This window comes from Arcticibacter pallidicorallinus, assembly GCF_003002875.1.
Taxonomy (GTDB): Bacteria; Bacteroidota; Bacteroidia; order Sphingobacteriales; family Sphingobacteriaceae; genus Arcticibacter; species Arcticibacter pallidicorallinus.
Genome location: NZ_PVTH01000015.1, coordinates 1 through 57,671, shown reverse-complemented (window position 1 = coordinate 57,671; position 57,671 = coordinate 1). Strand labels below are relative to the sequence as shown.

Annotated in this window: 48 protein-coding genes (1 of these 48 running past the window's edge); 43 read left to right on the top strand and 5 right to left on the bottom strand. The window is 42.8% G+C overall.

Annotation, left to right across the window (positions count from 1 at the left end; genetic code table 11):
- The 5 genes from B0I27_RS16835 to B0I27_RS16815 all read left to right on the top strand — a co-directional run.
- Positions 1-543, top strand: the 3' portion of a protein-coding gene (locus B0I27_RS16835; RefSeq protein WP_106295525.1) for an RNA polymerase sigma factor. 51 nt of this gene lie to the left of the window's left edge; the window shows 543 of its 594 coding nt (coding positions 52-594); its start codon lies beyond the left edge, outside the window; it ends in the stop codon at positions 541-543.
- A gap of 70 nt (positions 544-613) precedes the next feature.
- Complete coding sequence (locus B0I27_RS16830; protein ID WP_106295523.1) at positions 614-1,630, top strand: FecR family protein; 1,017 nt, start codon at positions 614-616, stop codon at positions 1,628-1,630.
- 191 nt (positions 1,631-1,821) lie between these two features.
- A complete protein-coding gene (locus tag B0I27_RS16825) occupies positions 1,822-5,109 on the top strand; it encodes a SusC/RagA family TonB-linked outer membrane protein (RefSeq protein ID WP_106295521.1) in 3,288 nt (1,095 codons plus the stop codon).
- A gap of 14 nt (positions 5,110-5,123) precedes the next feature.
- The gene (locus B0I27_RS16820; protein ID WP_106295519.1) at positions 5,124-6,746 is read left to right on the top strand and encodes a RagB/SusD family nutrient uptake outer membrane protein; all 1,623 of its coding nucleotides are present in this window, start codon (positions 5,124-5,126) and stop codon (positions 6,744-6,746) included.
- A 58-nt stretch (positions 6,747-6,804) separates the two neighbouring features.
- Positions 6,805-7,788, top strand: coding sequence for an alpha/beta hydrolase (locus B0I27_RS16815; protein WP_106295517.1), 984 nt, complete (start codon positions 6,805-6,807; stop codon positions 7,786-7,788).
- Between the two features lie 13 nt (positions 7,789-7,801).
- On the opposite strand, the gene B0I27_RS16810 is transcribed toward B0I27_RS16815, so the two are convergent.
- Positions 7,802-8,395 carry an HPP family protein gene (locus B0I27_RS16810; RefSeq protein ID WP_106295515.1) on the bottom strand — a complete coding sequence of 198 codons (594 nt, stop codon included), beginning with the start codon at positions 8,393-8,395 and terminating at the stop codon, positions 7,802-7,804.
- Positions 8,396-8,483: 88 nt separating this feature from the next.
- On the opposite strand from B0I27_RS16810, the gene B0I27_RS16805 reads away from it, so the two are divergent.
- Positions 8,484-9,362 (top strand): 3-keto-disaccharide hydrolase, encoded by an 879-nt coding sequence (locus tag B0I27_RS16805; protein WP_106295547.1) that lies wholly within the window; start codon positions 8,484-8,486, stop codon positions 9,360-9,362.
- Here the strand turns inward: B0I27_RS16805 and B0I27_RS16800 are convergent.
- Positions 9,350-10,090: a YqjF family protein gene (locus B0I27_RS16800; RefSeq protein WP_106295513.1), complete on the bottom strand. Its 741-nt coding sequence runs from the start codon at positions 10,088-10,090 to the stop codon at positions 9,350-9,352. The two genes, B0I27_RS16805 and B0I27_RS16800, sit on opposite strands and share 13 nt — an antisense overlap.
- Before the next feature lie 138 nt (positions 10,091-10,228).
- Here B0I27_RS16800 and B0I27_RS16795 point away from each other — a divergent pair, with 138 nt between their 5' ends.
- The 4 genes from B0I27_RS16795 (at position 10,229) to B0I27_RS17575 (ending at position 11,287) form a co-directional block, all read left to right on the top strand.
- Positions 10,229-10,516 (top strand): hypothetical protein, encoded by a 288-nt coding sequence (locus B0I27_RS16795; RefSeq protein ID WP_106295511.1) that lies wholly within the window; start codon positions 10,229-10,231, stop codon positions 10,514-10,516.
- 40 nt (positions 10,517-10,556) lie between these two features.
- The gene (locus B0I27_RS16790; protein ID WP_106295509.1) at positions 10,557-10,742 is read left to right on the top strand and encodes a DUF3606 domain-containing protein; all 186 of its coding nucleotides are present in this window, start codon (positions 10,557-10,559) and stop codon (positions 10,740-10,742) included.
- Positions 10,743-10,857: 115 nt separating this feature from the next.
- Entirely contained in the window at positions 10,858-11,061 is a 204-nt protein-coding gene (locus B0I27_RS16785; RefSeq protein ID WP_106295507.1) for a hypothetical protein, read from the top strand.
- Between the two features lie 64 nt (positions 11,062-11,125).
- On the top strand, positions 11,126-11,287 hold the full coding sequence (locus tag B0I27_RS17575; protein ID WP_181276818.1) for a hypothetical protein: 162 nt from the start codon (positions 11,126-11,128) through the stop codon (positions 11,285-11,287).
- Between the two features lie 59 nt (positions 11,288-11,346).
- Here the strand turns inward: B0I27_RS17575 and B0I27_RS16775 are convergent, their stop codons facing one another.
- The gene (locus B0I27_RS16775; RefSeq protein ID WP_106295545.1) at positions 11,347-12,309 is read right to left on the bottom strand and encodes a TIGR03885 family FMN-dependent LLM class oxidoreductase; all 963 of its coding nucleotides are present in this window, start codon (positions 12,307-12,309) and stop codon (positions 11,347-11,349) included.
- 146 nt (positions 12,310-12,455) lie between these two features.
- On the opposite strand from B0I27_RS16775, the gene ligD reads away from it, so the two are divergent.
- The 33 genes from ligD to B0I27_RS16615 all read left to right on the top strand — a co-directional run bounded on the left by ligD (position 12,456) and on the right by B0I27_RS16615 (position 53,648).
- Positions 12,456-15,182: a DNA ligase D gene (ligD, locus tag B0I27_RS16770; RefSeq protein ID WP_106295503.1), complete on the top strand. Its 2,727-nt coding sequence runs from the start codon at positions 12,456-12,458 to the stop codon at positions 15,180-15,182.
- On the top strand, positions 15,182-15,952 hold the full coding sequence (locus B0I27_RS16765) for a DUF72 domain-containing protein (RefSeq protein WP_106295501.1): 771 nt from the start codon (positions 15,182-15,184) through the stop codon (positions 15,950-15,952). The genes ligD and B0I27_RS16765 overlap by 1 nt, the downstream gene beginning before the upstream one ends.
- 71 nt (positions 15,953-16,023) lie before the next feature.
- Positions 16,024-16,428 carry an SPW repeat protein gene (locus B0I27_RS17935; RefSeq protein ID WP_425428156.1) on the top strand — a complete coding sequence of 135 codons (405 nt, stop codon included), beginning with the start codon at positions 16,024-16,026 and terminating at the stop codon, positions 16,426-16,428.
- A gap of 34 nt (positions 16,429-16,462) precedes the next feature.
- Complete coding sequence (locus tag B0I27_RS17930) at positions 16,463-16,867, top strand: hypothetical protein (protein ID WP_425428157.1); 405 nt, start codon at positions 16,463-16,465, stop codon at positions 16,865-16,867.
- Between the two features lie 103 nt (positions 16,868-16,970).
- Positions 16,971-17,972, top strand: a complete 1,002-nt coding sequence (locus B0I27_RS16755; protein ID WP_106295499.1) for a LacI family DNA-binding transcriptional regulator — start codon at positions 16,971-16,973, stop codon at positions 17,970-17,972.
- Between the two features lie 72 nt (positions 17,973-18,044).
- A complete protein-coding gene (locus B0I27_RS16750) occupies positions 18,045-19,202 on the top strand; it encodes an iron-containing alcohol dehydrogenase (RefSeq protein WP_106295497.1) in 1,158 nt (385 codons plus the stop codon).
- Position 19,203: 1 nt separating this feature from the next.
- Positions 19,204-20,124 (top strand): dihydrodipicolinate synthase family protein, encoded by a 921-nt coding sequence (locus B0I27_RS16745; RefSeq protein ID WP_181276817.1) that lies wholly within the window; start codon positions 19,204-19,206, stop codon positions 20,122-20,124.
- Between the two features lie 4 nt (positions 20,125-20,128).
- Positions 20,129-21,163 carry a 4-hydroxythreonine-4-phosphate dehydrogenase PdxA gene (pdxA, locus tag B0I27_RS16740; RefSeq protein WP_106295493.1) on the top strand — a complete coding sequence of 345 codons (1,035 nt, stop codon included), beginning with the start codon at positions 20,129-20,131 and terminating at the stop codon, positions 21,161-21,163.
- A gap of 3 nt (positions 21,164-21,166) precedes the next feature.
- Positions 21,167-22,318: a four-carbon acid sugar kinase family protein gene (locus tag B0I27_RS16735; RefSeq protein WP_106295491.1), complete on the top strand. Its 1,152-nt coding sequence runs from the start codon at positions 21,167-21,169 to the stop codon at positions 22,316-22,318.
- A gap of 40 nt (positions 22,319-22,358) precedes the next feature.
- Positions 22,359-23,933: a sodium:solute symporter family protein gene (locus B0I27_RS16730; protein WP_106295489.1), complete on the top strand. Its 1,575-nt coding sequence runs from the start codon at positions 22,359-22,361 to the stop codon at positions 23,931-23,933.
- A 320-nt stretch (positions 23,934-24,253) separates the two neighbouring features.
- A complete protein-coding gene (locus B0I27_RS16725) occupies positions 24,254-24,910 on the top strand; it encodes an acetyltransferase (RefSeq protein ID WP_106295487.1) in 657 nt (218 codons plus the stop codon).
- A gap of 273 nt (positions 24,911-25,183) precedes the next feature.
- Positions 25,184-25,954 (top strand): polysaccharide biosynthesis/export family protein, encoded by a 771-nt coding sequence (locus B0I27_RS16720; protein WP_106295485.1) that lies wholly within the window; start codon positions 25,184-25,186, stop codon positions 25,952-25,954.
- 43 nt (positions 25,955-25,997) lie between these two features.
- A complete protein-coding gene (locus B0I27_RS16715; protein ID WP_106295483.1) occupies positions 25,998-28,292 on the top strand; it encodes a GumC family protein in 2,295 nt (764 codons plus the stop codon).
- A gap of 197 nt (positions 28,293-28,489) precedes the next feature.
- Positions 28,490-29,791 carry a nucleotide sugar dehydrogenase gene (locus tag B0I27_RS16710; RefSeq protein WP_106295481.1) on the top strand — a complete coding sequence of 434 codons (1,302 nt, stop codon included), beginning with the start codon at positions 28,490-28,492 and terminating at the stop codon, positions 29,789-29,791.
- Between the two features lie 22 nt (positions 29,792-29,813).
- The gene (locus tag B0I27_RS16705; RefSeq protein ID WP_106295541.1) at positions 29,814-30,860 is read left to right on the top strand and encodes an SDR family oxidoreductase; all 1,047 of its coding nucleotides are present in this window, start codon (positions 29,814-29,816) and stop codon (positions 30,858-30,860) included.
- Between the two features lie 13 nt (positions 30,861-30,873).
- Positions 30,874-32,316 carry a lipopolysaccharide biosynthesis protein gene (locus B0I27_RS16700; protein ID WP_106295479.1) on the top strand — a complete coding sequence of 481 codons (1,443 nt, stop codon included), beginning with the start codon at positions 30,874-30,876 and terminating at the stop codon, positions 32,314-32,316.
- Complete coding sequence (locus B0I27_RS16695; RefSeq protein ID WP_106295477.1) at positions 32,313-33,479, top strand: DegT/DnrJ/EryC1/StrS family aminotransferase; 1,167 nt, start codon at positions 32,313-32,315, stop codon at positions 33,477-33,479. The genes B0I27_RS16700 and B0I27_RS16695 overlap by 4 nt, the downstream gene beginning before the upstream one ends.
- 25 nt (positions 33,480-33,504) lie before the next feature.
- Positions 33,505-34,344: a glycosyltransferase gene (locus tag B0I27_RS16690; protein WP_245925545.1), complete on the top strand. Its 840-nt coding sequence runs from the start codon at positions 33,505-33,507 to the stop codon at positions 34,342-34,344.
- A gap of 47 nt (positions 34,345-34,391) precedes the next feature.
- On the top strand, positions 34,392-35,498 hold the full coding sequence (locus B0I27_RS16685; RefSeq protein WP_106295473.1) for a glycosyltransferase: 1,107 nt from the start codon (positions 34,392-34,394) through the stop codon (positions 35,496-35,498).
- Positions 35,488-36,729, top strand: a complete 1,242-nt coding sequence (locus tag B0I27_RS16680) for an O-antigen ligase family protein (RefSeq protein ID WP_106295471.1) — start codon at positions 35,488-35,490, stop codon at positions 36,727-36,729. The genes B0I27_RS16685 and B0I27_RS16680 overlap by 11 nt, the downstream gene beginning before the upstream one ends.
- Positions 36,726-37,973, top strand: a complete 1,248-nt coding sequence (locus B0I27_RS16675) for a DegT/DnrJ/EryC1/StrS family aminotransferase (protein ID WP_106295469.1) — start codon at positions 36,726-36,728, stop codon at positions 37,971-37,973. Before B0I27_RS16680 ends, B0I27_RS16675 begins: the two co-directional genes overlap by 4 nt.
- On the top strand, positions 37,970-38,572 hold the full coding sequence (locus tag B0I27_RS16670) for a sugar transferase (RefSeq protein WP_219905036.1): 603 nt from the start codon (positions 37,970-37,972) through the stop codon (positions 38,570-38,572). The genes B0I27_RS16675 and B0I27_RS16670 overlap by 4 nt, the downstream gene beginning before the upstream one ends.
- Positions 38,573-38,601: 29 nt before the next feature.
- Positions 38,602-39,654 carry a hypothetical protein gene (locus B0I27_RS16665; RefSeq protein WP_106295467.1) on the top strand — a complete coding sequence of 351 codons (1,053 nt, stop codon included), beginning with the start codon at positions 38,602-38,604 and terminating at the stop codon, positions 39,652-39,654.
- 88 nt (positions 39,655-39,742) lie between these two features.
- A complete protein-coding gene (locus B0I27_RS16660) occupies positions 39,743-40,522 on the top strand; it encodes a glycosyltransferase family 2 protein (protein ID WP_106295465.1) in 780 nt (259 codons plus the stop codon).
- 14 nt (positions 40,523-40,536) lie between these two features.
- Entirely contained in the window at positions 40,537-41,589 is a 1,053-nt protein-coding gene (locus B0I27_RS16655) for a glycosyltransferase (RefSeq protein WP_106295463.1), read from the top strand.
- 49 nt (positions 41,590-41,638) lie between these two features.
- Positions 41,639-43,483, top strand: a complete 1,845-nt coding sequence (gene asnB, locus B0I27_RS16650) for an asparagine synthase (glutamine-hydrolyzing) (protein WP_106295461.1) — start codon at positions 41,639-41,641, stop codon at positions 43,481-43,483.
- An 11-nt stretch (positions 43,484-43,494) separates the two neighbouring features.
- Positions 43,495-44,598: a glycosyltransferase gene (locus B0I27_RS16645; RefSeq protein ID WP_106295459.1), complete on the top strand. Its 1,104-nt coding sequence runs from the start codon at positions 43,495-43,497 to the stop codon at positions 44,596-44,598.
- 21 nt (positions 44,599-44,619) lie between these two features.
- On the top strand, positions 44,620-46,452 hold the full coding sequence (asnB, locus tag B0I27_RS16640; protein WP_106295457.1) for an asparagine synthase (glutamine-hydrolyzing): 1,833 nt from the start codon (positions 44,620-44,622) through the stop codon (positions 46,450-46,452).
- 75 nt (positions 46,453-46,527) lie between these two features.
- Complete coding sequence (locus tag B0I27_RS16635) at positions 46,528-47,625, top strand: NAD-dependent epimerase (protein ID WP_106295537.1); 1,098 nt, start codon at positions 46,528-46,530, stop codon at positions 47,623-47,625.
- Positions 47,626-48,051: 426 nt separating this feature from the next.
- Positions 48,052-49,311, top strand: coding sequence for a pectate lyase family protein (locus B0I27_RS16630; RefSeq protein WP_245925544.1), 1,260 nt, complete (start codon positions 48,052-48,054; stop codon positions 49,309-49,311).
- Positions 49,312-49,401: 90 nt separating this feature from the next.
- Complete coding sequence (locus tag B0I27_RS16625) at positions 49,402-50,544, top strand: glycosyltransferase family 4 protein (RefSeq protein ID WP_106295453.1); 1,143 nt, start codon at positions 49,402-49,404, stop codon at positions 50,542-50,544.
- A gap of 74 nt (positions 50,545-50,618) precedes the next feature.
- Positions 50,619-52,526: a polysaccharide biosynthesis protein gene (locus tag B0I27_RS16620; protein ID WP_106295451.1), complete on the top strand. Its 1,908-nt coding sequence runs from the start codon at positions 50,619-50,621 to the stop codon at positions 52,524-52,526.
- Between the two features lie 195 nt (positions 52,527-52,721).
- On the top strand, positions 52,722-53,648 hold the full coding sequence (locus tag B0I27_RS16615; protein WP_181276816.1) for a GNAT family N-acetyltransferase: 927 nt from the start codon (positions 52,722-52,724) through the stop codon (positions 53,646-53,648).
- Between the two features lie 53 nt (positions 53,649-53,701).
- Here B0I27_RS16615 and B0I27_RS16610 read toward each other — a convergent pair whose 3' ends face one another.
- On the bottom strand, positions 53,702-54,478 hold the full coding sequence (locus tag B0I27_RS16610; protein WP_106295447.1) for a leucyl/phenylalanyl-tRNA--protein transferase: 777 nt from the start codon (positions 54,476-54,478) through the stop codon (positions 53,702-53,704).
- Between the two features lie 90 nt (positions 54,479-54,568).
- Positions 54,569-56,944, bottom strand: coding sequence for an ATP-binding protein (locus B0I27_RS16605; protein WP_245925543.1), 2,376 nt, complete (start codon positions 56,942-56,944; stop codon positions 54,569-54,571).
- Positions 56,945-57,671 lie beyond the last annotated feature (727 nt).

The following is a 57,671-nucleotide window of genomic DNA, read 5'->3' as shown; positions in this document are numbered from 1 at the left end:
GAAAATGCCTTTTCCTTATTTTATGAGCAACATTGGGCGATTATACATCGCTTCGTAAAGAAGTATGTGAAGTGCCAGGATCTGAGCAATGATGTTACTCAAGATATCTTTGTTCGCTTCTGGGAGGGAAGGGATGATCTTCCTGAGATCTCATCTTTAAAATCTTACTTGTTTGTCGTCGCCAGGAACGCAGCCTTCAATGTACTTAAGAAGGCCTCTGTCCAGGAGAATTTGAAAGAAAAGATCGTGCTGGCCGCAGTAGCCAGCCGCAATACCATCGAGGATGATATGCTCTCCCTGGAGTATCTGGATCATCTGAAAAAAGTCGTTGAAACATTGCCTGCCCAAACTCAAAAGGTATTCAGTCTTTGCAGGGAAGAAGAAAAGAGCTATCAGGAAGTATCGCAAATGCTGGGCATTTCAAAGGATGCGGTAAAAAAGCATATGGTGAGGTCGATGAAACTTTTGCGCGTGTCTATTCAGAATGCTTTACACGTGCTTTTAGCGCTGATTATTGTTCTTGCGATAGGCTTGTACAAATAAATAAAATAAAAATCAGTTAAGGGGTACCCTCCAGCACATAATCCCGTGTCTTTATTATTGAAGACCGGATATGAACCAAAATCAATTTTATAAAGAGCTTCTTGAACGCTACAAAAACAACAAGGCTTCTGTTGAGGAGATTGAGGTTTTATTCCACCTGATTAAGACGGGTGAGATCGAACAATCTCTTTATGAATCGATCAACGCTGATCCCTTTTTATATGAGGTTCCGGCGAATGCTAAAGCGGTGCTACCGGAGAAGGAGTTTTTAGTACGTTCTGTCGTACCGATTAGAAAGTCAGGGTCGGGTATGTGGAAAGCAGCCGCTGCGATTTTGCTTTTCATTAGCGTGTCTCTTATGTTTTACAGCAAAAAAGCTGAAATACGTGATGTCGTTGATCCTGTGCGTTTAGTTCGCGTTGAAGTGCCGTTGGGAAGAGTTCGCAAGCTTCAGCTCTCTGATGGTACGGAGGTCTGGCTAAATGCGGGTAGCATCCTGACGTACCCGGAAAAGTTTAATAGGGAAAAGCGGGTTCTGACACTTGAAGGTGAAGCATTCTTTAAAGTTTTTCATAATGCGGAGAAACCATTTATCATTCGCTCGGGCAAGTTGAATACGGTCGTGCTGGGTACTTCTTTTAATGTAAAAACCTATGAAGACAGTCCTGCGCAGATTTCGGTTCGGTCGGGAAAAGTCTCGGTAGAAGAAAGTGCAGGGGATGTGATTAAAGATGGGATAGCTAAGGCACAGCGTACCGTTATTCTGACCAAAGATCAGCAGGCGACTTACACAGGAACCCAGGGATTTACTGTTCGCGGAAATGTTCCTGCCGGAGAGTATATGGGATGGCAGGAGGGGGAGCTGGTTTTTACCGGAAAAACACTGCTGGAGATGAAGCCGATACTGGAACGCTGGTATGGCGTGAAGCTTCTGATGGACAGCAAAAAGCTTGCGAACTGCAGAATGGTGGGATCATATCGTCAGGAAAGTTTAAAAAACGTTCTGGAGGCTATGCGTTTTGCGCTGAACATCACCTACAAGATCGAAGGGAACAAAGTCACGATCCGGGGTGGTTCGTGTAAATGAGCTTTGAAGAAAGACTAACTAATTATAACGGCTTAACCAATTAATCTAACATGCGAAATTACTACACCTGATTATTATGCACGATTCTGGCTTTCAGAAAGCTGGAAGAGAGCGCCCGCAAACACTTTGGTCGGTCGTTGCAGGCGCTTTGGAGTTCGACGAAATATTCTTTCATTAAACATTTCTAATTTATGAAAAATTTAAAGCATACGTTATTTCTTATGTCATTGAATACCGTGCTGTCTATTTTCTTCGTCTGTCTGTCATCCTTCATGCTCGTGGCGAAGGAAGGCAAGTCACAAAATACTAACGAAGTCAGTATAAAGGTTTCCCGTGCCGGGTCGAACCTGAAGAGTGTGTTTGCAACCATCGAAAAGCAAACGCAGTTCCGATTTTTTTACGATAAGGGCATCGTCGATAATGACACCAGAGTAAAGGTGAGCGGCGACCTGATGTCTGTAGCGGAAGTTCTGGAGTCGCTGAGTCGGCAAACCGGACTGGTATTCAAACAGATAAATACTACCATATCTGTTAAAAGGGCTGCAAATGTTCCTGTAAACACTGTCAATAACGAGCAGATGCAAGTAATAGTAAGCGGACAGGTGACGGATGAAAGAGGCAATACCTTGCCAGGAGTAAGCATCAAGATCAAGGGCGCGGAGGGTGGCACCAGCACAGATCCAACCGGACGATACCGGATATCGGTTGCGGGACCCGAGAGCGTGCTTGCTTTTAGTTTTATAGGCTTCGTGACTGAAGAGCGGGCCGTAGGCAGCTCGGGCGTATTGAATGTAAGCCTTAGAGAACAGCTCACCAATCTGAACGAAGTGGTGGTGATTGGATACGGAACGCAGAAGAAGGCGGACGTGACCAGTGCCGTGACCAGCGTTAAGGCCGAAAACTTTGTAAGGGGTGCAGTTAAGGATGCGGGTCAGCTGTTGCAGGGAAAGGTTGCGGGCTTGGCAATTGCTACGCCAAGCGGTGATCCTACCGCTTCTACACAGATTCTTTTGCGCGGTACGGCTACATTGGGGACGAGTGTTCAGCCTCTTATTCTTGTAGATGGAATTCCGGGAGATCTGAACACGGTTGCTCCGGAAGATATTGAGAGTATGGATGTTTTAAAAGATGGATCTGCCGCCGCTATATACGGAACCAGAGGTACCAATGGGGTTATTTTGATAACAACAAAAAAACCAAGCGGAACCATTGAGCCTACTATCGATTATAACGGATACCTTAGCACTCAGGAGTTTGCGAATCTCCCTAAGATGCTTAGTGCTTCGGAATATAAAGAGAGGCTCCCGCTCCAGGATCTGGGTAGTAACACCGACTGGGTGAAAGAAGTGAGCAGGGGTACGCCGCTTAGCAACGGTCATAATATCTCTTTAAGAGGGGGAAGCTCGAAGACTAACTACGTGGGGACACTAGGTTATCGCTATTTTGAAGGTGTTTTTCTAAAATCAGACAATCGCACGATTAACGGGAGAATAGATGTAAACCATAACATGTTCGACAACAAGCTGAAGTTAAACTTCAACGTTCTGAACACGGATAACAAATATAATAGTCTCGGCAGCGGCAGCAGCTTTAATAACACTGTCTGGAGGCAGGTACTCGGCAGAAATCCCACCGCCCCGATAAGAAATGAAGATGGTACCTGGCAGGAGCAGACAGCTATAGCCGGATATGAAAATCCGCTTGCTTTATTGAATGAATCCTACGGAGAAAACCAGTCGCAGACCACCCGTCTTAGCGGAAGTATCGGCTGGACACCTATCGACGGACTACAGCTGAAAGCTTTGGTATCAAGGAGTAAGCTGAACAGCGAGTTTGGTTATGCCGAAACCAAGCAGCACATATCAACTGTTCGCGATGGGCGGCAGGGCTTTGCTTCAAAAAGTAGCGGACAAAGCATCGATAATCTTTTTGAATTCACTACTCAGTACAGCAAGTCAGTTGACGGCCACAATTTTTCAGCTTTAGGCGGGTATAGCTATCAGCACAATACCAGTCAGAATACCGGAATGCAGAACCTGGATTTCCCAGCAGGAAACTTTTCGTATATCGACAACATCGGTCAGGGTACAGCTCTTCGTAATGGGCTATCATCACTCTACAGTGGTAAATTTGCCTCTAACCTGATCGGCTTTTTCGGAAGACTAACCTATAACTATCAAGAGAAGTATTTGCTGACAGCCAACTTGCGTCATGAGGCATCCTCCCGTTTTGTAGGCACTAAAGATCCCTGGGGTACTTTTCCGGCTGTTTCCGCAGGATGGAGAATTAGTAAAGAACCTTTTTTGAGCAATGTTAGTTTCCTTGACGACCTTAAATTACGTGCAGGATACGGTGTAACCGGTACTGCACCTGATGATCTCTTTTTGGGAGTAAGTCAGCTTGGCTACACTGACCCTATAACAGGGCGGGCAATCACTTATCTGATTAATGGGGAGTGGATTTCCGGTCTGAGTCCGATCAGTAATCCCAATCCCTATTTAAAATGGGAGGTGAAGAAAGAAACAAACGTAGGTTTGGACTTCACGATCCTGAAAGGAAGAATCGGTGGATCGGTGGATTACTATTATCGCCGTACAAACGGTCTGTTGTATGATTATCCGGTTCCTTCGCCTCCTAATTTGTACAGCTTTACGAAGGCTAACGTGGGGGTAATGCAGAATTCCGGAATTGAGGCCTTACTGAACTTCCAGCCGGTGCAGAAAAAGAAGTTCTCGTGGTTCTCGAGCATTAACTTCTCCACCAACCGGAATAAACTGGTGTCGCTTTCTAATGATTTGTATCAGACCACGAATAACTTCATTAATGTAGGATTCACCGGATCGCCTGTACAAACATATACCCACCGGGTCGAAGTAGGAAAGGAAATCGGGAATTTTTATGGATATAAGATTGTTGACATCAATGAAGATGGCAGTTGGGTGTATGAGAATAAAGACGGCAACCTTTCAAACGTAAAAGAGGAAGCAGATAAAAAAGTTCTGGGCAATGGCTTGCCCAAGTTTTATGCCGGCTGGAATAATAATTTCACTTACGGAAATTTCGATCTGGGGATCACCATGAGGGGGGCTTTCGACTACCAGATCTTAAACTTTCAGCGGATGTACTCTGAAGTTCCTGGCTTCTCGCTGTACAATCAGCTAAGTTCCGCTTATGATGAGGTCTTCGGGAAAGCTGTTCTGAATAAAAATATTCTTCCTGAGTATAATAGCTACTACATCGAAAACGGTGATTTCTGGAAGATTGACAATATCACGCTTGGTTATAAGTTGAAGCTACCTTCACAGCACTTCAAATCCGCCAGGATCTACGTGTCTACCCTGAACACCCTTACCATTACCGGTTATAAGGGCATGGATCCTGAAGTTAACCGTTTAGGACTATTCCCTGGTAACGACGACAGGGACAAATATCCTACAACAAGGGTTTACACGCTGGGTCTAAGTCTTTCTATTAACTAATCAACACCGAGATCATGAATACGACAAGAAAATATATCTCCATATTGGCTTCAGGATTAGTATTCCTGAGCATGCAGGCATGTACTAAATTAGAAGATGAGAGTTTTACAGATATTATTGCATCGAGCTACGTTCCCGGCAGGGATGATATCGGCTCGCTGGTAGCTCCTGCTTATGCAAACTGGCGGGACGTCCTGATGTCTAACGCCACCGGTTACTACATCACTCAGGAGATTGCTGCTGATCAGCTAGCTGTTCCTGCAAAGCCTTATGGTTTCGTTGACGGGGGACTGCATCGCAGGATGCATGAACATAAGTGGACACCGGAACAGGCGCATTGTCAGGATCTGTGGACCAAAACCTATGCGGGGGTAACGAACTGTAACCGGGTGATCTACCAGATCGAGTCAGGCGCTATCCCGACTGAGGAGGCCACTAAAGCGAGTATTTTGGCGGAGCTAAAAGTGCTTAGAGCATCTTACTACTTTGTGCTTTGTGATAATTTCGGAAACGTACCTATTGTTGATCGCTTTGACGTGCCGGAAGGATTTCTTCCTGACCAGAATACGAGGAAGGAAGTCTATGATTTCATTGTGAGTGAGATAACATCATCCATCCCGGCTTTGTCTGAAAATAGCGATGTCAGCACTTATGCGCGCTTCAATAATAAATGGTCTGCCAATGCGCTGTTGGCTAAGGTCTATTTAAATGCCCAGGTTTACAGCGGTCAGGCCGAATGGGTGAAATGTATTCAGGCCTGTGATGCTGTGATCAGCTCCGGTAAGTTTTCACTGGAAGCCGTGCAGAAGGATGTCTTTAAGGCGCAGAATCAGAACTCCAAGGAAATCGTCTGGGCTGTGCCACACGATGAGGTTTATGCCGGTGGTTTTTACCTTGCTGCCTGGACGATGTCTCCTCAGAACCAGTTTACCTACGGTGCTAAATCCGGAGGATATGGGGGACTGAATGCCATTCCGCAGTTTATTGACACCTTTCATCCTGAAGATAAAAGGCTTACGGATGGTTGGATGATGGGGCAGCAATATGCTGCAAATGGAGAACCGTTGAAATGCGCCTATGGAGTGCTTATCGGCCAGCCGCTGGTTTATGTAAACGAATGTCCGGGTATCGACTCAACGCAGGAGATCCACAGTTACAGGATCAACAAGTTTGAAATAGCCCAAAATTCATCACCGAACAATATGGATAACGATTTTCCTTTTCTTCGTTATGCAGACATCCTGATGATGAAGGCAGAATGTTTGCTTCGAACAGGTGACGCTAACGGAGCGGCTGCGCTTGTTACGCAGGTGCGTCAGCGAAGCTTTCCCGGTAATGCTGCGCTAGCTACAGTGACGGGGACACAACTTCAAGGCAATACTTCGTATAAATATGGTCTGAAGAATCATTTTACGACGACTACAGAGCCGGTTAATGACATTGCATACGGGCGCTTTCTGGATGAGTTAGGCTGGGAGTTTGCGGCGGAAGCCCACAGAAGACAGGACATGATTCGCTTTGGGGTGTTCACAAAGAAATCCTGGTTATCCCATTCGCCGAATGGAGACAACCGGAGCGTATTTCCGATTCCTCTACAGGAACTGAATAAGAACCCTAAGCTTAAGCAAAATCCGTAACTAGTTAAATGATGTGCCGGCGCTTTATTATATTGCGCCGGACTCCTAAACAATTATTATGAAATTTTATTCTGTTTTAATATTTAGCCTGCTCTATATACCTTTCTCTATAGCGCAAAGCACCAAAGGACTTACTGGTCAACCTGACACCTCGTATTCGACTGCCTCTGCTTTTAGAAGCACTTCCAAACAGCATCCAAATATTAAGATAGTAGGGGAAAAGAAATTTTCTTCAGTCAAAGAGAGTCGCGGTCTCACATATTGTAATCCTGGAACCAGAGATCTTAAAATTGACGTTTTCCAGCCGAAAGCGAGAAAGTCTGGGGGGTATCCCGCAGTGCTGATCGTTCATGGTGGCGGCTGGCGTTCGGGCAACAGAACTCAGCATATTCCGATGGCGCAGCATCTGGCAGCGGCGGGGTTCGCCAGCTTCACTGTTGAGTACCGTTTATCAACGGAAGCGCTGTATCCGGCCGCCGTTCACGACGTTAAGGCTGCGCTGCGCTGGATGCGTGCAAATGCGCGAAAGTTTAATATCGACAGTACCAAGATCGCCATCTTAGGTTTTTCTGCCGGAGGAGAGCTTGCGGCATTTGTAGGCACAACCAGTGGCATATCGAGATTTGAGGGGGCAGCATGTAACACAGGGCACTCTTCAGACGTTCAGGCGATTGTAGATATAGATGGTACACTTTCCTTTGTTCATCCTGAGTCGGGCGAGGGAGATGACCGGAAGTCCACGTCGGCGGCGAGTTACTGGTTTGGGTACAGTAAGGCAGAGAACCCTGACTTATGGCGGGACGCTTCACCTTTAACGCATGCAGCAAACATTAAGGCACCGGTTCTCTTTCTCAATAGTTCTGTAGACCGGATGCATGCCGGCAGGGATGATTTCAGGAAGGTGCTGGATGAAAAGGGGATTTATTCCGAAGTCTTTACTTTTGAAGGGTCGCCACATTCGTTTTGCTTGTTCGAGCCCTGGTTCAAGCCAACAGTGGATCATGTAGCCAGATTCCTGAACGGGGTTTTTAGTAAGAAATAGAGAAAAAAGGCAGTTATTGAAACTGCCTTTTTTTGTATCGTCGCCACACCTGGTACCATTTTTTGTTGTTGGGATAGCTCCTGTGGGAGGTCATGTTGTTGAAAAGCAACGCAACAAGAAGGAGAACCAGAACACCGGAAAGGATGGGGTTCAGAACATACCAGTAGCCCAGGGATGTTATTTTTTCAGATCCTATATTGGCGATGAGAGCCGTAGCACCCCCGGGTGGGTGAAGTGTCTTGGATATCTGCATCAGAACTATGGACAGCGATACCGATAATGCTGATGCAAGCCAGATATCATGTGGAAAGAGTTTATGAACACTAACTCCTACTATAGCACATAGCACGTGTCCGCCTATCAGGTTCCTGGGTTGAGCCAGGGGACTGTTGATAATGCCGAACACGAGAACGGCCGACGCTCCGAACGAACCTACCAGAAAAAGGTGATCGGTTGGACTGAAGGCCTTATCGTGAAGAAGTCCGATTAAGCCGATTCCCGCAAAGGAACCGATGAAAGTCCAGAAATGCTCTTTGTAGTTGACAAGGGTTTCTTTATAGAATATATATCGTGCTCTTCTTACGTGCTTTCTGATGTGTTTTTTCATTAAGGGGGTATTGTATGTTGATACTGTAAAATTGCTTCTTTTCTTTCAGAAATCGGGGGTGATATTTTATATTTACATAAAACCGATTATGAAATATTACCTAAGCTTTATTGCCCTTGCAGCTGCTATCTTGACATTAAGTGCTTTTCAGCCGCGGGACGAATGGCGTTCTCTCTTTGACGGATCTCTGAAGGGATGGGACACGTACCTGAGCTACCGGCATACAACAGCTTATAATGGTAAAGTTCCAATGGACGCTTCGGGCAAGCCTTTGCCTCCGATAGGATACGGCAAGAATGAAGCAAACGTTTTTTCTGTCGTTCATCAGGACGGGGTGCCGGTACTAAGGATCAGTGGAGAGATTTATGGTTGTGTATTTACGAAACAGGATTTCAAGAACTATCATTTGAAGCTAAAGGTTAAGTGGGGGACTAAAAAATGGGAACCCAGATTGAATGAACCGATGGACTCGGGGATCCTTTATCACTCTCAGGGGGACTGCGGTGTAGACTACTTCAGATCCTGGATGCTGTCGCAGGAGTTTCAGGTAATAGAACGCAGCCATGGCGATTATTGGTGTATTGCCAATTCGCAGATCAGCATCAGGGCCGCGAAACCAGATGGTAAAGATACGCTCGTTTATAATCGCAACGCACCAGAGGTAAGGATGGGGTCCGTTAAGGATGGGAACAATAATTTTTGTCAGGCTGGTGCTAACTATGAGCGGCCAATGGACGAGTGGAATGATCTTGAACTTATCTGTTTTGAAGACAAGAGCCTTCATATTGTGAACGGGCAAGTGGTGATGGCGCTTTCGAAGTCTTCCTATCGCGACGGCGATCTCAGTAAGCCGCTTGTTAGCGGTAAAATCCAACTGCAGAGTGAAGCGGCGGAGGTTTTTTACAAGGATATCCTGATAAAAGATATAGATAGGATTCCGGCTGCATATGCATCTTATTTTAAATAATGGTTATGCATCCTGTTCCATAACAGCACCTGCATATTGTCTGCGTAGTGCGCTAGTTGCACATCCTTATATGACAGCTCAAGCCCCTTGAAGTTATATTGAAGGCTTCCATCCATAGTCATGGGCTTGAGTTGCCATTCTTTATGTTGGATAGGATAGCTGTAAATCCCGTCCCTCAACTGCTGATAGGCTATGAAGCGTTCAGTCAACCACACATCCAGGGGGCTTTTGGTGTGCGTGATTGCGGAAGTCGTAATATCCAGGTTCATACTACATCCCTCAGCTTTCTGGGAGATTATCTTGAGTTGGGCAGACCTTTCATATCGGTAAATGTCAGCATGGCGGTAAGGTAAGCCGTATGCTCTTCCAAGAAATGAAGGCAGGCTTTTCGAAGCGTTGATATCGAGAAACGTAATCCCTGGACGGTCGTTTCTTGCAAAACGCACGTAGGTACGAAGATTGATCTCATGAAAGTTCGACAGGTATGGTAGAGGAGGGGCGATCCTGGGGTGAGCGTTTCTGACTGTAAATGCCAATACGGAGATCCATGCTTGTCCGTTGTAAAGATCCGGGACTGTGCCTTTCGGGATTAAGGGTATTACTATATCTGTGTAGACCGGAATGTGCAGAAAAACAACTCCGTACCACTCCTGATACATAAGCCATGGCGTGTGTGGTTTGGGAAATTGACGGTGATTAGGCGCTCCAAGTATCTGTTTATGCGTCATATGTTTCTTTTAATGAATGCACTAAGTATAATACCGCATTTGCCGATTTGTTTTCAGGTCGTCGTCGCCAGACTAACCAAAATCAAGATTGCTAAAACCCTAATAATTTGGCATTGTTTAAAATGGAAATATTTATCTATGGAAAGATTTGTGATAAACTACCCTTTAAATGGGACGGAAGAAAAGCTCTTTGTTGAGCAGATGGATCATGATAACCATCGTTTTTCACTTGAGCGTGAAAAAGAAGACCGCAAGCTTTACGACAATAACCCTATTATAATCGAGAAGTCGCAGTCTGGAACCTGGGTGTTGTCTACGGAAAACGGATGGTCGATAGATGAGTCTCAGGTAAACGAAATTGGCCGGCTTATTGAAAATCATAAGCAAGGCGATGCTGGTTTTGAGACTGGCGTAAATGCTACCTGATAACTAAAGCAACGACATTATTCAAATTAAACCAACCTATATGAGCGACAACAAAAATATCAAAGACGGAAGAGACACGAGCAAAGTATCCGGAGAAGAGAGTTACGAATTATCTTACCTTGAAGAAAAGTTTGGAGTAAGCAGGGAAACAGTTCGGGAAGCGATTAAGCAGGCAGGTAACAACCGCGAAGCGGTCGAAGCCTATCTTCAGAAGGAAAAAGGCTGAAAAGCTTCACATCTACTAACATCTATCTGAGCTATCTACCTATGAAATTACGCATGAACCTTATCCTGCTAATTGCAGGAGCCTGTTAACCGGGGCTTGTAGTAGTACGTCGACAATGATCAGCAGTTCCTGGCGCAAACCGGATGCTACCGCTTCAGGCTTTAAAACATTATTTATTGCGGCAATGACCAGTAATATTCCAGCAAAGCAGGCTGTTGAAACGGGATTGCAGAACAAGCTTCAAGAGAAGGGCCTGACAGTCGTCAAAAGTATGGACTTCTTTCCGCCAACATTTAGTAATCAGACGGGTGCGCAGTGAGAGCTGGTCTTGGCACCCTTATTTGTATAATCCTGGGTACTACGATAAAACCGATGTTTATTATTTGGAAACTAACTTGTATAATGCCAAAACGGAGGAATTGATATGGGCTGCTCAATCAGAAACCTACGACCCTTCAAGTATTACTGATTTCCTGAAGGGATATGTCAAATCCAACTATGAACGGATGCAGAAGGACGGGCTTATTGGGGAAAATGCCCAGTAGTGAGGCAATTAAGTATGTAAAAATAAAACCCATTACTATCTAGTTCATGGGTTTTATTTTTATCGGGCAAATGCAGGCAAGACATGTTTACCGAAGTCTTGTATAAATGCTTGCTGTTCCCGGTTTACATTATGCAATATGATTCTTTGAAAACCTAGTGAGCTGTACTGCTTAATCCAATCAATATGTTTTTCAGGACTGGAGGAAATATTTACTTTATCAAAAAGCTGCTCGGGTTGCACCATCTCAGCTGCCGCATCGAATTCCTCTACTGACCGCAGGTTTGCAAGCACGCTTCCCTGGAAGATGTTTGTCCGCCACTGATCATAAGCACCGTAAAGGGCCTCTTCATCCGTTTCCGCGTAGGAAAGCTGAACTTTTAAGTACATCGGTTTATTATGTCCACCATTTTCCTGGAAAGCCCTCACTACTTGTTCAAGTTCCTCGAACGGTTTGGAGACAGTAATAAGCCCTTCGGCCCAACTTCCGACCCATCCTGCAGTTTCTGCAGTCACAGCTGCTCCTAGTATCAGAGGTTGCGTTTCCGGTAAAGTGTATAGACGCGCATTTTCCACCGTTACCAGACCCTGATGAAATACGGTTTCACCTCGAAGAAGTGACTGAATAATCAGTGCGCTTTCCAGCAAACGCGCATTTCTATCGGATTTAGATGGCCATTTCTCGCCGGTAATGATTTCGTTGATTGCTTCTCCACTTCCAAGTGATAATGAGAAGCGTCCCGGAAACATTTCTGCAAGTGTGGCTGTCGCCTGAGCAACAATAGCAGGATGATAACGCTGCCCTGGAGCGCATACAACGCTAAATGGCAGTGAAGTCACCTGCATAGCTGCTCCCAGCCACGCAAAGGCGAAGCCGCTTTCGCCTTGACGCTCGCTCCATGGAAAAAAATGGTCTGAAGAGTTTACCGCTTTAAATCCAGCTTGCTCAGCGAGCTGCACATAGCGGAGGAGTTCCCCGGGCTTAAATTGTTCGTGCGACGCATGATATCCGATCTCTGCCATGGTTCTGTTTTCGGAATTAACAACAGGATGTTTTGTTGGTTTACGATTTTCCAGTGAAATATTAGCAGCAGAATGATTATGCGCTTTTGGGAACCCGCACAAACTATTGTGAGGGTGATCTTGTTAGAATTGCAGAATCAATTGTTATGAGCCTGGAAAAATATGTTGAGAAGCGGGACTTTGCCAAGACGGCCGAACCTAAGGCCGGCAAGAGTAAAGACAGAAGCAAATTACGCTTTGTGATACAAAAGCATGATGCTTCACGCCTTCATTATGACTTCCGTTTAGAAATGGAAGGAGTGCTGAAGAGTTGGGCGGTGCCAAAAGGTCCGTCTACAGATCCTAAGATAAAACGTCTGGCAATGATGGTGGAGGACCATCCGTACGACTACCGTAGTTTTGAGGGCATTATTCCAAAGGGTGAGTATGGAGGCGGAACCGTGATTGTGTGGGATGAGGGAACCTATGAGCCGCTTGAAAAGATTTCCGGTAAAAAAGCACAGGAGAAGCACTTGCTGCAGCAGCTAAAGGAGGGTTCCTTAAAAGTCAAGTTGCATGGTGAGAAGCTTGAAGGTGAGTTTGCTCTGGTCAAAACCCATGGCATGGGAGATAACGCCTGGCTGCTAATCAAGCATAATGATGATTTCGCATCGAAGAAGGATATCACGAAGCTGGATAAATCTGTCTTATCTGGTAAGACGATTGAATCTATGTCTGAGACAAGTGTTAAGGTTTGGAAGAACGGTCAGGAGGAGAAACTCTCAAAGCCGAAAACCAGGAAAAAGAAAGAGGCAGCACAACCCGCGGATGAGGTAGCTGCTCCGGAAGACACTGATCTGAATACGGAGGATATTGATGTTCAGAAGATCCTGAAAAAGCTTCCGGCAAGCGATATGCCTACCAATATCAAGCCTATGCTTGCATCGCTGGTAGACGAACCTTTCGATGCACCGGGATGGCAGTATGAGGTGAAATGGGATGGCTATCGTGCCCTCGCATTTGTTAACGAAGGGCAGGTAGAGCTTCAGTCGCGTAATAACAAATCGTTCAGCGACCGTTTTTATCCTATATATGATATAATGAAAGGTTGGAAGATCAACGCGGTGCTGGACGGTGAAATTCTCGTTTTGAACGAAAAAGGCGTATCTAACTTTGGCGACCTTCAAAACTGGCGCAGCGAGGCAGATGGCGATCTTGCGTTTTATGTATTCGATTTGCTCTGGTATGACGGAAAGGACCTGAGGGGGCTGCCATTGAACCAGCGGCAGGCGATTCTCGCGGAGGTTATGCCAACGGACGACGACCGTGTGCGGCTGAGTAAGGTATTCAGTGCGAATGGCCTGGACTTTTTCGCAGCTGCAGAGAGGATGGGTCTTGAGGGGATCATAGCTAAAAAATCGGACAGCACCTATATGACCGACGTGCGTTCAAAAGAATGGCTCAAGGTAAAAGTGCATAAGCGGCAGGAGGTGATCATTGCTGGCTTTACAAAAAATGAAGGAACATCGAAGCAGTTTTCTTCGCTTCTCCTTGGGGTATATGAGGATGGAGCACTTCAATATGTCGGCAAAGTTGGCACAGGATTTTCAGACAAGCTGCAGAAGGAAATGATGGCACAGATGACGCCGCTGATAACAAATGACTCGCCGTTTAGCGAACTGCCGGATGTTAACAAGCCTTCGCGCTTCCGCCCGAACCCGCCGAAAGCAAAAGCGACATGGCTGAAACCGGAGTTGGTTTGCGAGGTGGCATTTAGTGAAGTGACCACCGACGGTGTTTTCAGGCATCCGTCCTTTCAGGGTATGAGAGAAGACAAGAAAGCTAAAGAGGTGGTAAGGGAAACCACTATTCATACGCCGGAGATTGTAGAAGAGGTGGATAAAAAAGCGAAAGAGCCGGAAGGATTCAAAGCTCTCAAGCCACCAAAAGAGAAAGAACGAAAGACGCTGTTAAATCCTAAAGATGAGACCCAAGTTAGGAAGATCTGCGGGCACGACCTTAAATTCACCAACCTAAGCAAGGTCTACTGGCCAGAGGATAACGTTACCAAGCGTGACATGTTTAACTACTACTACCAGGTAGCTGAATTTATCCTCCCATACTTGAAAGACCGTCCGATGTCTTTAAATCGTTTTCCCGGAGGCATTCATGCTTCCAGCTTTTATCAGAAAGATGTTAAGGGGAAAGCTCCTGAATGGGCGAAAACTTTTCCGTATACGACTAGCGATGGTGAGGATAAAGAGTATCTTGTTGGGACGGATGAAGCTAGTTTACTCTGGATGGCGACACTCGGCTGTATCGAGATGAACCCCTGGTTCAGCCGGGTACAGTCTCCGGATAATCCTGACTATTGTGTGGTAGACCTTGATCCGGATAAGAATACCTTCGATCAGGTGATAGAAGCGGCACTTGAAGTGAAAAAGGTACTTGACGCAATTGGCGTGCCTTCCAGCTGCAAGACATCCGGATCCACCGGTATGCATATTTACATTCCCCTCGGATCCAAGTATACCTATGATCAATCTCAGATGTTTGCCAGGCTGCTGGTGAATATTGTTCATAAACATATTCCGGACTTTACAAGCCTGGAGCGCATGGTCGCTAACAGGAAAGGAAAGATGTACCTTGATTTTCTGCAAAACCGTCCCGGAGCTACTATTGCCGGACCATATTCGTTAAGGCCGAAGGTTGGTGCAACTGTTTCGATGCCGCTGCATTGGGATGAAGTTAAACCAGGTTTGAAGATGAGGGATTTTACCATATTTAATACGGTGGAACGTCTGAAAGTTGAAGGTGATCTGTTCAAGGGAGCACTTGGCAAGGGAATTGATCTGGAGAAGACCTTGAAGAAAATGAAAAGTATTTTTGGTTAATGGGAGAAGGCGCTTTATCACATACAAGGGGTCGGTTCTATTCGGGAACCAGTAATGTCGTTCTGCCGGTACCTAACAAACAGCACTTTCCACCGGAATACCAGGATAAGAGCAGGCTATGCTATTACGGATCACTTTTCGATAGCGTAGAGATAAATAGTTCTTTTTATAAGCTTCCTATGCCTGTGACAGTAAGTAAATGGGTGGAGATGGTGCCTCAGAGCTTTCGGTTTACATTTAAGCTCTGGAGGGAGATAACACATAATAGGGGCCTGGTTTTCGAACCGGAGGATGTGTTTCGATTTTTTAGGGTGGTTGATAAAGCGGCCGAAAAGCGGGGGTGTGTGCTTGTTCAGTTTCCGCCAAGTGTCAGTGTTGATCACATCAGGCAATTGCAGGCTCTTCTCATTAATCTCAGAGACGCTACATCAACACTTCCCTGGCGTATTGCGGTTGAGTTCAGACACGCTTCTTGGTATAAAGAGGATGTTTACGATCTGCTTTACGAGTTGGGTGCCACTATGGTGATGCATGATATGTACAGTTCTGCTACACCGTTTCGGGAGCCGGAGCAAGACTTTGTCTACTTACGCTTTCATGGTCCTGAAAAGGGGTACAGGGGAAGTTATGCGGAGGGATTTCTTGATGAATATGCCTCCTATATTAATGATTGGTTAGACGAAGGAAAGGATGTGTTCGCGTACTTTAATAATACAATGGGTGACGCTGTGAATAACCTCAGCAGTTTAAACGGGCGAATTGTGAAGTAAAGTTGTATACCTTGGGAAATATTGAAAGCACTGTTTGGCATGTCCTTTGAATGGATTAGGTATCAAAACCTATGTTTAACTTAATCTTATTTACCATGAAATTTATCTCCAGAAAAACCCATGCCGTATTAGACTATGTAATGGGTGTGTTGTTAATCGCATCACCGTGGCTGTTTGGATTTTCGGACGTAGAGTCTGCGAAGTGGAGCGCGGTAGCCGTTGGTGTGCTAATGCTAGTAATGTCGCTAATTACTGACTATGAAGGAGGAGCGATGAAGGCACTTTCGATGGGTGCACATCTCACTATGGATTTAATTGCAGGTTTATTCCTGGCGGCCTCTCCATGGCTTTTGGGTTTCAATGATGCAGTCTATCTTCCTCACCTTATTCTAGGTGTTATGGAAATCGGTGCTGCGCTCTGTACTCAAAGAACGTCTCAACATTCTTTTGGGCATGGAAATGTCGGCCATGCTTAAATGAAAATAAAAAAGAGCCTTAGGGCTCTTTTTTATTTTATATGTCTTTCCCGGTGATCCTCAGCAGAACGAGAAGGGCCTCCTTGACGTCGAATTTCAGGATCAGAAGGGAACGCCCGGAATCCGTATTTCATTCGATGAACAGGGCTTGTTCAGATTAAAAGCGGGTTATCGAAACAAGACGCTGTTAAATTATCATTCGGGGACACGGTATGAAATCGTTGTCGATCTCGATGCGCATATGTATACTGTCACCGTAAATGGCGAGAAAATGTCAGAGAATACTTTCTTTGCACCGTTGGATCATGTAGCACGGTTTCTTTCCGAACCAGAGATACCACACGTTTCCCGACCGCGATACGCCTACGGATCAGAAGTACGATCTTCCAGATCCCGAGTCAAAAATCGACCCTGCGACTTTTCTAGTTCCATCCTTTAAAACGGAGGCACTTTAAATAATTTTCGTTCTCGAGAGTTTGGCTGTGTCATTTATAATAAAAATGAAATACATTTGGATTTAACCAATTGCTATACGATAATCTATGTCGAGTCTTAAAAATGTAGCTGATATGGCCGGTGTTTCAGTCGCAACTGTATCCAGAGTATTGAATTCTGATGACGTTGTTAAAGAAGACACCAAGCAGAAAGTACTGGCAGCTATAAAGAAGTTGAATTATACACCCAACAGGGTAGCCCAGCGTTTACGCTCGACAAAAACGAACAGCCGGATTATTGGCTTACTGATTCCCGACATTCAAAATCCGTTCTATGTTGACGTTATCCGTGGGATTGAAGACTATGCATACGCACATAACTCGGTTGTGATTATAGGAAACTTCTCTCAAGATGAGAAAAAGGAGAAACTTTATATTGATATTCTTAAGTCTGAATCTGTAGATGGATTCATTGTGGCTCCGTCTAACGAAAAGGACGTTTACATAAAAGCCTTAATAGAAGACGGGTTTCCAATCGTTTGTATAGATAGAGGCATGAAAGACGTAGATGTGGACCTCGTGAAGGTGGACAATCAGCAGGGAGTGTTTAATGCCGTTCAGCATTTGATAGGGTTGGGGCATACCAGGATAGGACATGTTACCGGGAAGCCCTTCCTGCCGACTACACACGAAAGGATGGCAGGATATGAGGAAGCGATGAAAATGTACGATCTGGAAATAGATCCCGAGATTATTGTAAGCAGTAATTCGGACTATGATAGCGGCGCCGAAAAAACGGCTCATCTTCTTGAGCTGGAGAATCCGCCTACAGCGATCTTTACCGCGAATAACCTGATAACGCTCGGGGCACTGGACACCATCAATAGACGGGGGCTCCGGATCCCTGAGGATATAGCTATTGTGGGGTTTGATGATGTTTACTGGGCAAATTCGCTTAATCCGCCCTTAACCGCAGTAAGGCAACCCGGCTTTGAGATTGGCAGGCGCTCATGTGAACTCTTGATTCAACGCATTAACAAGCCGGACCGGTCTGTTGCCAGTATTATTTTGAAAACCGAACTAATGATACGTAAATCCTGTGGCTCGTAAAGTTCAGGTTTTTCTTTGGATTACCAATGTAATCGTTTACATTTGACAAACGCCTAATTGATTGACCTGATAATGAAGAATAGAAACCTTATCACACTTTTAAATCCGCCAACGTTGGTTTTCGGAGAAAACAGCCTCGACCAGTTTATTACCGACTTTAAAATGTTGGGCTTAAAAAGACTGTTTATTATGTCGATTGATAGTCTCGAGCCCCTGCTAAGCCCCAAAATTAGCGAGCTTACAGAATCGGGAATTAAAATCAAAATATGTAACACCATAAAGGCTGAACCAACCTTTGCAGAGTTTGAAGTTATTCTTGAAGAGGCCCGAACTTTCCGTGCGGATAGTGTTGCAGGAATTGGGGGAGGAAGCGTGATGGACACCGCGAAACTGGTTGCCGCCCAGCTGTTGAATACTCAGTCGACAGAGGAGATAACCGGAATAAGGCAATTGACGGAGCGAAGAACCTATCTGGCCTGCATTCCGACAACTGCAGGAACTGGCAGTGAAGTATCGCCTAATGCACTTTTTGTAAACGCTGAGGGTAACAAGGTTGGGGTTATCAGTCCATATTTGGTTCCCGACGCAGCATACATTGATCCTGTATTAACACTTTCTGTTCCGAAACATATAACCGCTGCAACTGGAATTGATGCGCTTTCGCATTGTTTGGAAGCCTATACTAATAAATTTGCCCATCCGATCGTCGATGTCATTGCGCTGGAAGGCATTCGGTTGGTTGCCCGAAATTTGAAACGTGCATGTGATAACGCGGATGATCTGGAGGCAAAGACAAGTATTGCCCTCGGGAGTATGTATGGAGGAATGTGTTTAGGACCGGTGAATACGGCCGCGGCTCACGCTCTGGCATATCCACTCGGCACGGATTTTCATATCGCGCATGGTTTGTCGGTATCACTCATGCTTCCTGCCGTAATGGAGTATTGTGTATCGGCCGCTCCTGAAAGGTACGCTGAGGTTGCACTTGCGCTTGGCGCTCAACCGCAAGGCGAGGCCGTGGAGACAGCAAAGCAAGGCATACAGTTGTTGAAAGAGCTCATACGGGATTGCGGATTACCTGATTCGCTCTCGGAACTAGGGATACCGGAGGATGCGATTGAAGGGATGGCAGTAGATGCGATGAAGGTGCAAAGACTTTTGAATAACAGCGTCAGGGAAATAACCAGACAGGATGCTGTTAATATTTACCACTCAGCTTTTAATTCGTGATATGGAAAAGAAATATAGTGGGGTAGTGGTTCCAATGATCACACCCTTTACCGATAAATATAAAATTGATTTAGAAGCTGCAGAGCGAATAACGAATCACCTGATACTGCACGATGCGCATCCATTTGTGCTGGGAACTACGGGAGAATCTGTCTCTATTTGTCCCCAGGAACGAAAAAAGTTTCTGCAGGCGACTGTTCATGCTACGAAAAAGAGAAAAACGGTATATGCAGGAATTTCGGGGAATTGTCTCTCTTCTGTGCTAGAGGAGGCAAGGGCCTTCTCTGACCTGGGTGCAGATGTGCTGGTATCGACTATGCCCTCTTACTACCCGGTTGACGAGGATCAGATGCTCCGGTATTTTCAAGAACTGGCTGATGCAGTACCACTTCCGTTAATTGTATACAATATCCCTTCGACAACACATCTTTCTATTCCTCTTTCTGTTGCAGATAAGTTGAGTCACCATCAAAATATCGTCGGTTTTAAGGACTCGGAAAAAGGAGAGCAACGAGTGGAAGAAGCGATTAAGCTTTGGAAAGATAGAGAAGACTTTTCCTATCTGTTGGGATGGGCCCTGATGTCGCATAAAGCTATGGCCTGGGGGGCCGATGGTATGGTCCCAAGCACAGGAAACCTCACTCCAGGCTTGTATAGGATTATTTATGAGTCGGGTAGAGCTCAACAAGCAGACCGGTCAGGGGCAGCTCAAGATAAAGCAGATCGAATTTCTTCGATCTACCAGAAAGATAAGATACTGAGCAGGTCATTGCCTGTTCTGAAAATTATGATGGATGCATATGGATTATGCGGGACATCTGTCTTACCGCCTCTTTATAAGATTTCGGCACAAGAAGAAGAAACGATCAAAGAACTGCTGCTCACCGAATATGGTATCCTGGATTCTATAAATAATATTTAACGCGATGACTATTAAAAAACCTGTTTTAGGAATTACCATGGGTGATCCTGCAAGTATCGGTCCGGAAGTGGCTGTGAAAGCTCTGGCTTCACCCTCGATATATGAACGCTGCAATCCGCTGCTGGTAGGAGACGCGGAGATATGCCGAAAAACTATAGAACATTATAAGCTTGATTTAAAGGTTAATCCAGTTGACGCTGTAGCCGATGCAAAGTTTGAATTCGGCACGATTGATGTATACGATCTGAAATATGACTGCGCTGAGATTGTAACGGGCCAAAACTCTATAGCGGCAGGAGATGCCGCGTTTAAGTCGGTTGTAAAAGTTATTGAACTGGCTATGGACAAAGAGATAGATGCGACGGTTACAGGACCTATCAATAAGGAGTCCATACATTTGGCAGGGCATTTTTTTTCCGGCCATACTGAGATCTATGCGCACTATACGAATACCAAGAAATATGGAATGCTCCTCGTGGAGGATGACTTAAGGGTTATCCATGTATCGACGCATGTTTCGCTGAGACAGGCCTGCGACCTTGTGAAAAAGGACAGAATTCTCGATACGATCGATCTGATTGTCAAAGCTTGTCGGCAATTGGGTATCGCTGAACCTAAGATAGGTGTTGCTGGCTTAAACCCACATGCCAGTGATGGCGGGTTGTTCGGCGATGAGGAAGAGCATGAAATTATGCCGGCTATCGAGGAGGCCAGGAAACGCGGATATCAGGTGGAAGGTCCAGTGCCAGCAGATACCTTATTTCCAAAGGCTATTGGCGGCGTGTACGATGGCGTGGTGGCTATGTATCATGACCAGGGGCATATTCCGTTTAAAGTTGTTGGTTTTAATTGGGACAAATCGGCCAGGCAAATGAAGAGCGTAAGAGGCGTAAACATCACTTTAGGTCTTCCTATTATAAGAACTTCAGTCGATCACGGGACCGCAATGGAAATTGCCGGAAAAGGGATCGCAAGTCCTGACGCTATGAATCTGGCGATAGATTACGCAATTAACATGGTAGGAGTAAACAATCGATAGAGGATGATAGCGGTTATTGCAGATGATTTTACCGGTGCTGCCGAAATAGGGGGGATTGCTGTCAGGCTTGGATGGAAAGTAGTTATAAATACGGTGGTTGCACCGGAACCAGAGGCAGACGTGCTGATTATTGCCACGAATACCCGTTCCAAGACTCCGGAGGAGGCGAGGGCAATCATCAGACAGATCACATCTGAGCTGATGCAACTGCAGCCTCAGTTGATCTATAAAAAGATCGATTCTGTTCTGAGAGGGAATGTAAGAGAGGAGCTGCTTGAGCAAATTGCTGTTTCGGGAAAGAAGAGAGCATTGCTCATTCCGGCGAACCCGTCATTGAAGCGAGTGATACAAGATGGGGTATATTTCTTTGAAGGGGCTCCGTTGCACCGTTCGAGGTTTTCGACTAATTCACGTGAGCGCGTTAAATCTTCCAACGTTGTCGATCTTGTTGGAACCGGACAATCGGATGTTGATGTCGTTTCGCTGGGAGACCCGTTCATGCATAAGTCACTTCTTATTGGAAATGCCTCTAATGAAGGTGATCTTGGGCATTGGGCAGAGAGACTGGATGATGAGACAGTGCTGGCCGGAGGATCAAGCTTCTTCCATGCACTACTGAAGCATCTAGGTTCTAAGGGTGACATTGAGAAACAACCACTGATCTTAGGGAAGCGAATCTTATATGTCTGCGGAAGCGCATTTCAGGGAAGTCGCAGTATGGTTGCCAACGCTTTCGACTCGGGGAAAAAGGTCGCTTATATGCCAGCTGAGCTTTTTTGTGACGATGTTGACAGAGCTAAACTCATGGTCCACTGGCAAGAGACGGCCGCTCGTTTTTTAGAGAATAATGACGCAGTTATAATTGCAGTAGACCAAATCAATTCTGCTGATGCTGTCAAATTGGATAGGTCTATATCAGAGATAATCGCCGAAGTTGTAAGCAATATTATGCAGCGCCTTAACGTCCATGAACTGGTCATAGAGGGCGGGGAAACTGCCTCTGTCATCATGAATAAGTTGAACTACAATAAATTTCACCCGGTTCAGGAATTGTCACCGGGCGTGATACGGATGAAAATAAAAGAGAAAGAGGGTACTCATCTCACGCTAAAACCTGGCAGCTACGTATGGCCATCGTCTATCTGGCAGTACTAATAAGTAAACCTAACATTCCAACAACCAATTTTAACTTGTTATGAACTCGACAATGCATCCGATAGACTACGCAATTATCGCTGTATTCCTGATAGGAACACTTTGTTTCGGTTTGAGATTTTCTAAAAAACAGCGCACGACGGATAATTACTTTTTAGCTAAAGGAAGAGTTCCATCGTGGGCGTTGGGTATCTCTCTCTTAGCGACGCTCATTAGCAGTGTGACCTTTCTGGCTTATCCAGGTACCGGCTATTCGTCTAACTGGATATTATTGGTTCAGGGACTGATGGTGCCGATTGTTTTGGTGGGTGTAATATGGTTTATTGTACCCTTGTACCGAAAAGTAATTAATCTGAGCACCTACGAATACTTTGAGCAGCGCTTTGGAAGTTTTGCCAGGTATTATAGTTCCGTAGCCTTTGTGCTAAGGCAGTTTTCGGGAATGGGTACGGTATTTTTTCTGCTTGCCATTGCTTTAAACCGAATGATTGATGCTAATACCTTTACCATCATTTTTATCGTCGGAGCGCTGATCATTTTAGTAAATCTACTGGGCGGGATAGAAGCGGTTATCTGGTTGGATGTATTTCAGGGATTCATGCTCTTCATTAGTGGCATTATCTGTATGGGCGTGTTGTTATATTCTGTAGAAGGAGGCCCTATGGAGATCTGGAGAGTTGCTTCTGAGCACGGCAGAACTGGTTTTGGGCCTTACGAATGGGATCTTACCAAGTTGACGTTTCTTGTAATGGCGATAAATGGAGCCTTTTACGCCATCCAGAAGTACGGAACGGATCAAACCGTTGTGCAACGCTATCTAACAGCTAAAACCGATAAGGAAGCTATCAAAGCGTCTATGCTAGGTATTATGCTGACCGTGCCGATATGGACAATATTCATGCTGATTGGTACAGCGCTATTTGTGTTTTACAGACAGCAACCGGTGCCGGATGGTATTCGAGCAGATGCAGTTTTTCCTTATTTTATAATGACCCAGTTACCCGTCGGCGTCGTTGGATTGATTCTTTCTGCCATGATATCAGCAGCCATTTGTAGTCTCAGTGCTGATCTTAATTCACTTGCGGCAGTATGTGTTGAAGATTATTACAAGAAGATAGCACCTGGGAAGACAGACAGGCAATATCTCAAAGCTTCGAAGATCACGGTTGTGCTTTCCGGATTACTAGCAATGGGGATCGCCATGCTGTATGTAAACGCCGGACATGAAGGAGTTTTAGGGATCGTGTTTACGCTTTACGCCATCTTTTCAGGCGGTATTGTAGGTATTTTTCTTCTTGGGTTGTTCACTACGCGTACCAACAAACAGGGAATTTCGATAGCGATCATCGTTTGCATTGTATTTACGGCTTATGCTGTGCTGACATCAACGGCCGTGGGTCTTGGCGATGACAAAGCCATATTATTAGACCTTGGCGCTTTTAATTTTACTCATAATACGTTGATGTTGGGTGTTTATAGTCATCTTATCGTGATCGTTGTTGGGTATCTGGCGAGTTATTTCTTCCCGAAGCCGAATATTGACAAACGGCTCTTGTATAGCGGCTGGTTGGAAAACAGGAGGGAAGAGCGACGGTTGGAGAAGGAGGGAAACTGACAAATCTTTGTCTGATAAGAAACTCTGAAGTGAGGCTAGCTTACTGGATAAGTCATAAGCTTTTCCTAATTCCTATTTTACCGGATATCATTCAACAAATTGTACGTCTAATTTCCCCGTCACATTTTAATTCCTGTCTGTAAAAACATGTAATTCATAAGTGAAATTGGGAGAAGCAAGACCACTAATCTGAGTAGGCAATTCACGGAAGTGGTCAATTGTAGCGCAATCAATATCAGGCCGTTCTGTTACTGTATGAAGTATTTATCTTAGTGCTCTAATCAAGCAGGGAATAAATACTAAAGAGTAACTCAGCCTTTATGAAAGTAATTATATTTGGCGTCGGAAAATTGGCCGACTATGTCCATTTTGTTTTAACAAATGACTCACCTTACGAGGTTGTTGCCTTTTGCATAGAAGAGGCATTTATGCCTGAAAGTGGAACTGTTCATGACTTGCCAATTATAACTTTTGAACTATTACCTTCCACATATTCCCCTGATGACTATAAGATCTTTATTGCAGTTGGCAACAATTCTGTAAGGGAAGTAATATACAATAAGGTGAAGGATAATGGTTATTCCTGCATTACTTACATATCATCAAAAGCGATATTCTGGAGTGATCTGTCCTTTGGAGACAATGTCTTTATTGGTGAGGGTACTGTGATACAGCCATTTGTGAGTGTCGGATTTAATTCTTTTCTTTTTGCGGCTCGTGTCGGTCATCATTGTAGTGTGGGCAATAACGTTATACTTTCTGGATGTGTTCTGGCAGGAGACGCCCATATAGGGGATAATTCTTTTTTAGGATTAAATTCAACAGTAAACCAAAATTTAAAGATCGGAAAGGCGAATATTATCGGTGTTGGAGCCAATATCGGCAGTGATACGAATGACTATGACGTTTACACGAACAGTAGTACTGTTAAGAGAGCGGTATCATCCCAGCGGATAAAAAATGAGTATTTGCATTAGGAACCTCTTTAAGGTTTGCCTGATGCACAAAGTGAGTAATAAGTGCGCGTTGATTTAATCGTACATGAAGTTAAGTAGCCGTTTTTGTCGTTTAAGTTTAATTTTTTAGTGTGTATAAAATTTTTACAAGTATGACTAATGGTGAACTTAACTGTCTCATTATGAGAAAATGGCTGAAGATTTTTACATGTCACTATACAAGTCTTGTTTCCTTGAATTTTTAGTTTTTTTAGTATATAACTTTGATAATAGTCAGTGTTTGAGGATTAGCATATGAGATATCTATACATTTTTACTTTTCTTTTTCTAGCCTTATTAAGTTCATGCGGAGCGAAGCGAAACCTCATCTACTTTAGCGATTTGTCAGATAGCTCTGAGATCGTTACCAAGGTGATCAGCAATGTTAATCCGATTATTCAGCAAAATGATATTCTCGATATCTCGGTAAATACGCTTAGTGCTGAATCGAATGTCTTATTTATCTCCAATTCTGCGCGGCAAGGGACGAGCAATAGTTATCTTGATAAAGATGGTTATAAAGTAGATCAGAATGGCATGATCAACTTTCCGGTGGTGGGCTTTATCAAGCTGGCTGGACTAAATCTGGAAGAGGCACAGAAAAATCTGACAAAGGAAATAAATAAATACGTTAAGGATCCGGTCGTTAATATCAAATTTTTGAATTTTCGGATAACCGTTATCGGAGAAGTCAACAGGCCGGAGACGTTTTTAATTACCGACGAACGGATCAACCTTCTGGAGGCTCTGGGAAGAGCCGGAGATATGACTCCATATGGCAAGCGGGAAAATGTTTTAGTTATCAGAGAGGCTAACGGCGTCAGAAATATGGTACGCTTAAATCTTAATAAAAAAAGCATCCTAAACTCACCGTATTTCTACTTAAAGCAGAACGACGTGATATACGTCGAGGCAGAAAAAACAAAACAAAAAATATATAGTAACAGTAACCGCTTAATGCCGGTTTGGGTGTCGGCGATATCAGCACTTACCGTGTTGTTAACTGCTTTTTTATACAACAATTAGCGCTCGTAACCCTATTCTGAAACTATTCTAACTGGATTAGACGATGGAGATTTTGAAAGACCTTTTTAAATATTTAAAGTACTGGTACATATTCCTGATATGTGTTGTAGTTTGTCTTGGTGTTGCACATTTGTACCTTATGATAACGACACCCCAGTACAAGATAAGCAGTACGCTGCTAATCAAGGCAAGTAATGGTGCCGAAGCGAAAGGCAAAGAATCAGCATTCAGCGATCTCGATATGTTTCACAGTTTCAGCACAGTGCAGAATGAAATTGAGGTTTTGCGTTCCAAAGATCTTTTGATAAAGGTGCTTCAAGACTTGTCTCTTGAGACCAAATATTTCACAAAGAGTTTCTTGAAAAACAAAGAACTTTATGGAGATGCATTACCGGTTCAAATTAAAGTCGGCAGACTGACCCATGCCGCCTACTCAAAGAAGGGGATTTCTTTAGAATTTGTGGATACAAATCACTTCATCTTGAAAGATAGCCTCTTCAATAAAACGTATGCCTTTGGCACTCCTATAAAAAGGAAAGAATACACAATTACGGTTATTAAGGGTCCAGGGTTTTCGCAGTTTGACAAGCCGATACATATTGAATTTCGCAATCTCCATTCGATGGCTGAAAGCTACAGTTTGAGAAAGCTCGTCATTATGCCTATTGTCAAAGATGCTAATACAATCATATTAAATCTGATGGATGCGGTACCTCAAAGAGGTATTGAAATCATGAGTAAATTGATCGAAAAATATAATCTGGAGAACGTACATAATAAAGGCATCATAGCCAGAAGCACTATCAGCTTTATCGATAATCGCCTCAAGTATTTATCTGAAGATTTAAGTAATGTCGCACAGGATGTAGAGAGCTATAAGCAGCAAAATATGGTTACTAATTTGACCTCCGACGCACAGTTCAGTGTGCAAAACTCAGGCGATTACAACCGGCGTCTGGCTGCTGCGGATGTCCAGATTAGTGTGATTAGTTCCATAGAAAAGTATCTTCAGTTAAAAGGTAATAGTAATAACCTGGTACCAAGTTCTTTGACGGTGCAGGATCCGACTTTGATGTCTTTAATGAGTAAATACAATGAATTACAGCTGGAAAAGCAGCGCTTATTAAGAAGCGTGCGGCTTGAAAATCCTTTGATTTCTGGAATAGATCAGCAGCTCGTCGGAATAAAAGCAAGCATGAGAGAAAGTCTCGCTAACGTTAAGAAAAACCTGCGTCTGGAAAGAGGCAGTTTGTTATCAAACAATGCGAGATATACGTCTGAGATCCAGAAAATGCCCGTCTTAGAGCGGGGATTGTTGGAACGGAATCGGGCTCAAGCAGTTAAAGAAGGTTTATTTCATTACCTGTTACAAAAGAGGGAGGAGACAGCGCTATCATTGTCTTCGACTGTACCGAGCTCACAAATCATTGACAAGCCGGCTTATAACTCAACGCCTGAAAGTCCCAATTCGCAATTAATTTACTTATGCTCTTTTTTAATAGGCATCATACTCCCCGCATGCGCTATTTATCTGAAATATGCTATTCATGCAAAAGTATTGAATATTTCAGATGTTAAGTCAATCGATGGGATTCGTATCCTGGGAGAGTTAAGTAGAAAAGAAAAACACGAGTCATTAATCTTAAAGAAAGATAGTAGAACCACCATTTCGGAACTTTTTCGCTATATCCGGATGAATCTCAGTTTCATGAATCCAGATAATTATTCGCAGGTGCTATTGGTAACTTCGAGTATGAAGGGAGAGGGGAAGACATTTTTTAGTATTAATCTTGCAATGTCCATGGCATTCATCAACAAAACTGTTGTCCTTCTTGAGTTTGACTTCAGAAAACCAGATTTGCTTCGATACATGGGTGTTACTGGTAATAATGTTGGGTTGAGTGATTATTTGAGCGCTGATGATGTAGAGCTAGATCATATCATAATCCCATCAGCGGAATCGCCTTATTTGTCCATAATTGGATGTGGAAGCATCTCTGAGAACCCTTCGGAATTACTTATGAGCTATAAGATAGCTGGACTACTGCAAGAGCTTAGAAACCGGTTTGACTATGTGATTCTTGACACTTCACCAGTCGGGCAGGTAGCGGATGCATTTAGCCTCGCTCCTTACAGCGATGCGAGCATTTATATGGTGAGATATAATTTTACCAATGTATCCCAATTAGAAATTATCCGTGACATTGCTGAAAACAAGAAGCTAAAGAATCTGCAGATAGTGTTTAACGACGCAAAAAGAGAGAATGGTAATGTCTATGGTTATGGAAGGTACCAGTATGTTGCCGACAATGCCAGAAAAAAACAGCTAACCAGTTAGTCATTATAATTAGATCCAATCAAGTATTCATCTGATATCGCAGTGAGTTACTAATATAAGTCATCATTGCACAGAATGCCAATGTCCATGTAGGTGGGAATGGCGGAGCCATGGATTTTAATGCTTTTATTCTTTATGAAAATCTCTCATGTAAGTGGGAACAGCGAAGCTATATCAAAATTTATTCAGCAGTAATTATGAGTTCTCAGGTAGTAAAAGACAAAAAAATAGGAGTTATCGGTCTCGGCTATGTTGGCTTGCCGCTTGCCGTGGAGTTTGCAAAGCGGTACAAGGTAGTCGGGTTTGATATAAACAGTAACAGAGTTTCGCAGTTAAAGTCAGGATTCGACCACACCCGGGAAATTGATGAAGATCGACTGCAAGACGTTTTGAGCTTTGACTGTACGTCACTTACCGGACTGTTTTGCACAACAGAAAAGCAATATCTTGAAAGCTGCAACATGTTTATCGTAACAGTGCCAACTCCGGTAGATCGAAACAGAAGACCTGATCTTACTCCGCTTCTGCGTGCTAGCACTTTAGTTGGCGGTTTGTTGAAAGATGGAGATATCGTGGTTTATGAGTCGACGGTTTATCCAGGAGTAACGGAGGACGAATGTGTGCCAATTTTGGAGAAACAATCAGGTTTGACCTTTAACAAACACTTTTTTGTTGGCTATTCTCCAGAACGAATTAACCCAGGTGATAAGGAACACACTGTCGCAAGGATACGTAAAATCACTTCAGGCTCAACAGCAGAGTCCTTAGAAACAATTGATCAATTGTACAGCTCAGTTATTACTGCCGGTACATACAGAGCGTCTTCCATAAGGGTGGCTGAAGCCGCTAAAGTGATTGAGAACTCTCAACGAGACATCAATATAGCTTTTGTCAATGAATTAGCTATGATATTCAACAAGCTAGGTATCGATACCCAGGAAGTCTTAAATGCAGCGGGCACAAAGTGGAACTTCCTGAATTTTAAACCAGGTTTGGTTGGCGGTCATTGCATTGGGGTTGACCCATACTATCTTGCTCAGAAAGCACAAGAGATTGGCTACTATCCTGAAATCATTCTTGCCGGCCGTCGTGTAAATGACGGTATGGGAGCATATGTTGCTGACCAGTTGGTAAAAAGTATGCTTTCAAGGGGCACAAATGTAATTCAGAGTGAGATTTTAATACTTGGGTTTACGTTTAAAGAAAATTGCCCGGATGTGCGAAATACAAAGGTTATTGACATCATCAGGCGCCTCGAGGAGTATTCGATTAAGGTGTGTATATACGACCCGTTGGCTGACCCTAATCAGGTAAAGCAAGAATATGGGGTAATATGCCAAAATGGGAATTTCGTTCCGAAGCGGTATGATGCAGTGCTGCTTGCTGTAGCGCACAAAGAGTTTATAGACCTTGATATAGCTGCACTGTGTAAAACAGGAGCTGTTATTTACGATATCAAATCTTTTTTACCTGACTCCCTGGTTCATGCCAGGTTATAAACCGAACCAAACTAAACGCTTTATGAAAACATACCCCACCTCCCATCATGGGGATAAGGATATTTCTAATATTAATTTTTTAGTAACAGGCGGAGCTGGATTTATCGGATCTAATCTTGTTAAGTATCTTCTTGAATTTTCGGCCGGTAAGGTTCGGGTGCTCGACAACTTTTCAACAGGCTTTAGGAAGAATATTGACGATTTCTGGAAATATCCAAACTTTGAGCTAGTCGACGGTGATATCAGAGATTTAACAGTATGCAGAGATGCTGTTAAGGACATTCACATTGTATTTCATGAAGCTGCATTGGGATCAGTCCCCCGCTCCGTAAACGATCCACTGACGAGTAACGAAGTTAATGTATCGGGTTTTTTGAATATGTTAGTTTCTGCCCGGGATGCAGGGGTTGCAAGGATCATTTATGCAGCATCATCCTCAACTTATGGGGATAGTACGGAACTGCCGAAAAAGGAGGATAGAATTGGCAGGCCACTTTCACCTTATGCGGTAACTAAGTACGTTAACGAGTTATATGCCGACGTCTTTGCCAAGACATATAAAATGGAGCTGATAGGATTGCGGTATTTCAATGTCTTTGGTCCCCGGCAGAATCCTGAAGGTGCATACGCTGCTGTAATCCCTCGTTTTATAAAGACGTTGTTGAGTGGATCCAGACCGGTTATCCACGGTGACGGAGCTTACTCAAGGGACTTTACCTATATCGATAATGTGCTACAAATGAATATAAAGGCAGCACTTACCGATTCCCAAGCCGCCATCAACCAAATCTACAATGTGGCTTTCGGACAGCAAACTACTTTGAATGAACTTGTGGCGGACATTAAGGAAATACTATCCGAACAGGATCCGCAAACAGCTTCTATCTTCCCAGAGTACGGACCTGAGCGAATCGGAGACATCCCTCATTCTCTTGCATCAATAGAAAAGGCAGAAAAATTACTGAATTACAATCCTCTCTACAGTTTCGAATCAGGCCTGAGAGAAACGATAGACTGGTTTATAAAGGAAAGCGAAGCCGAGATCGCTACACAGGCGGTACAAATTTAGCGTTACGGGAAGAATGGGTTTTAAGGAAACAGCCGTTGCGGGGATCGTTTGGTCGTTTATTCAGCAATTTGGCGCGAAACTGATCAGTTTATCTATTGGCATTATATTAGCCCGTCTACTTGGGCCTGAAGAGTTCGGGCTGGTTGCAATGGTTTATGTGTTTATAGCGGTAGGGAGTTCGCTGATGGATAGTGGACTTACATCGTCCCTGATTCGGTCCGTTGATGTTAATCAAAACGACTATTCTACTGTATTCTTCTTCAATTTGATAGGGAGCATTGTAGTTTATGCATGTATGTTTTTCCTGGCACCTTTGATCGCCGCATTTTATAAACAAGAGGTATTAGTAGACATAATCAGAGTCACAGGGGTCTCTTTTATTATCAATGCCAGTTATGGTGTTCATAATACCCGCTTTATCAAGATGATTAATTTTAGAATTCAGGCACTTATACAGATTCCGGCGATTGTAGGATCAGGGTTTCTGGGGATTGTTTTAGCAAGAGCCGGTTATGGTGTTTGGAGCCTGGTCTGGATGAGTTTGTCCAACTCGTTTCTTCTCGCATCTATGCACTGGGTGTTTTCCGACTGGAGGCCAGCGTTGATTTTTGACCGAGATAGCTTTAGGCGGCATTTTAATTTTGGATATAAGATGACCCTATCTGGTCTGCTTGAAACGCTTTACCAAAACATATACGTAATTATAATAGGTAAGTATTATTCTGCCGCCCAATTAGGATTTTACTCCCGAGCTGATTCAATGAGTCAGTTTCCGATCAGCAACATATCGGCGGCTATTAATAAAGTCACATATCCGATGCTCTCTGCAATCTCAACCAGTGATGCTCAACTGAAATCAGTTTATAAGCGCATAATGAATCAGGTTGTGTTCTGGAACACCCCTGTACTCATCTATCTCGCTATTATAGCTCTTCCCTTATTCAGGATTTTGTTTGGAGAACAATGGATACAATCTGTTCCTTACTTTCAGATTTTGTGTTTGGGAGGCATTATGTACCCTCTGCATTCCTATAATTTGAATATCCTTAAAGTAAAAGGGAGGAGTGACCTGTTCTTTAAGTTAGAGGTTATAAAAAAGGTGACATGCGTAATCGGTATTGTATGCGTCATTCCATTCGGTATTTACGGTCTACTTTATTTTCAGCTAGCTTTTGGCTTTTTTGGCTACTACATCAACTCCCTTTATAGCGGAAAAATGCTCAACTACTCTTTAATCGAACAAATATCTGATTTGACTCCACCTATTTTGCTTTCTGCCATCACCGGGTTGATTTGTTATGGACTGGATAGAAGTTTGGTTCATATATATAATGCTTCCGATTTTCAACGTATTGCGGTAACAACAACCATCTATTCGTTTGTTTACCTGGCCACGGCGTTCTGGATTAATCTAGCCGCCTTAAAAGACATTAAACAACTAATCTTTAAAAAATGATACCAGTTACAAAACCTTTCCTTCCTCAGATTCAAGAATATGGGGAGTATATGAACACTATTTGGGAACGGCAATGGCTAACGAATAATGGTCCCCTTGTAAATGAACTGGAGTTGAAGTTGAAGAGTTATTTAGGGCTGGATCATTTGCTTTATATATCCAGCGGAACGATGGCCCTTCAAATTGCGATAAAAGCGTTGAAACTAAAAGGTGAAATTATAACCACCCCATTCTCTTTTGTCGCTACGACAAGCAGCATTGTTTGGGAGGGTTGTACGCCTGTCTTTGCGGATATTGAGAAAGATACCTTCAATATCGATCCCACGAAGATCGAAAAGGCCATCACCCCCCAAACAACAGCAATTCTTGCGACGCATGTATTTGGGAATCCCTGCGACATAGACGCCATACAGGATATCGCTAACCGATTTAATTTAAAGGTTATCTATGATGCCGCACATTGCTTTGGAGTTAAGTATAAAAATAAATCAGTATTTGATTACGGCGACGTCAGTGCAACCAGCTTTCATGCGACGAAATTATTTCATACGATTGAAGGTGGGGCAGTGTTTACTAAATGTCCGGATCTTTTAAAAACGATGGCATTCATGCGGAATTTCGGTCATAATGGTCCTGAGGAATTCGCAGATCTCGGTATCAACGGGAAGAATAGTGAGTTCCATGCTGCAATGGGGCTTTGCAACTTGAATCATATTGACAATATCTTAGAGAGGAGAAAAGACCTATACCTCCATTATAGGAAGATTCTGGGTGGATTGGGGGTGAGCTTCCAAAAGTTAAAAGATGAGCAAAGCTATAACTACGCTTACTTTCCAGTAGTGTTCGAGTCGCAGCAGTTGATGTATGCTTGTATAGAGGCACTAGCTCATGAAAAAATCTTTTGTCGCAGGTATTTTTATCCTTCTTTGTCATCATTGCCCTATGTTGCCCCGGTTAACCTTCCTGTTTGTGAGTCTATCGTCAACAATATTATCTGCCTGCCAATGTATCATAGTTTAACGAAGTCTGATATCGAGATGATTGCGAGAATCATGCTTAGAGTGCAAAACTATGGATTGTCTGTTCCCTCTCCTAAAACTCATGATTCGGCCGTTCTGGAAAAAGAGATAGAGGAAATTCTAACTAAGAAAGTTGAGGTTTGATATGGGTGTAATTGAATCTGAAGTAATGGTAAGCATATGTTGTATCACTTACAACCATGAGAAGTATATAGCCGAGGCGATAGATAGTTTTTTGATGCAGGAAACCAGTTTTCAATACGAGATTTTGATTGGTGAGGATAGTTCGAGCGATGGCACAAAGGCGATTTTGGCTGACTACGTAGCGCGTTATCCCGGCCGAATTCAGGTTTTTTCCTCTGAGACTAACCTGGGAGCGGTGAAAAATTTCACCAATGTCTTAAAAAGATCCAAAGGAAAATACATTGCCTTTTGTGACGGAGATGATTTTTGGACAGATGCGAAAAAACTCCAGAAGCAAGTCGATTTTATGGAGGGAAACGATGATTATATCATTTGCTGCCATTATTCCCAGGTGATTGATGATCAAGGTAAAACGGTTTACGTGTCGGATGACATGATTCCACTTGAATATTCCTATGGAGACTTGCTTGCGGGTAATAGGAAAGAGACTCGAGTCGCTTCGATGTTGATGAGGAGTACTAAAGAAATTCTGGAAATCGAAAAAAACCGGTGGCTTTATAGCACTTACGGTACTGATACCTTCGTGAAGCTACTTGCTGTTGCGGTTAGCGGAAAGAAGATATTTGTTCTGCCTGAACTGATGAGCTGTTACCGCGTTCATGGTGGTGGGATATGGAGCATGGTTGATTCGAAAGTCAGGAAGAAAAAAATGGTCAATGACTTCAATCTACTCATTGACAACTTCTCCTATTCTTCTTCCCAAAAAAGACAATTGTTAAAAATGTATCTCAAGGAATATTTTCTTTTCGACATGAAAAATGTCAATGTAAACGGCGCCTTCAGAACCCTGACAAATCTTTTATAGTATACACATGCAACAGTTGCCACGAATCAGTTCCTATTTGCCAACTTATGAGACCGGATGTTTTTTTCATTATTAATAGCTTAGGGGGTGGTGGTGCCGAACGGGTTCTCTGTAATTTAGCAAACACTTTCCACAGAAAAAGCTATAAGGTTGCCATAATATGTTTGAATTATACCGAAAGTGCGTACAAACTTGAGCAGGGTATCCCTGTAAGTTACTTAGTAGGTAGGAGAGGAAGCGACCATATTATTTATAGACTTTTTTATGCGGTACAAACTTACCTTAAGCTAGTTTATATATTGCTGAGAGATCGCCCTAAATGCGTAGTGTCGTTTATGACAACTTCGAATTTATGGTCCGGATTAGCCTGCAGTCTTGTTAAAATTCCATTCATTGTTTCCGAACGTACCACACCAGACCATACAGTCAACCAGTTTAATCCCCTTTTGAAACGTATAACTTTTTTAGTTTATAACAAATCCAAAGGGATAGTTATCCCTGCTAAGGGCATGTCTGAGGGCTTCAAAAGAAGCAAAAGCTTTAATAAGTTAAACAACTTTGTAACGATTCACAATGCGATAAATTCGGATGCTTTCATCAGTGATAAGCCTATTTATCCAAATAAGAGGTTCATCCTGGGAGTTGGCCGCTTAGATAAAACCAAAGGATTTGATGTGTTGATAGATGCTTACAGTACACTTTATTTGCCTGATATCGATTTGCTTATATCAGGAGAAGGCCCTGAGAGGCAATCGCTTACTAAACAGATCGAAAATTTAGGTTTGTCAGACAAAGTAAAGTTGGTAGGTTTCAAACATAACATTCAAGACTATTACTCGCAAGCCGAATTATACGTTTTAGCTTCAAAAAACGAAGGCTATCCCAACGCTCTTATTGAGGCTATGAGTGTCGGATGTCCTTGTATAGCGACCGACTGCGAGTTTGGTCCTTCCGAAATCATCGAACACCGTGTAAATGGGATGTTGGTTGAGGTAGACAACGTCAGTGAATTAGCCGAAGCCATTAGCGAAGTTTTGAATGATCCAGACCTGCGTTGCAAAATATCCAGGAATGGCCGGCGGATAAAGGATACAAATTCGGAACTCAACATCTCTAGGAAGTGGGAGAAACTCATCTTTAGCCATGAATTTTAGAAAAGCCATTTTACTTGTATTGGTGTTCATGTATATCTATACGCTGACATTTGGCCTCTTCATGACTTCTGTTATAAGATTACCTACACCAATAGTGTTTTGTTTCCCGCTGATTTATCTGACTTTCGATAAATCCAGAATTTTTCAATATAGAAAGGAACTGTTGGTGTTTACAGTGGTATCTTTTTTTTATTTCCTTCTAGCCTATCAGGAAATTACAAGCTTTTTTGTTCAATTGATAGTAGTTACTTTCTGCGCACTTTATTTTAATTATTTTGTTGGTGAGAATCTGTATCGATTCAAAGTCTCTGTTTTCATCTTCTACTCTTTGCTTATTGTTTCTTCTCTCGTCATGTTATTGGATCACGCAAATCCTACTATTGCGACTATTATTCGCCAAAAACTGACAGGAGAAATAGTGAAGCAGTCACCTTCAGGAATTACGCCATATATATTTTCTTTTGGCTATCAGCTGGCGGCTTTGACACCATTCCTCGTCATCAGCTCTGTTATGTTCAGGAAAGGTATTGTCTTGAAACTACTTGCTCTGGTATCATCATTAATTTTCATTTTCTATGGGATGAACAGATCTGTGCTGGTAATCTTTTTGTTTTGTATTTTCTTTTTCGGGATGCTCTATTATAAGCTGAAGTTCACTATTCTAATAGCTGCTTTTGGCATTATCGGCACGCTCTTTATAAGCTCGGTTCAGGATCTTTCATCTGGAAACGAGCAAAATATTCTGGCAAAGAATGAACAAAGTTCAGACGAAAACAGAATGGAGCTAATGACCGAAAATTTAAAGATCATTGCTAAGTACCCTTACGGTTTGATGTTTTATGGGATGTCATGGTATGACGCCGCAAAAGAATATCCAACCTTCAGGAGGGGAGAGGCTGGCTTTGTCACCTCGCATAATGCCTATCTGATGTTTATTACTCATCTCGGAATCGTAATAGGTCCTTTGTTTTTATTTATGTTATATAGCAGAATCGTCTACATTATGATTTTAGCGCTAAAACATATTCGAGATCCAGACAATGCACTTCTTGTATGCTTGTGTTTTTCTTTCCTTTCCGTATCTATAAACCCATTCTTCCATAATGAATGGTTGCTTCGTGGAAGCGGACCAACTTTGTTCCTGTACTTTGGTGTAATCCATCTTTATGGCATTATACAAAATAATAAGCTCACGTCTGACAGTGCTACCAATCAAAACCCTCAACTATGATCATTCCCTTCTCTCCACCTTACATCGACCAAGCAGTAATTGATGAGGTAATGGATACTCTAAGCTCAAACTGGATTACATCAGGTCCAAAGGTCAAGCGGCTTGAAGAAGAAGTGGTGAAACTTACAGATTCGCAGGCAGCCGTTTGCGTTAATTCCTGGTCCTCCGGGGCTTTAATCGCCATGAAATGGTTTGGAATCAAGGAAGGCGATGAGGTGATCATTCCGGCATACACATATTGTGCAACGGCGCTCGCTGTTTTAAATTGTGGTGCTAAACCGGTATTGGTTGACATCGCAGACGATTTTACGATCGACACCGAAAAGATCCGCGAAGCGATAACGTCAAAGACCAAAGCAATTATTTCTGTAGATATCGCCGGCTGGCCTTGTAACTACTCGGCAATCCGACAAATACTCACAGAAAGCGCTGTCCGCAATCTTTTTCGTCCCCTCACTGAAAATCAGGAGAAGTTAGGAAGAATCCTATTGATTGCTGATGCAGCACATTCCATAGGATCGAAAATAGACGGAAAGCCGGCCGCTAAACAAGCTGATTTAACCATCTTCTCGTTTCATGCTGTCAAGAATATTACCACAGCAGAGGGCGGCTGTATATGTCTAAATCTGGATCTTCCGTTTGATAATGACGCAGAATACCGGTATCTGAAGATCTATGCCCTGAACGGACAGAATAAGGATGCCTATTCTAAATACCTCGGTTCTTCCTGGAAGTATGATATAATCTATCAGGGTGTTAAGGCAAATATGCCTGATATTTGCGCCGCTTTGGGTCTTGCACAGATTCGACAATATACACACTTGTTGCTTCCGGCACGGAAGCGAATAGCGAATAAATATCATGAAGGCTTTAAACCGCATAAGTGGTACATCAAGCCACCGCTCCTGGATAGCTCCAGGGAGTCTTCCTACCATTTATATCCTTTAAGGATAAAAGACATCACTGAAGAACAAAGAGATCAGATCGTTGATAAGCTGTGTGCCATCGGTATATCTGTAAACGTTCATTTCATCCCCTTGCCTATGCTGTCTCTTTTTAAACAGCTTGGGTTTGACATTGCCGGGTTCCCTAATTCATATAAACAATACGCTTGCGAAATATCGTTGCCAATTTACCCTCAACTTACAGATGAACAAGTCTCCTATTTGATCGGTTCGGTGATTGAGGTGGTTGAGGAGAATTTTGTGAGCAAGGACTACATCGAAGTAGGTGTTACGTTATGAGACGGTTAATCAAGAGGCTCCTGGACATAGTCCTCTCCCTTTCATGTATATTATTTCTTCTTCCTGTATTTGCTTTGGTATCCCTAGTTATTGTCCTCGATTCGAAAGGAAGCATCTTTTATAAACAGCTGAGAGTTGGGATGAATAGCCAGGATTTTTTAATCTTCAAGTTCAGAACTATGTATCCTTTTTCAGAAAAACGAGGACTGCTAACGATTGGCGAACATGATTATAGAATTACCAAAGTCGGATTTTGGTTAAGGAGGTACAAAATTGATGAACTTCCGCAGTTGTTCAACGTGCTGATTGGAGACATGAGTATTGTTGGGCCGAGACCCGAAGTAAGAAAGTACGTTGAGTTGTATGATGATGAGCAGTTAAGAGTATTGACAATCAAGCCGGGAATCACCGATTGGGCATCAATTGCATACAGTAGAGAAAATGAGATTCTTGCCGGCGCAAATGATCCTGAAAAATTCTATATCCAGGATGTCATGCCCCGAAAGCTTGAGTATAACCTCAAATATGTAAACGACCAAAGTGTTTGGAATGACGCCTTAATTATTCTTTTGACCATAAAGAAAATCATATTCAACTAGGATAAAACGACATCCGAACTACCAGATAGATGAAAACCCTTAAAATACTGGATTGGCCGGCGTTTAGGTACAATTCTGAAACTCACCCCTTTTATAAATGGCATCGGCAGTTGAAGGAACGGGGAATAGAGACGCAGTTCTTTACAAATCACCAGGATCCCAGACTAAATGATGCTGACTTCTTGCTTATACACTCCCGTTACTTTGAGCATGGTTGGCAAAGCATCGCCAAACGCACACAAGAGAATGAAGATACTTTAAGAAATCTACTTATCGGCTGGAAGAAGACAGTGGGAATGCTGCTGTGGTATGATGCTGCTGATTCAACAGGATCGAACGACTTTCCCATCATAGACTTGGTGGACAAGTTTGTGAAAAAACAAGTTTTCAAAAGCACAAAACACTATAGCGAAAGGTCGAAAAGTTTACGCATCTGGATGGATGGGGAAGATCGTACTGAAATCGTCTATCCTTGTCCGCAAGATCAATTACATAAGATTACCTTGGGTTGGAACATCGGTCTGAACGACTATCGATACTTCGGCTATAAAATGAGTCGACTCAGTAATTACTTAGGTTATGGCATTTATCCGATGAAATTCTCTGCAGTAGACAAGACCAGAGAGCTCGATGTGTCATTCAGAGGAACAGTTCTTAACCATCCAATAGCAAAGCAAAGAAACAAAGTCATACAGCTTATGCAAACGATGAAGCAGCAAAGAGCAGAGGCTAAACGCCTTTCCAGAAAGGAGTATTTTAATGAGCTAAGAAATTCCAAGATGTGTATCAGTCCTTACGGCTGGGGAGAGGTTTGTTATAGAGATTTCGAGATAGTTATCTCAGGTGCTTTGCTAATAAAACCCTCTATGGACCATCTCTCAACCTTTCCCGATGTTTATATACCTCACGAAACCTATATTCCGGTATCCTGGGAACTAAATGACCTGGCCGAAACGGTCGAACGCTCTCTGGCGAACTACAACTTCGCTAAGCAGATCGCGCAGAATGGACAAGATGTATACAGAAAGGCGGTATGTGAACCGACTGCTTTTATGGATGCAGTATTCCGGATGATTTCATGATTGTCTAATTAAAATTTTCGTTATAAAATCGCTACCTCACCATGATGTGGAAGCTAAACGATTCACGCTTCAACCTAAACCTTTTACGATGCTTTTATCCTTTGTAATTCCAACATATAATCGGGCCTCTAAAGTCAGGAGGGCAATTAACAGTGTATTAGGGCAAATCGAGGATACCACCTCGACTGAAATAGTGGTCGTTGATGATGGTTCCACTGACGGAACAGCAGATCAGCTAAAATCGCTGGTTTCCGAAAAAAGAATCAGGCTGATTACACATACCGAGAATAGCGGCGTGGCAGCGGCAAAAAACACAGGGATACTGAATTCACGGAATAAGTATGTCGTTCTTCTGGACTCCGATGACCTTCTGGAGGACGGAGGCCTGATATACCTCACAGGTCTGCTACAAGACAACGATGATTGTGACTTGATTTTTTCAGGCAGCAGACTACTCAGAAATGGCGCGCTTTTATACGACCCTACCTTTAAAGGTTCCAAAAAATACAAAGATCTTTTGACTTGCCGTATAGGGGAATATTTGCCCATTTGCCGGTCAATAGTATTAAAAGAATTCTTGTTGAGGGATCTTCGCGGTTTTGAAAGTATAACCTGGCTGTCTATTGCGAAAAGAGGGTATAAGGTTTTTTATGATAGTACCCCTATACGTTCATATGACGATGAAGGTGATGACAGGCTGTCGAATAGGATGGGCATTATAAAAAATTCGGAGGATATGAAAAGAGGATATTCAATTTATTTAAAGGAATTCGGCGGCGACTTAAAGAAATATAATCTTAAGGAATACCTGATTCTCAATGTCAAATATCTATGTTATTCAATTATGCAACGAGCGTTTGTTCAATAAAGGCAGGACCCTAAATGAAGAAAATATTTTTCCTAGTCAGTTCTCTAAGGGCCGGAGGTTCTGAGAGGGTCTACTGGCTTTTATCTCAATATCTTGACAAATCAAAATATCAAGTAACATTAATCGTTCTGGACTCCAGAAGCCCGTTCTTTTCGCCAGTGTTAGAAGGAGTACGCGTCATTAAGTTGAATTCCATCCGGGTATCGCTCTCATTCTTCAAAATTTTAAACTTGGTAAGATCTGAGAAACCTCATGCGGTATTCACTACAGGAAACCATATAACAGCCCTTTTATCACTGGTGTCCTTGTTTTGCAAAATCCCGATTTTGGTTGCTAGGGAGGCCAGTGTTTTAGAAATTATTCTGCCGTACAGTGGATTCAAAGGGCGAATAATAGATTTCTTTGTTCCGTCGATATATAAGAGAATTAAGTTCGGAATATGCCAGTCTGAGGAAGTGAAGAGATCTCTTATACGAAATTACCACATCCCAGATGATAAGCTGGTAGTAATACCGAATCCGGTTTTATCTACGCCCATTATAAGGTCTCGTCATTACCGGGCTGGTAAACGCCTTATTGTCGTAGCACGATTAGCAAAGGAGAAAGGTTTATTCAGGCTACTGGAAATTTTCAGTAATCTGCCATCTGAATATACCCTTACAATAGCGGGCGAAGGGCCTGTTAAACTTGAGCTACAGGAGAAGTTAGTGTCTTTAGGACTGGAGAATCGCGTGAAGCTGGCAGGCGTGGTTCAGGATGTAACAAAAGTGATTTCTGAATACGATCTGATGTTGTTGACCTCCTTTGCTGAGGGATTTCCCAATGTCGTTATCGAATCTTTATCTGTTGGGGTTCCTGTTGTCTCCTTCCACGTAAGTGGAGTGCCCTCGATTATAAAACCTGGTTTTAATGGTTATATCATAGATCAGGATGATCTACAGTCATTCAGAGAACATACCGTTAAAGCATGCAATACTTCCTGGGATTCCCAGGCAATCAAGGATGATGTCGTAAATAGGTTCGGAATTAGCAAGATAACAGCCTCTTACGAAAGCTTGCTCCATTGACAACTCAGTTAAATCAATCACTCTCAAACAAACAACTTAAAGTTAGAATATGTGCGGTATCTATGGTTCTACCATCAAATATGGTGAAGACGTCCTCAGGGAAAAACTTAACAAAGCGAGTTTCCGCGGGCCAGACTTTTCGGCTCTCTGGGATTGCGAAGACGTGGTTCTTGGGCATAACCGTTTGGCAATAATAGACCTTGACTCCCGCTCTAATCAGCCATTTCTGTATAAGCATCTGGCGATTGTGTTTAATGGTGAGATATATAATTTCCTCGAATTAAAGGCTGAACTTCAGCAAAAAGGATATTCGTTTAACACAAGTTCTGATACGGAAGTTATCTGTGCTGCATACTTGGAATATGGTGCTTCTTGTGTACAGAAGTTTAATGGAATGTTTGCTTTCACTATTTACGATTCCCGGGAACGGGTTTTGTTTGGCGCCAGGGATAGGCTCGGCAAAAAGCCGTTTTATTACAGCCACAGCGGCACTGAGTTTGAATTTGCGAGTCAGCCTTCCCAAATAGCACTTTTCAATGATTTTACTGTAAATCAGCAGGCCATACGAGAGTATCTGATATGGGGTTATGTTCCTGAACCCCGTTCAATCTGGACAGAGGTAAAAAAACTGCCGGCCGGATATTCTTTTACATTCAATTGTTATACCGGGGTGCTGAAGACGGAAAAGTACTGGGATCTTGACTACTCGTGGGCTAACAAGTTTCAAGGAAGTTTCGATGCGGCCAAAATAGAGTTGAAGGGTCTTCTTACAGATGCGGTTAAAATCCGTATGAACGCGGATGTTCCTCTGGGTATTTTTCTTTCTGGAGGTATCGACTCTTCACTGATAGCTGCGTTAGCGTCGCAGATGAGGGATAGTGTAAAGACTTTTTCCATTAAATTCAATGAGAAAGACTTCGACGAAAGTAAATACGCATCAATGGTTGCGTCTCATCTCGGCACTGAACATCATACGATAGAATGCAGTTATGATTCAGGATTAGATCTGATAGAAAATTTTTCCAGGTATTACGATGAGCCCTTTGCCGACTCCAGCGCTATCCCTTCGTTGTTATTAAGTAAATATACAAAGAACCACGTAACGGTTGCATTGAGTGGCGATGGAGGAGACGAAGGGTTCATCGGATATACGCGATATAAATGGATCAATAACGTATCTCCAATCTTCGGACTTCCTTTGTCCATACGTCAGTCTCTTGCTGCATGTGTTAATCTATCGCCCAATTACGTTCATAAGCTCATCGGTATGGGGATTTCATTGAGAGATATAGAGATCCTATATGTGAAGATGTTTGGCGGAATGGAGAATTCCTGGGTACAGGAGCCAGACCTTGGTTTGAACAACCCGTTTCGCGAAATACTGACCAATAAGCGGAAAAACCTGCTGGAAAACCTTTCAGATTTTGATATCAAAACCTATCTGAATGAAGACATTAACACGAAAGTCGATAGGGCATCAATGGCATTCTCGCTGGAATCCAGATCTCCTCTCATGGATTACCGCGTAATGGAGTTTAGCCGCAACTTGCCGACAAGATATAAGTATTACAGGGGCTCACAGAAGAGAATACTGAAAGATATATTGTTCGAGTACGTACCCGCTCAATTTTTCAATAGACCCAAAGCCGGGTTTACCATGCCTTTCAAAGAATGGTTCAGAGACGAATTAAAGGAGTATGTATTGGATAACCTTTCGGAGAAGGAGCTGCAATCGATCCCCGGAATCAATGTCAAAAGGACGCTCGAGATTATTAAGGAACATATGACCGGAAAATGGAACCGATACCCTCAGATATGGAAATTGCTTGTACTTCAGCAGTGGCTAAAGGCCTATGATAACAAAGCTCTTGCCAGTCTCAGTCATGTGATCTAAAGCTATTAGCAATGACTAAGAAAATTTTATTTATAACTCCTGCATTGAGCAAAGCGGGGGCAGAAACTCAGTTGGTTAAACTGGCGTTGTTTCTGAATTCTGTTGGTTTCGATATTCTCATTATCTCTTTATTGCCGCAGAACGACTATACGATCGACTTGAAGTCTGACCAGATTAAAGTTATCTATCTGGAAAGCTGGAAAAGTAAACCATTCGGTAACCTCCGGGAGCTTAATGAAAAGGTACAGGCATTTGATCCGGACATAACGATTGCATTTATGTTTATAGGGATCATTTTTGCAAGGCTATTGAAGCTGCGATTTAAGTTTAAGCTCATTTCTTCGATCCGGGCTGCCGAAATTCCCGCTAAGTGGTATATCCCGTTTAAACTATCACTGGGTTTGGATGACGTGGTCGTATTTAATGCCGAATCATCGAGACTGCGGTTTGAGCGACTTGCCCTCGTCAGAAAAGGCGGTAGCGTCATAAACAATGCGATTGCCATACCCACGCTTAAAGATCAGCCGGACGGGGGGGAGGAAAGGTCTTTCAAATGGATCTGCGTAGCTCACTTTCGAAGCGAAAAAGACTACCCTACATTATTTAGGGCTATTTCTCTTATCAAAGATCGAGATTTTAAGCTCGTTGTTATCGGTCATCTATTTAATCAAACCTGGCCTTTTGAAATGTTAAAGGAGCTGCAAATCGAGGATAAGGTTGAGCTACTTGGTTTCAGGGCAGATACGAGAAGTTATCTTGCTCACGCAGATGCCTTTGTCGTATCATCCTTCACTGAAAGTATGCCGAATGCGATTCTGGAAGCAATGGCCAATAGAAAAATCGTCATTGGATCCGATGTTGGCGGAATACAAAGTCTGGTTAAGGCCGCTAAATGTGGCTTCTGTTTTCCACAGGGTGACGTTGATGACTTAGCAAAGAAAATGTCGGAGGTGATGGATATGAGTGTGGAAGCTCGGGAGTTGCTCGTTAACAATGGACGAAGATTTGTCGAGGAGAATTTCGCAGAATCTACAGTCATGAATCAATGGCTAGCCATTATCAACCATCAGCTATCTACACGCACCTTACCCGAGATGGAAATAATTTCTTCATAACCCTTTTCATTACTATTCAAAATGTGCGGAATATTCGGTACCCTTAACCATCAGACTACAGACAGTGATTTAATATTAAGCGGATTGTACCATCGCGGGCCGGATGAACAGAACACGCTGGAGATTGATAATCTGCAATTGTTTCATACTCGCCTGGCGATCCAGGATTTAAGCCCTATGGGGGCGCAGCCAATGTGTCACAATGGCTTATATATCGTCTTCAATGGCGAAATATATAATCATATGGAACTTAGAGCCCGTTACGGACTCCATGCTGAATCCACTTCTGATACCTTGACAATTCTTCTTTTGTTTGAAGTTCTCGGCATGAAAATGCTGGATGAATTTGATGGCATGTTTGCTTTAGCTTTATACGATTCTATTCACCGTAAGCTGTATTTGGCCAGAGACCGTGCAGGGAAAAAACCCCTCTACATCTATAAAAAACATGATATCCTTGCCTTCTCTTCAGAGTTAAAGACTATTTACAAGGTATTAAGACCGACGATCGACTATAACTCTATCGCAGATTATCTCTATCTGGGCTATCACTACAGAAGGGCGACACCCTATAACGACATAACTGAATTAGAGAACGGACATTTTGTAGAGATTGATACGCAAACCCTTGAAGGTTCTGATAGAAAATGGTTTGATATTACTTCCTATTATAAAAATAGCAGCAACCTGTCCTATGCAGAAGCTATCAATGGGGTAGATGAAAGACTCCAGCTTGCCATAAAAAGGCGAATCTATAGTTCTGATCTGGACGTAGGATCTTTTTTAAGCGGAGGAATCGACAGCGGCTTGGTTACAGCAATTGCCTCCGGATATTCCTCGAGGCTGAAAACTTTTACTGTGAGCATGGAAGGTGCTTATGACGAATCAAGCCTTGCACGGCAGGTATCCGAGAAGTATAATACAAACCACACTGTTGTGGATATTTCTTTCTCTGACCTAAGAAACGATATCGAGTCGATTCTGACTAATTATGGAGAGCCCTACTGTGATAATTCGGCAATACCAAGTTATTATGTCGCAAAGGCGGCAAAAAAACATATCACCGTTGTCTTAAATGGAGATGGAGCAGACGAATTATTTGGGGGATATAGGAGGTATGTGCCATTTAAACATATAAATTTCTTCAACAGAAGCAACTTGAGTAGGGAATTATCAAATGGATTACTGCATTTGTTGCCCCTTGCGAATGAAAAAATGAGCAACTACAATTACTTATACAGGCTACTTAAATTTGGCAGCTTCAAAAACCCGCTGCAGATGTACAGTTCGGCTTCATCAGACATGATGGTAGGTTTTGAATCTGAATTTACCAGGAAGCCGTTGCTATCCGATATCAGCAGTGATCTAAAGGACATTGCTAATCTTCCTGTGTCCTCGTTAAAAAAACTTCTGCTAATGGACTTTCAAACGATATTGTTTAGCGGGTTGCTTCCGAAGATGGACATCGCGACAATGGCACATTCGCTCGAAGGGAGGAGTCCTTTTCTTGCAAAAGAGGTACTGGAGTTTGCACCTTCTCTTTACGATGAATTCAAGATCAAGAACATCAGAACTAAGACTCTTCTTCGTGATCTGGCAAAGAAATATTTACCCGATAGTCTTATCAATCAGCCAAAGAGAGGATTTGAAGTGCCCTTGAAAGGTTGGATGGACAATGAACTGAAGGAGATTGTGAATTCCTATTTACGTTCGCCAGGTGCTTTGTATCCGGAATTTATTAATAGATCGTTTGTCGAAAGACTCATGGATAGAAAGGTGAAAATATCTGATGAAAAAAGGGCCAAGATCCTCTTTTGTATTTTCTCGCTGGAAGTATGGCACGCGAATCTTTAGATCTCTACTGAAGGTTAACACCAGCTAAGAGGCTTGCATAAGCACAACGCACAAGTTCAGATAAATAAAAAAAATATGAGAGTTTTAGTAACGGGCTCTGCCGGATTTATTGGATTCCATTTAGTTAAGCGATTGTTAATCCGTGGTGATGAAGTTGTCGGCATAGACAACATCAACGATTATTACGACGTCGATCTGAAGTATGGAAGGCTTCTGGAATGTGGAATATCGAAGGATCAGATTCAATACGGAAGAGCGCAGAGAAGCGAAACTGACGACAACTACCAATTTATGAAACTGGATCTGACCGATAAAAAACAGTTAGATGCTTTGTTTCAGACTTACCGTTTTGATGTTGTGGTGAACCTGGCAGCGCAAGCGGGTGTTAGATATAGTTTGATTGATCCATCCGCTTATATCGAATCCAACATAAAAGGATTTCTGAATATTTTGGAGTGCTGCAGATTTAATGCCGTAAAACACCTGGTATACGCAAGTTCCTCCAGCGTTTACGGATTAAATGAGAAAATGCCTTTTTCCGAGGTCGATAAAGTGGATACACCTGTATCCTTATATGCCGCCTCCAAAAAAAGCAACGAATTAATGGCCCATTCATACAGTCATTTGTTTGGTCTGGCGACTACAGGCTTAAGGTTCTTTACCGTTTACGGCCCCTGGGGAAGACCCGATATGGCGCTTTTTAAATTTACAAAAGCGATTACCGAAGGCAGGCCTATTGAGGTGTATAATTACGGAAATATGAAAAGGGACTTCACTTATATCGATGATATCATTGAGGGAGTTGTCAGGATTATTGATAGGCCGGTAACGTTATTCGGAGAGAGAAACGATGACAAAGCACTTTCCGGGGTGAGATCCGCACCTTATCAAATCTTTAATATTGGAAGGGGGAAGTCAGTAAGCCTGATGACTTTTATAAATGAAATTGAAAAAAATCTGGAAAAGACAGCCCTCAAACGATTTCTTCCTCTGCAGGACGGTGATGTTGCCGACACCTGGGCGGATGTTGCCGATTTGGAGCGAAGTTTAGACTATAAGCCCGCAATCTCCGTTGAAGAGGGGGTGAGTTCTTTTGTAAGATGGTATAAAGAGTTCTATCTAAACAATCAGATCCCTACTCGCAGCTTAGCCAAGACCTCCAAGGCTTATTAAGATAATTGTTAAATGTTAAAAAATGTTAAATTTCAATTTTTTTACAAAAAAGTGAATAATAAGAATCTTTCAGTTCTCGTACGATTGGAAAGAGACGAGATTAACAAATTTTAGTCATTCAAAATATTCTATAATTTTAGACTGAAAACATACATTATTCGCTTCGATTAATTTATAGTTACTTTTCTCTTTCTTCCACGTTAATATGCCCCTTAACATAAAATCCTGAAAATACAAATGTTTCTTGAGTATCTTTTTTCTTTTTATCCTCGTTAAAAGAGGCTTTACTGAAATATACTTAAGAAAATGGGAAACAAGTTCAATTTAGAAACCAAGTCATTAATGTGCTATCTTTTATTAGCCGTTCTATTGTTTAGTCAATGCACTAAAGAATCTGCGCATATGCCCGTGCCATTGGAGAAAACAATGGCATCAGGGAACACTACGGCAGGAGTACCAAGCATGCTGGCTTTGGATTTAACCAGAGCCTACTCAGATGGTGGACATTCCATCGCTATAGACCGTGATTTTGGAACACCTGGAGATTCTGAATCTCAACCTAATGTGTCGATATTAAAGGTCTATGAAGACGGCCAGGAACTGGGTCAAGCTCATGCCCGGCATAAAGATATAAGGAGTGCAGGCAAGGGAATGTTCAGTCATTGGGGAAATACTCTATATTTTTCTACGTCTGATAACAGTAACCCCCTGACAAACGGAAGAAAATATACATATTCTATTGGGAACTCGGGTGTAGTCTTGCCTTTGGAACCCCGGCCAGAGGCTCCTCAAGGAGGCGTTACGGAAAGCAATTCTGGTGTCCTGGGATTTGCCTCTGTAAATGGAACAACAACAGGAGGTCAGGGAGGCCAAACTGTAACAGTATCTAATTTCAATGATCTGAAAAGGGCTGTCTCAGACAAAAAGCCTCTGATCATTCAGGTCTCTGGAAACATCAGGGGAACCGGATACATCAACGTTAACTCAAATACAACGATAATGGGACTTAAGGGCTCATCGCTTGAGGGTGTGGCTCTACTGGTCTATGGTACTAACAATGTTATCATCAGAAACATGACTATCCGTAATGTTAAGGGGTATTCAAACATTATCATTAAAGAGGGAGCACATCATGTTTGGGTTGACCACTGTGATCTTTCATCTGATAGGAACAATGGCTGGGAATATTACGATGGACTTCTCGACGTTGGCCAAGGTGCTGATTACGTAACTATATCCTGGAATAAACTGCATGATAATCATATCGCAAGCCTGATAGGTTGGGGAGCACGCGACTATGATAAACTGAATATCACATTTCATAACAACCACCTTTACAACATTAGTGAAAGGGCGCCAGACATGAGATACGGACACGTACATTATTTCAATAATTTAAATGAAAATAATAGTGGATACTCCGTTTCGGCGCTGGAAAAGGGGACAGTGCGTACAGATAATAATTATTTCAACAACTGTGCACTGCCAATAACCACAACTTACAACGGTTACACTGCAGGATATATCAGCGGAGCCAATACCAATACATACGTGAACTCTGGTAAAAACAATCTGACGACTTCCGAGTCAAACTGGATTCCTCCTTACGAGTATAAATCAGCACTTATACCGGCTTCCGAAGTGCCTTCGGTAGTAAGAGCTCGCGCCGGAGCAACCTTGCTGTAGATAAGAAACATTTAACCAATTTATATTTCTTTGCTATCAAAGCTACTCATTCCTGGGTGGCTTTGATAGTTAATACCTAAGCCTTTCATTATGGAACATCGGAGAAAAAAGATTTTGATAGCCTGTGACTCATCAAGATCGTTGATAGATTTTAGAGGCAGACTCATCGAAGCCCTCGTTGCGCATAATGAAGTTGCTGTCTATACTCCGAAAATCCACAATAAGGAAATTCGAGAATGCCTTGATCGCCTGGGAGTGGCGGTTTTTGAAAATGATCTTGAAGCGAGTAATGTATCCTTATTTTCTGATTTAAAGTATATCTACGAGCTATATTTGACCGTCAGGAAGGTAAACCCGGATGTGTTCTTTCCATATGCCTTTAAGCCTGTTATCTATGGTTCGTTGATAGCGAAGTTCTGTAAGGTCAATCGGATCACACCGATGCTCACAGGATTGGGGAATAACTTTTATGGCAATCAATCCAAGCCTTTTATCAAACGGATAACGCAAACTCTACTCAAAACAGCTCTCGCTTCAAAAGGAGATATGCGTGTAATACTCCAAAACAAGGACGATGAAAACACGCTCACAAGTCTGGGCATAATAAAAAAGGATGCTAAGTCATTTGTTGTGAACGGGTCGGGGGTGGATTTATCGTTTTACAAGTATTCAAAACCTGAAAATCGGCAAATAGTGTTTTTAATGATATCCCGCCTCATTAATGCGAAAGGAGTTAAGGAGTTCTACGACGCCTCCGTAGCGGTAGTTGAAAAATATCCTGATGTTAAATTTCAACTAATCGGTCCTGTAGATAATAATATAGATTCAATAAGCGATACCCTTTTGTGTCAGATAAGAGAGGGAGCTACAATAGAATATGTAGGAGAGGTAGACGATATCCGACCCTATATTGAAAGGGCTTCTGTCGTTGTACTTCCGTCATATTACGGCGAGGGAATTCCTCGATGTGTTCTTGAATCAATGGCGATTGGCCGTGCGGTTATAACGACTGATTCGGTTGGTTGCAGAGAAACGGTGTCTCAAACTAACGGTTTGAAGAATGGGTTTTTAGTTCCGGTTAGAGATGTTTCAGCACTTGTGGAATGCATGGAATACTTTTTGAAAAACCCGGACGATATCATCCGTTATGGTCAAAATGGAAGGACTTTAGCCGGCCAAAAATTTGATGTTGAGCGCGTAAATGAACGTATGTTAGACATAATACAAAACTAAGGCTATGCAGCCGGGCCCTTAACGGCCATCCTAGGAGTATAGCATTTATCTAATGATCCAAACCTCAAAAGCTCATGAAAAAAATTTTTTACACAGAGAAAGCCTACTCTCGCTGGCTTATCCTAATGGTGGACCAACTAATCGTTACATGGGCACTTCTGATTTCATTTCTCATGGCGAACAGATTCGAGTATCAAGAGTTTTTTACTTCAGAATCGCTATGGTATGTGGGACTATATAGCTTGATAGCCATTGTAGTTTTCGTGACGATGCGTATACATACTGGAATAATCAGGTATTCCAGTACTGACGATATGTTCCGGGTACTTATGGCTGTTACCTTAACGAGCATATTTTTTGGAGTAACGAGTAAATTACTTGTGCTACCGAAACTGCATCTGATTGAAAAATGGTTAAACATCGCGTTGATTTTCAATTTTTTCATCTCGACATCCCTGTTAATCATCTTCCGAATCAGCATAAAACACCTCTTCGAGTATTTGAGAAAGGACTTTCAGTTGGAACAGAAAAAGGAAGTTGTGTTGATTTACGGGTCAGATAGCGCTTCCATCCTTATAAAAAATGCACTCGAATCGGGGGCAGAGTCAGACCTGAAGGTTCTTGGCTTTGTGGATGACAAACAAGATAAAGTGAACAAGTCAATTGAGCGAAAGAAAGTTTATGCCTCTTCTCAAATAGGCTTTTTGAAGTCAAAATTTTCGGTCGGGAAATTAGTGGTGATGGAAAACCATACTGATGTCGAGGGTATGCATAGGGCCATTAATATTTGTATAGAGAAGGATATCAAGGTAGTATCCGTTCCTCCGTCAAGACAATGGTTAGATGGCAGACTCAGCTTGAATCAGTTCAGGGCTTTACGTATTGAAGATTTGCTGGAACGGGAGCCAATTGTACTTAACAAGAGTAATATTTACAAGGAGCTGAGAGGGAAACGTGTTTTGGTTACTGGTGCCGCCGGTTCAATTGGTTCTGAAGTTGTAAGACAGGTTTTGTCTTACAATCCCAAATATGTGGTTTTATTCGACCAGGCAGAAACTCCCTTGCATGAACTGCAGCTAGAGCTGGAGGACAACTTTCTCGGTTCCCTGACCAGAGTTTTTATGGGAAGTATACAGAATGAAAAGCGGCTAAGGCAGATGTTTGATTTGTATCGGCCTGAAATGATCTTCCACGCAGCTGCCTGCAAGCATGTTCCTATGATGGAATCCAATCCTATGGAAGCGGTCTCAACGAATGTCTCGGGTACTAGAACGCTGGCTGATTTGGCAGTAGAGTACAGGGTCGATAAGTTTGTCATGATATCGACAGACAAAGCGGTGAACCCCACCAATGTCATGGGTGCATCAAAAAGAATCGCGGAAATGTACACCCAGTCACTCAGCCATTGGCAGCCCTTTACAAAGTTCATAACCACCAGGTTCGGAAACGTTTTGGGATCCAATGGATCGGTAGTTCCGCGCTTTAAAAGCCAGATTGAACAGGGGGGACCTATAACAATCACCCATCCTGATATTACGCGTTATTTTATGACTATCCCCGAAGCTGTACAACTGGTGCTGGAAGCTTCTGCGATAGGAAACGGTGGAGAAATATTTATTTTCGACATGGGTAAACCCGTCAGGATTTTCGACCTCGCCGTCAACATGATTAAATTAGCAGGGCTGGTGCCCGAAAAAGACATTCAGATAGTATGCACCGGTTTGCGACCAGGTGAAAAGCTCTTTGAAGAATTGCTGAATAAGGAGGAATACAATATTCCTACGGACAATGCTAAGATCAAAATTTCAAAAGTTATACACCATGACTTTAACTACATCCGAAACGAATTGGAAGAATTGGTATCATTGGCTTCTGCGAGCTCCACTAACCAGGCTATAGTACGGAAAATGAAAGATATCGTCCCTGAATTCAATAGCACGAACTCTCTCTATAAAGGATCTGAGGCCGTAATTCTTCAGTAAGGTGTCCTCAGTTAACATTTTACTTCATTCAGAAAGTGAGTAAATTGTGGCGCCTAATTAACCAATCGCCCGGCAAATCGTGGTTTTGTTTGATAAACTAACAATTGCTTTAGACCTTAGGTGAAAATTATCACCCGACAATTAAGAGATTGCATGTTTTTTTATCAGGGCCCAAATAGGCTTCGCGTCATAACAATGGATCAGAAGTGCGAATGGAAAGACGTGATTAGCCGCTCAATTCAGTACGATTTCTATCATACATGGTATTATCACTCGCTGGATAGAAGCGGAGAACCCATTTTGATTATCTATGAGTTGGAAGGAGATTTTATCTCCTTTCCTTTTGTAATAAGATCTAAGAATTCCTCTGACCGTTATCTTTCGTCTGTTTATGGTTACACCGGCCCGTTGTCGAATAAGAACTTTCAGGATTGGGATATTGATGTTTTAAAAGACTTCGATAGAGAATTTCTTGAGTTTTTGAAGGCGGGAGAATTTAGCACGGTTACAGCGAGACTTCATCCGTTTATGGATCAGGTACTGCTATTAGAAAATCTCGGTGGTGAATTCAAGGAAGGTAAATCGGTAGCCATAGATCTTTCCACTTCGATTGAACAGCAGAGAAAGGGTTATCAGGAAGGCCATCGGAGGGATATCGAGAAGCTGCGCCGAAAAGGATACTATTTAAAAGAGGGAAGTCCGGAAGATATCGACTCTTTCATCTCGATATATTGGGAGAATATGAAGCGAATAGGTGCTGACGAGGTATATCTCTTCGACACACAGTACTTTGTCGACTTCATGGCCTCAGACGATTTTGATGTCAAGCTGTTTTTCGTTATTGCGGATGGACAACCGGTATGCGCCAGCCTTGTGACCTTAACAGATGGAATCATTCAGGGGTATTTAATTGGAACACGTCAAGAATACCTTGCAGAATCACCGGCTAAGTTCCTTTTAGATCAGGTAACTGTGATCGGAAGAAATCTGGGTATGAAATACTTCAATCTTGGAGGCGGACTAAATTTTGATGAGGATAAACTTTTTCATTGGAAGTCGGGCTTCTCCCGCCTTTATCTAAGTAGTGACAAGTGGACGTTTACTCCGTCCTCGGCCACTTAAACCTCCGTCGTTTCCTGGCAGGTCTATGACTGCTGCATCAGTAAAAAGGTATTTTACAAACAAAGAGAAGGGATGTTTGAACTAAATATTACCGGACGTGTAACGGCTAGCATAAGTTCCCTCCTATAGCGCTCCCGTTCGATCGGAACCATCCCATATTGGCTTAACCAGGAGCCAACGTCACCGCAGTGATGCAACTTGAAACCATCGTCTTTCAGCTTCTGCAAAAGATAACAAAATGCTATCTTACTTGCATTGTCAACTGTATGAAATAAGCTAAGAGTCACAAAAAAGCCGTTTATCGACAATCCGATAACTCCACCGACGAGTAAGCCATTCTGGTATGCTTCTACGCTGTGCGCTATTCCCATCCCGTGCAGTTCAATCACAGCTTCAATATATTCGGGAGTCAACCATGTCTTGTTTTTAGTCCCTCTGGGTCCTGCACAACAAAGAATGGTGTCTCTGAAGTTGAGGTTCAGTTTTATCTGGATTTTCTCGTTGTCTGGAATTAACCGTTCCTTTCTCAATCGTCGCATCAAATCCTTGCTAACCTTGTAATTATCTACTGGTATTATTCCCCTTATTTCCGGATCATACCAGTTAATCAAATGCTGTTGTTGGGTGCTGGGTAGCGGATACTTACCTTGTACATATCCCTGGTAGAGGAGGAATGGTGACAATTCGAATTGGCTGTATGACCATAAAAGTACATTCTCCTTGCCCTTTAACACTCTGGTTAAGCCCGAAGAGAAGAAATTTCTAATAAAGTCTTTAGCAGCTTCCGGTACTGAAGCCCGTATGGAATCGGAAATAGAAGTATCTGTCATAGAGTGTCTTCCATTGGTAAATATGTAATAAAGATAGCGTTTTTTACAAATGTACCTATCGTTGAATCTCGCATCAATGAAGTTATTTTTCTAACTCACATGATGAAGTATCGTACGGTATAATTCGTCCGGAAGGAAAGGCTTTACAACAACGTTATTGATTCCGACCTCTTTTAGCTTCTCATCAATTTCATTAGGTAAATTTGCAGTGAGCGCAATTATCGGTATATGGACACCCTGCTGGCGTAATCTAATGGTGGCCTCATATCCATCCATTATCGGCATATGGAGATCCATTAAAATAAGGTGGTGCTTTTCTTTATTCAGCTTATGCAATGCTTCGAGCCCGTTGACTGCAACATCAATAGTTGCTCCCCAGCGTTGAAGAAATGATTGAGCAACCAAAACGTTCATCTTGTTATCTTCGACAAGCAGGATGTTAATCCCGTTAAGCGGTTTATAACTTTCCTCCGGCAAAAATCCTTTCTTCAGCTCTGTTTCCTTTAACGTGCTCTTGCCAAAAGTTTGTGTGAAATAAAATTCAGATCCCTTTCCCTCTTCACTAACAAGTTCAAGTGTGGAATTTTGCAACTCCAGAATTTTCTTTGTGATGGCAAGACCCAGTCCGGTTCCCCCAAATCCCCGGGAGGTTGATGAGTCTGCCTGGGTAAAACGTTCGAAAATGAGCTTATGCTTTTCTTTCGATATCCCGATGCCACTGTCCTTAACCTGGAACTTTAAAGTTACGCTGTTTTCATTCTCTTCGACTATATAGAGACTTACCTGAACCTTGCCGACCTCGGTGAACTTGATGGCATTATGAACCAGGTTTGTAATTACCTGAGAAAGTCGGGTAGGGTCACCAATCAGTTTGTAAGGCAGGTTCGGATCAGAGTGGAGAGTTAATTCTATACCTTTATCCTGAGCTGAAGCCTGAAGGCTGGTGACGATGTTTCTAACGATGGCCGCGGCGTTCATTTCGATCTGCTCGAATGAAACTTTTCCCGCCTCGATTTTGCTATAGTCCAGGATGTCGTTTACAATCGAAAGAAGATTGTTTGCCGAAAAAAGCATGACATCCAGATGCTCAATCTGGTCTTTTCTTGGGTTGTTCTTTAAAAGCAGATGACTCATGCCAATAACTGAATTTAAAGGAGTTCTGATCTCATGACTCATCGTGCTCAGGAACTCGGTTTTAGAAATGAGCCCCTGCTCAGCTTCGAGCCGGGCTTTTTTCAATTGGAAAGAAACCCGGTGTGACAGAACCAGAGATTGCAAAAAGAAGAAGGCAACGTAGCTAAGGAAATTGAGTAGCTGTAATTTGGGAGCGATCCCCCAGTAATAAAGAAGGGATATGCCGAATACTATCAGAACGGCAATCGCGCTCATTAACGCATAAACCGATCCCGGGAGTTTCTTCAAATAAGCTCTCGTATAGATATAAGGCACATATATCAAGCAAAATGCCATAAGCAGCAAGAATGGATTTATCAGCTGGGTAAAATAATACGGAGGGAGGGTGAGAGATGCAAAGGCGAATAGGAAGCACAATGTGTATACGATGCGTGGCAATCGATGGCTTGATGCTTCAGGGTATAGGTAGTTTGTGTATAATGCAAAAATCCCTATTCCGGCGAACAGGCTCATATACTCTAGCCGAATAGTGATGTACCAGCTGATTCCGGGTAAAACGGAGTGTAGCGTATAGTCGCCTACACCAATAATCCTATAGCTGAAAACGATCGAATAAAGGGCGAACATGAGAATTGCTTTGTCCCGATTGCCCATAATAAAGAGTCCGAGAAAGTAAAGTCCGCTCATCAGGAGGCATCCCGTTAACAGAAGATCTATAGCTGCAAACTGAAAGGTCCGCAGCGCCATAGAGTCTGCTTTGCCGATCACTATATCATTGCTGATCCCGGCCTTACTATGCTCAAAATTCGCGATTTGCAAGGTTAAGTGGATGGTGTCTACGTTTTCTGGAATATTTACGGTATGCGTTTGCCAGTACGGGATAAAATCTTCTTTGCTAGTCCCAACTTTTCCGTTTTCGGCAACGACTTGATTATTTAAGTAGAGCCGGTAAGCTGAGTACATATCGGGTATGCCCAGGCTAAGTGGAGGAGAGGACTCAGGCAGGAGTATAGTCAGGGTATATGTAGCGTATCCGAAAGATGGAAGTTCTTCACCATTAAGAAAGTTACCATGCCATAAGAACGGAAAATCGACAAGTTCCGGGTTGTCAGAATTTGCGGCAGCTTTAGGAGATAATAGTTTATTCCAATAGAATTTCCACTGGCCATTAAGCTCAACTGACGATTCGAAATGTTCAGCCCTTAAATCGAGGAGTCCTCCAACTGCCGTTGCTGGCTGAGCAGCGTATACTGTTGTGGAGACAAAAAAGAGAAACAGAATTAGTATAAACTGAAATGGTGATAAGGAGGCGCGAATCATTGTTGCTAACAAAAATACTATTGTGCAATACCTTATGCAAATTTAGTTCATACTATGGCCGTTATAATCAGTCAATTGTGAGGAGCTCAGCGGGCATGATTGTAACTAAGCCAGAGGAGGGGCTTAATTTCATCATTCAGTTAGGAGTATCTTAAAAAATAAATATTCGCCGCTATGCCGTTTTAATTTATGCATTGGGGCAGTAGTTGATACTATATAGGTAGTTGTTTCCGGACATCTTCCTGAAATTATCTATGATGCATGTGTGATTTGACAGGACCGTTTGTAGTGCGGCTTGAAACATCAATTTGTCTTTTTTTATTCCATTTGCGTCCGGCTCACTGTTTATAGGATACACCAGCAGCGCAGAATGCTGACAAAAAAATGGAATGCTGTGAAGATTTTAAAGAGATCTTTGTCTGGTGACATTCAAAGGTTGTATAGTATAATAGGGCGGGCGAGGAAGATATCTAGCCTCATCAGGATTGTGCGTCGAAGATGATAGCTGGAACAGATGAGTGAATCGACCTGAAATCATTTTTCAAAATCAGAGAAACTATGCAATCGATTATAGAATGTAAGAGGAGACAAGTTTGGTAAGCCTCGCTTCTTGCCCGGGTTTCCTTTGTAGCATCATTCTTAAATCAAGGCCCTGTCAGCTCCGAACCAAAGTCGTACCAGCGTCGTACCAGCTTCGATAAAATGCGAAGAAAAGCCGAAGTTGGTAGGGAGTTTAAGG

Bases quoted from the DNA above. Each gene is read 5' to 3' on its own strand.
- B0I27_RS16830 (WP_106295523.1), top strand. From the start codon at position 614: ATGAACCAAAATCAATTTTATAAAGAGCTTCTTGAACGCTACAAAAAC.
- B0I27_RS16825 (WP_106295521.1), top strand. From the start codon at position 1,822: ATGAAAAATTTAAAGCATACGTTATTTCTTATGTCATTGAATACCGTG.
- B0I27_RS16820 (WP_106295519.1), top strand. From the start codon at position 5,124: ATGAATACGACAAGAAAATATATCTCCATATTGGCTTCAGGATTAGTA.
- B0I27_RS16815 (WP_106295517.1), top strand. From the start codon at position 6,805: ATGAAATTTTATTCTGTTTTAATATTTAGCCTGCTCTATATACCTTTC.
- B0I27_RS16810 (WP_106295515.1), bottom strand. From the start codon at position 8,395: ATGAAAAAACACATCAGAAAGCACGTAAGAAGAGCACGATATATATTC.
- B0I27_RS16805 (WP_106295547.1), top strand. From the start codon at position 8,484: ATGAAATATTACCTAAGCTTTATTGCCCTTGCAGCTGCTATCTTGACA.
- B0I27_RS16800 (WP_106295513.1), bottom strand. From the start codon at position 10,090: ATGACGCATAAACAGATACTTGGAGCGCCTAATCACCGTCAATTTCCC.
- B0I27_RS16795 (WP_106295511.1), top strand. From the start codon at position 10,229: ATGGAAAGATTTGTGATAAACTACCCTTTAAATGGGACGGAAGAAAAG.
- B0I27_RS16790 (WP_106295509.1), top strand. From the start codon at position 10,557: ATGAGCGACAACAAAAATATCAAAGACGGAAGAGACACGAGCAAAGTA.
- B0I27_RS16785 (WP_106295507.1), top strand. From the start codon at position 10,858: ATGATCAGCAGTTCCTGGCGCAAACCGGATGCTACCGCTTCAGGCTTT.
- B0I27_RS16775 (WP_106295545.1), bottom strand. From the start codon at position 12,309: ATGGCAGAGATCGGATATCATGCGTCGCACGAACAATTTAAGCCCGGG.
- ligD (WP_106295503.1), top strand. From the start codon at position 12,456: ATGAGCCTGGAAAAATATGTTGAGAAGCGGGACTTTGCCAAGACGGCC.
- B0I27_RS16765 (WP_106295501.1), top strand. From the start codon at position 15,182: ATGGGAGAAGGCGCTTTATCACATACAAGGGGTCGGTTCTATTCGGGA.
- B0I27_RS17935 (WP_425428156.1), top strand. From the start codon at position 16,024: ATGTTTAACTTAATCTTATTTACCATGAAATTTATCTCCAGAAAAACC.
- B0I27_RS16755 (WP_106295499.1), top strand. From the start codon at position 16,971: ATGTCGAGTCTTAAAAATGTAGCTGATATGGCCGGTGTTTCAGTCGCA.
- B0I27_RS16750 (WP_106295497.1), top strand. From the start codon at position 18,045: ATGAAGAATAGAAACCTTATCACACTTTTAAATCCGCCAACGTTGGTT.
- B0I27_RS16745 (WP_181276817.1), top strand. From the start codon at position 19,204: ATGGAAAAGAAATATAGTGGGGTAGTGGTTCCAATGATCACACCCTTT.
- pdxA (WP_106295493.1), top strand. From the start codon at position 20,129: ATGACTATTAAAAAACCTGTTTTAGGAATTACCATGGGTGATCCTGCA.
- B0I27_RS16735 (WP_106295491.1), top strand. From the start codon at position 21,167: ATGATAGCGGTTATTGCAGATGATTTTACCGGTGCTGCCGAAATAGGG.
- B0I27_RS16730 (WP_106295489.1), top strand. From the start codon at position 22,359: ATGAACTCGACAATGCATCCGATAGACTACGCAATTATCGCTGTATTC.
- B0I27_RS16725 (WP_106295487.1), top strand. From the start codon at position 24,254: ATGAAAGTAATTATATTTGGCGTCGGAAAATTGGCCGACTATGTCCAT.
- B0I27_RS16720 (WP_106295485.1), top strand. From the start codon at position 25,184: ATGAGATATCTATACATTTTTACTTTTCTTTTTCTAGCCTTATTAAGT.
- B0I27_RS16715 (WP_106295483.1), top strand. From the start codon at position 25,998: ATGGAGATTTTGAAAGACCTTTTTAAATATTTAAAGTACTGGTACATA.
- B0I27_RS16710 (WP_106295481.1), top strand. From the start codon at position 28,490: ATGAGTTCTCAGGTAGTAAAAGACAAAAAAATAGGAGTTATCGGTCTC.
- B0I27_RS16705 (WP_106295541.1), top strand. From the start codon at position 29,814: ATGAAAACATACCCCACCTCCCATCATGGGGATAAGGATATTTCTAAT.
- B0I27_RS16700 (WP_106295479.1), top strand. From the start codon at position 30,874: ATGGGTTTTAAGGAAACAGCCGTTGCGGGGATCGTTTGGTCGTTTATT.
- B0I27_RS16695 (WP_106295477.1), top strand. From the start codon at position 32,313: ATGATACCAGTTACAAAACCTTTCCTTCCTCAGATTCAAGAATATGGG.
- B0I27_RS16690 (WP_245925545.1), top strand. From the start codon at position 33,505: ATGGTAAGCATATGTTGTATCACTTACAACCATGAGAAGTATATAGCC.
- B0I27_RS16685 (WP_106295473.1), top strand. From the start codon at position 34,392: ATGAGACCGGATGTTTTTTTCATTATTAATAGCTTAGGGGGTGGTGGT.
- B0I27_RS16680 (WP_106295471.1), top strand. From the start codon at position 35,488: ATGAATTTTAGAAAAGCCATTTTACTTGTATTGGTGTTCATGTATATC.
- B0I27_RS16675 (WP_106295469.1), top strand. From the start codon at position 36,726: ATGATCATTCCCTTCTCTCCACCTTACATCGACCAAGCAGTAATTGAT.
- B0I27_RS16670 (WP_219905036.1), top strand. From the start codon at position 37,970: ATGAGACGGTTAATCAAGAGGCTCCTGGACATAGTCCTCTCCCTTTCA.
- B0I27_RS16665 (WP_106295467.1), top strand. From the start codon at position 38,602: ATGAAAACCCTTAAAATACTGGATTGGCCGGCGTTTAGGTACAATTCT.
- B0I27_RS16660 (WP_106295465.1), top strand. From the start codon at position 39,743: ATGCTTTTATCCTTTGTAATTCCAACATATAATCGGGCCTCTAAAGTC.
- B0I27_RS16655 (WP_106295463.1), top strand. From the start codon at position 40,537: ATGAAGAAAATATTTTTCCTAGTCAGTTCTCTAAGGGCCGGAGGTTCT.
- asnB (WP_106295461.1), top strand. From the start codon at position 41,639: ATGTGCGGTATCTATGGTTCTACCATCAAATATGGTGAAGACGTCCTC.
- B0I27_RS16645 (WP_106295459.1), top strand. From the start codon at position 43,495: ATGACTAAGAAAATTTTATTTATAACTCCTGCATTGAGCAAAGCGGGG.
- asnB (WP_106295457.1), top strand. From the start codon at position 44,620: ATGTGCGGAATATTCGGTACCCTTAACCATCAGACTACAGACAGTGAT.
- B0I27_RS16635 (WP_106295537.1), top strand. From the start codon at position 46,528: ATGAGAGTTTTAGTAACGGGCTCTGCCGGATTTATTGGATTCCATTTA.
- B0I27_RS16630 (WP_245925544.1), top strand. From the start codon at position 48,052: ATGGCATCAGGGAACACTACGGCAGGAGTACCAAGCATGCTGGCTTTG.
- B0I27_RS16625 (WP_106295453.1), top strand. From the start codon at position 49,402: ATGGAACATCGGAGAAAAAAGATTTTGATAGCCTGTGACTCATCAAGA.
- B0I27_RS16620 (WP_106295451.1), top strand. From the start codon at position 50,619: ATGAAAAAAATTTTTTACACAGAGAAAGCCTACTCTCGCTGGCTTATC.
- B0I27_RS16615 (WP_181276816.1), top strand. From the start codon at position 52,722: ATGGATCAGAAGTGCGAATGGAAAGACGTGATTAGCCGCTCAATTCAG.
- B0I27_RS16610 (WP_106295447.1), bottom strand. From the start codon at position 54,478: ATGACAGATACTTCTATTTCCGATTCCATACGGGCTTCAGTACCGGAA.